This is a genomic window from uncultured Roseobacter sp. (genome assembly GCF_947501835.1).
In the GTDB taxonomy this organism is placed as follows: domain Bacteria; phylum Pseudomonadota; class Alphaproteobacteria; order Rhodobacterales; family Rhodobacteraceae; genus Roseobacter.
The window spans coordinates 57116-111267 of sequence record NZ_CANMXR010000010.1 but is presented as its reverse complement, the minus strand read 5'-3'; the positions used below and the strand labels follow the sequence as shown (position 1 = coordinate 111267).

The following is a 54152-nucleotide window of genomic DNA, read 5'->3' as shown; positions in this document are numbered from 1 at the left end:
GCGCGTTTTCCGTCAGGGTCAGCGTTTCAATATCACCCTCCCAGATCAGATCGCTGAGCTTTTCGCCCAAGGCGTCATCCACCTCGTCAAAAACCGCCCGCGCCGCCGGATAGGCCTCGGCCAGCGCCTTGCCCATGCCGATGGTCTGCGCCCCCTGACCCGGAAAAACAAATGCGATGCTCATGAAATCGCCTCCCCTCTCGTTTGTTCTCCCCGGCTTAGCCTGACCGCGCAGGCGAGGCAACGGCCCAAAATCCAAATCGCGAAAGCGCAAACAAGCAGGCCGGTTTGCGCCTGCGCGCAAAGACTGTGCATCAGCGGTCATTGCCGTAACGTTTGAAGCACCTACTCTTGAACCGACGCATAAATACCGGAAACACCCGATGTCCCTAACCAATACCGCCACGCACTACGGTGCGGTCACCAAGACGTTTCACTGGTTGACTGCGCTTTTGATCCTGACGCTGATCCCGCTGGGCATCTATGCCAACGGCCTGCCCTTCGACACCTCCGAGCAGCTTGCGCAGAAGGCACGGCTTTTCTCCTTACACAAGACACTTGGCGTTACGGTTTTCTTTGTGGCCCTGGCGCGCATCCTCTGGGCGCTCAGCCAGCCAAAACCGGGGCTGTTACATGCGGACCGCAAAATCGAAAGCCTCGCCGCCGAAACCGTGCACTGGCTGCTTTACGGCTCCTTGCTGCTGGTGCCCCTGTCGGGCTGGGTACATCACGCGGCCACGGACGGGTTTGCGCCGATCTGGTGGCCGCTGGGGCAAAACCTACCGTTTGTGCCCAAATCGGAAAGCCTTGCGGCCACGGCTGCCGGGTTGCATATCGTGTTTGAACGGGTGCTGGTGGCCTCCATCTTTCTGCATTTCGCGGGTGCCCTGAAACACCACATCATCGACAAGGACGCGACCCTGCGCAGAATGCTGCCCGGCACGCCTGCGGTTGCGGATACGGGCGGCGGGCACCGCGTGGCGGCCCCTTTGATCTCCGCGCTTGTGATCTGGGCCGGGGCGCTTTTTGTCGGCAGTACGCTGGACATCTATGCCAAACATGACGCCGTGGCCCCCGTCGCAGCACTGGAAGACGTGCAATCGGATTGGACGGTGCAGGACGGGGAGCTTTCCATCACCGTGCAGCAACTTGGCTCAGACGTCCGCGGCAGTTTTGCCGATTGGACCGCCGCCATCAGCTTTGATGAGACTGTCACGACGGGTACGGCGGGCACGGTGGATGTGACCATCTCCATCGGCTCCCTGACCCTCGGCTCCGTCACCAGCCAGGCGCTTGGCGCGGATTTTTTCAACGCGGAAAACTTCCCCACCGCGCAGTTCACCGCCGACATCATCAACACTGAGGCGGGCTATCAGGCGGAAGGCACGCTTACGATCAAGGACAAGAGCATGCCCGTGACCCTGCCTTTCACGCTGGAGGTGGCCGAAGGTGTTGCAACCATGATCGGCAGCACACAATTGGACCGACGCAATTACGCCATTGGTGACAATCAAAAGGACGAAGCGACGCTTGGGTTTACCGTTGCGGTGGACGTGTCACTGACCGCCCAGCAATCGCAGTGACGCCCTGGTTGTAACCACAAGAAAAAAGCCGCGCTGGGATGGCGCGGCTTTTCCATGTCGAAAGAGGGGGGCGTTATTCTGCCTTCATCGCCTCGACAGAGATCACAATCTCAACCTCATCGCTGACGAATGGGGCAAAGGCACCCAGCTCGAAATCTGACCGCAACACGGTTGTTGTTGCGTCAAATCCTGCCCAGGGCTTGCCCGCTTGCGGGTGATCGCCGGTCTGATTCAGCTTGGCATCCAGAACAACGGGTTTGGTGATGTCATTCATGGTCAAGTCACCGGTAATCAGCGCCGTGCCCTCACCCGTGACTTCGATTGCGGTGGAGGAGAAGGTAATCATGTCGCCCTCTTCCGCGCCAAAGAAATCGCCAGACATGAAATGCCCGTCGCGCTTCTCCCACCCGGTGAACATGCTCATCACCGGCATCGATACGCTCACCGATGAGGCCGCAGGATCTGTCTGATCGAACATGATCTCGCCCTCAAAGCCGGAGAACATGCCGTAGGTGGTGGAAAAACCCAGGTGGTTATAGCTGAACAAGACCTGGCTGTGGCTGGCATCCAGCACGTATTTTTCCGCAGCGGCAGACGCCATGCCCGCGGTTGCAGTCAAAGCAGCGGCAAGAAGAAGTGATTTCATTGAGGTGACCTCCAGTTGTAAAACATGCAGGTAATGTGGGGTTGTTCTGCCGCTTAGCAATTCCGCAGGCGCAAACAAGTGATGCGCGCTGATGAACAGCGCGCAATTTCGCCGATGCAAAGTGGTGGATCAGAGTTTACCGGCAACCCGCAGGGCGGTGACGAGGCTGCGGTGGGCGACGCGGTCGCTTGCGGCCACTTCGGCGAGCAGCGCGTCGTTCTTGCCCCAGAGTTTCACATAGGTCCCGCTGTTTTCAACGCGTGTGAGGTTTTTGAAGCTGCAGCGATCCAGAACGAAGCGGTCCTTGCCACGGGTCCGCACCAGACGCACCTCATGGCGGATGGTGTCCACTTCCACCTTCGGGGGCGCGGGCCGCGCAAAGCCCTGCAGCAACGCAATGCCCATCATCCCGCCCACGGCAGAGGCCAGCAGTTTGAAAAGCATTAGCTCATGGTCCCAGCTGGCACCCGGCGCCACCCAAAGGCCAAGGGCCGTCAGGATCAGGGCCACGCCCACCATCCCCTGAACGCCCCGCATGATCATGCGACTGCCATCCAGGGTCCGCACGGGTTGTGGTGCGATCGATTCAAAGCTGACGGGATCAACTGTGCTGGACATGTGCTTTCCTCTCTTGGTTAATGACGAGAGAAACGCCCAATCAAGACGCAAATAAGACGGCTTTCGGGCTCTGTCTGGGCCATTTCGTGGAGGTTACCGGCACAGTTGTCGTTTGCGGGCTGGCCGGCAGCCTTGCGCTGCACGCCAAAGCGTGTATATCGGCGCTTCCTTTTGCAAAACACTTGAACCGCGCAGTCTCTCGTGGCGGGGCCGCAAAAGGAGTAACGGCCTCACCTTTGAAATGCGCCTTGATATAAATGAGGAAGCTACATGCCTAAATATGAGCATGTTATGATCGCGCGTCAGGATCTGTCCAACACGCAAGCCGAAGGGCTGATCGAACATTTCGGCGCCGTCCTGTCTGACAACGGTGGCGCACTCGTGGATCACGAGTACTGGGGCGTCAAGACGATGGCCTATAAGATCAACAAGAACCGCAAGGGCCACTATGCCTTCCTGCGCTCGGATGCTCCGGCACCGGCCGTGCAGGAAATGGAGCGCCTGATGCGCCTGCATGACGACGTGATGCGCGTGCTGACCATCAAGGTCGATGAGCACGCGGAATTGCCTTCCGTGCAGATGCAGAAACGCGACGAACGCGACCGTGGCGAACGCCGCGAACGCCGCTGACCCGCTTTAGGACAAGGACATAAATCATGGCCGCTAAACCATTTTTCCGCCGTCGCAAGGTCTGCCCCTTCTCGGGCGACAACGCGCCGAAGATCGACTACAAAGACACCCGTCTGCTGCAGCGCTACATCTCTGAGCGTGGCAAGATCGTACCGTCCCGTATCACCGCAGTCTCCGCCAAGAAGCAACGCGAACTGGCCCGTGCCATCAAACGCGCCCGCTTCCTCGCCCTGCTGCCCTACGCTGTGAAGTAAGGAGAACACCATGCAAGTTATCCTTCTCGAACGCGTCGCAAAACTGGGTCAGATGGGCGAAGTCGTCGATGTGAAACCCGGCTACGCGCGCAACTTCCTGCTGCCGCAGGGCAAGGCACTCAGTGCTTCGAAGTCCAACATCGAAGCTTTTGAGCAGCAAAAAGCGCAGCTCGAAGCCCGCAACCTGGAAACCAAGAAAGAAGCGGAATCGCTGGCAGAGAAACTCGACGGACAGCAGTTCATCGTGATTCGCTCTGCTTCCGACTCCGGTGCGCTCTACGGCTCCGTGACCACCCGCGACGCGGCAGATGCTGCAACCGAGGCTGGTTTCTCCGTGGACCGCAAGCAGGTGGTTCTGGCGCCGATCAAAGAACTGGGTCTGCATTCCGTGCAAATCGTTTTGCACCCGGAAGTCGACGCCACCATCGAGCTGAACGTGGCCCGCTCGACCGAAGAGGCCGAGCTGCAAGCTGCTGGTAAATCCATTCAGGAACTGGCAGCCGAAGAAGAAGCCGCCGCAGAATTCGAAATCGCGGAACTCTTCGAAGACATCGGTGCTGCAACTTCCGATGATGAAGAGCTGGCCGAAGCCGTGGCCGAGCCCACGGAAGAAGCTTCCGGCGATCAGGAAGATACGGCCGGCAAAGCCTGATCTTTACGATCAAAGAAATGGAAATGGCCGGTTGCATCAGCGCCCGGCCGTTTTTCTTTGCGATAACCCTTGCGCGGTTTGGAACAACGCCGGGGCTCAGGACAGACCCGGTGTCCCGCAATCCGCTGCATCCAGTTCCAGAACAGGATCGTTGGGTCCGCATTCTTCACCGGTGATCGGGTAGGTTTCCGGCTCCGTGCATCCCAGAAGGGCCAGGGATGCAGTCAAAAACGCCATGTGTATCAGTTTCATATTCTTGCCTTTGTACGTGTCGATACCCGCTCCATAGACACTCGCAAATGATCTCGACTTGACGCAGGTCAATTACGGTGCGTACGACGTCGGGTCACCTGTTTTCACCGACCACCACGCCCCCTTTCGCGCAGGGCGCTGGCGCGCAAATCATCCGCAAAAGCCAGCAAACCGGTCGACCTCACGTCAGACCGCAGGCGGCTTGTCGCGCATGTCTCTCTCCTCCCTTGTGGTCCTCCCGCCAGCGGTCAATATCCGCCGAAAAGACAGAAGGTCACCCGCCGTGCAGACACGCCGCCATTTCATTACCACCGCCGCCGCGCTCATGCTCACGGCCTGTGGCGCACGCGAGCCCGCAGAGTTCAATCCCCCGCTTTACCCGAATGAAACGCCGGAACTGCGCCGTCTGATCAATGAATACGCTGACTTTTACGACCTCCCGCGCTCGCTGGTGCACAAGCTGGCGATCCGCGAAAGCACCCACCGCCCCTGGGCGCGCAATGGTCCCTATTACGGGCTGCTGCAAATCCTGCCTGAAACCGCGCGCACCATGGGGTTTCGCGGCAGACCGGACGACCTGCTGGATGCGGAAACCAACCTGAAATACGCGCTGAAATACCTGCGCGGCGCCTGGCTTTTGTCGAATGGCAATCAGGACACCGCCATCATGTGGTACGCCCGTGGGTATTTTTACGAGGCCAAACGGCGCGGCATGCTGGTTGAAACCGGTCTGCGCCCTGCGGGATAACCTCAACCCCGGCGGGAATTTCGACTTGACGGACCGAAGCGTGCGGGATCATCGTGGATGTCATGAAGCTGTGATCCCTGCGCGGCATCGTCCACACCACTGATACCATAAGGATATTCGCCATGACCCTGCGTCTTTCACGTCGTTCATTCATCGCTGGCAGCGCCGGCTTGCTGGCGGTGCACCCCTTCTCCGCCCATGCCAGCGCCGGTCAGGCACACCTGCGGCTGATGGAAACGACGGATCTGCATGTGCATGTGTTTCCCTATGATTATTACGCGGACAAACCGCGCGACACCGTGGGGCTGGCGCGCACCGCTTCGATCATTGGCGACATCCGCGCGGAGGCGACGAACGCGCTGCTGCTCGACAATGGTGATTTCCTGCAGGGCAATCCGATGGGCGACTACATCGCCTATGAGCGGGGCATGAAGGAGGGCGACATGCATCCGGTGATCGCCGCGATGAACGCCGTGGGCTTTGACGCCTCCACGCTGGGCAATCATGAATTCAACTATGGCCTTGATTTCCTGATGAAATCACTGGCCGGTGCAGATTTCCCCGTGGTCTCGGCCAATGTCGTCAAGGAAAGGGGCGGCACGCCGACTGCGGATACAACGCTGATCAAACCCTACACCATCATCGAACGCAGCCTGACGGATGGTGCCGGTGAAACCCACCCGATAAAGATTGGCCTCATCGGCTTTGTGCCACCGCAGATCATGAACTGGGACCGGCGTCATCTGGAAGGTAACGTGCAGACCCGCGACATTCTGGAAGCCGCGCGCGCCTATGTGCCCCAGATGAAGGAAGAAGGGGCGGAGATCATCATCGCCCTGTCCCACTCCGGGATCGGATCGGCGGATGAGAGCGAGATGATGGAAAACGCTTCCGTGCCCTTGGCCGCCGTGCCGGGGATCGACGCGATCCTCACCGGGCACAGCCATCTGGTTTTCCCCTCCGCGACCTATCAGGACTACGCCGCGGTCGATGCCGAGGCCGGAACGATCCACGGCAAACCGGCGACGATGGGCGGGTTCTGGGGCAGCCACCTGGGTCTGGTCGATCTGATGTTGGAGCGCGACGGCGGCAGCTGGCGCATCGCCGGGCATACCTCCGAAGCACGTCCAATCTCCAAACGCAACGAGGACCGCTCGATCACCGCACTGGTGGAGAGTGATCCAACAGTTCTGGACAGCGTGCAGCAGGCCCATGACGAAACCCTCGCTTACGTGCGCCGCGCGGTTGGGAAAACCGATGCCAACCTGCACAGCTATTTTGCTTTGGTAGCAGATGACCCATCGGTGCAAATCGTCTCGAACGCGCAAACCTGGTACATTAAAGAAATGCTGCAAGGCACTGAATACGAAACGCTTCCGGTTCTATCAGCTGCCGCACCCTTCAAGGCAGGTGGCCGAGGTGGCCCGGAATACTACACAGATGTGCCGAAGGGCGATGTGGCGATCAAGAACGTCTCCGACCTCTACCTCTATCCCAATACCGCGCGGGCGGTTCTGGTCACGGGCGCAGAGGTCAAGGACTGGCTGGAGCGTTCCGCAGGCATGTTCAATCAGGTGACCCCCGGCGAGGCGGATCAGCCGTTGATCAACGATGACTTCCCCTCCTACAACTTCGACGTGATGGACGGGGTGACCTATCAGATCGACCTCAGCCAGCCGTCAAAGTTTGACCCCAAGGGGGTGCTGATCAACCCGGATGCCAATCGGATTGTCGATCTGCAATTTGAAGGTCAACCGGTTGATCCCGATCAGAAATTCATCATCGCGACAAACAATTACCGGGCCAGCGGCGGCGGTGATTTCCCCGGCGCCAAGGGTGACAGCATCGTCTTTGAGGGCCCGGACACAAACCGTGACGTGATCGTGCGCTACATCGTGGAGAACGGCACCATCAGCCCCAAGGCCGACGCAAACTGGACCTTCAAACCGCTCGATGGCGCCTCGGTGCTCTTCGACACGGGGCCCAAGGCCGAAGACTATGTCGATGAGGTCAAAGGCGTCACCGTCGCCCCCGCGGGCGAAGGTGACGATGGGTTTGCACGGTTCCGCATCCAGCTCTGATATCCGCCCATTAAAAAAGGGCCGCAGCAGAGATGTACGGCCCGTTTTCTATTCTATAAGAAGGCGCGTTACTCTTCTTCAAGCGCCTCAACGGCTTTTTGCAGATCGTCCTTGGAAACCTCTTTTTCCTTGATGGTCGCCTGTTCAAACACATGATCCACCACTTTGTCTTCGAACAAAGGTGCGCGCATCTGCTGCTGCATCTGCTGATTTTGCTGAACAAATTCAAAGAACTGGCGTTCCTGACCCGGGTACTGACGCGCCTGGTTCATGATCGCCTGGGTCATTTCCGCATCTGTCACTTCAACCTCGGCTTTCTGACCGATCTCGGCCAGCAACAGCCCCAGCCGCACGCGACGCGTCGCCAGCTTGGTGTGCTCCTCGGTGGTCTCGATCTCGGGGTGATCGTGGCCTTCCACATCCGGATTGTCCTCATGCCACAGCTGATGCGCGATCTGCTTGGCTTCCGCCTCCACCAGCGAGGGCGGCAGGTCGAAATCAACAAGGCCATCAAGCGAGTCCAGCAGGCTGCGTTTCATCACCGCGCGGGCTGCCCCGGCGTATTCCGCTTCCAACCGCTCGGAGATTTGCGTCTTCAACCCGGCCAGATCTTCAGCACCGAATTTTGTGGCCAGATCATCGTTGATCTCAGCGGCTACCGGCTCTTTGACTTCCTTGATGGTGCAGTCAAACACAGCTTCCTTGCCCGCCAGGTTTTCGGCCTGATAGTCCTCCGGGAAGGAAACCGTTACGGCCTTTTCCTCACCGGCTTTCACGCCAACAAGCTGCTCCTCGAACCCGGGGATAAAGGAGTTTGAGCCCAACACCAGTGGATAATCCTCTGCGGCACCGCCGTCAAAGGCTTCGCCGCCCACCTTGCCGAGGAAATCCATGACAACCTGATCGCCGTCCTTGGCCTTGGAGCCTTTCTTGCGCGCTTTGAAATCCTGCGCGGTTTCCGCCAGATTGCCCAGGGCTTCTTCGACCGCCGCGTCCTCGGCTTTCACCACCAGCTTTTCCAGCTTGATCTTGCTGTAATCGACCTCGGGAATTTCGGGCAGCGCTTCGTAGGACATCGAAACTTCGACGTCATCGCCCTCTTTCCAATCTTCGTTGGTCATCTTGACTTCTGGCTGCAATGCCGGGCGATCACCAGATTCCTCAAAGTGATTGCTCATCGCGCCATCAATGCTTTCCTGCATCGCCTCGCCCATGACCTTCTGACCAAACTGCTTTTTCAGCAGCGCCATCGGCACCTTGCCCTTGCGGAAGCCCTTCATCTCGACTTCGGGCTGCGCTTCGGCCAGTTTTTCATTAACCTTGGCGTCCAGCTCCGCGGCAGTGACCGTGATGGCATAGCCGCGTTTCAGACCTTCGTTCAGCGTCTCGGTGACCTGCATGTGTGCTCCATGTAAATAAGGCGCGCCGGGCGGGCGCGTGCGTAAATTTCCGCTCTTCTATTTTGCCAGCGACAAAGGTGCAAGAGGCGTTGTCCCGCACGTCAATGCGCCCTGCGCAAACGGCGATTGAAGTGGTGCGGGTGAAGGGACTTGAACCCCCACGCCTTGCGGCGCCAGAACCTAAATCTGGTGCGTCTACCAATTCCGCCACACCCGCACGAGACCGGGGATGACCCGCGGCTCGCGCGGTCCTTAGCAAACCATTGCGCGCAGCGCGAGTGCAAATTTATCGAAGACATTAAGACAACGTTATATTAAATCGTGCAGACCTTGAGGCAGGTTGAATAAGGAAGAACGCCCATGAAGCCGAAAACGGCCGGGCGCACGAGTGGTAACATCCCCCCAACGGGCCGTTCGGCACAACCGAACATGTCCGGTGTGGGACTGGTATCCGGCGCGCGCATCTTAACACTGAGGGGTGAGCAGCCCGTTGAAACCTTGCGGGCGGGCGATCGCGTCATTGCGCGGGGTGGCGGGGCGGTGCCCCTTACCGGCATCGATGTCGTCAGCATGGTGACCCATGTCGTCTACATCATCGCCGGATCAATCGGGCACAGCCGGCCGGACTGCGATACCCTGCTGACCGCGGATCAGACGGTTCTGATCCGGGATTGGCGTGCAATGGCTTTCTATGGTGCCCCGCAAGCCCTTGTTCCGGCTCGCCGGCTGATCGACGGTGAATTTATCCGCAATCTGGGGCAACAGGCTGTCACCCTCTACCGGCTTCACTGTGCGGCCCCTCAGGTGGTCTTTGCCGATGGTCTGGAATTGGGTACGGCCAACAGCTTTGCCCAGGAGATGCGACACCACACGGCCTAAAGCCCCAGGGACCGGAACACTTTTGGCAGCACTTCGGGCAGATCCTCGGCGATCAGCCCCGGCCCGAAGGCGCGCGCGCAGGCGGTGTGCAGTTTTGTCCCGGTTGCGGCGGCCTCCAGTGGCGGCAGCCCTCTGGCCAGCAACCCGCAGATAAACCCGGCCAGAACATCGCCCGACCCCGCCGTGGCCAGCCAGGCGGCCCCCTCCTCCGGCGCATTCACGATGCAGCGGCCCCCGGGGTCCGCCATCACCGTATCCGCCCCCTTGAACAGCACGACACAGCCCGCCCGTTCCGCTGCCGCCCGCGTCGCGTCGATTTTGGAATAGGCCGGTCCGTGGGTGGGAGCGGCTGCCAGCCTCTCGGCAATATCCGGAAAGAGGCGGCTGAATTCCCCCCCATGCGGGGTCAGCACGCAGCCTGGGTGCAGATCGGCAAACATTTCAGGCTCTTCCGCCAGAAGCGTCAGGGCATCAGCGTCCAGAACGGTTGCGCGGCGCAACGCGAGCGTGGTTCTGATCAACTCGGCAGCGACAGCGTCCTTGCCCAGAGCCGGGCCAAGGCAAAACGCATTGGCGCGCGCATCCTCGGCAAACCGGGCGCGCAATGCGCTCGCCCCCTCAATCGGAACCACCATGACGGCGGTCGACTGCGCCGCAACCTCCGAAAGCGCATCAGGTCGCGTGGCCAGGCTCACCAATCCCGCCCCAATGCGCAACGCCCCACGTGCGGCCAAGCGCGCAGCACCCGTGTGCGCCGCCGGGCCGCTGATCACCACCGCGTGGCCATAGTCATATTTGTGCCGCCCGCCGTCCTTTGCCAAGACTGCCGGGTCTGGCAGGGCATTTCGGGAAATGCCCGTGAAATCCCCATGCGCGCTTTGGAACGGCGGCAGGCCAATGTCCTTGACCACCACGTTTTTGGAACAGCTGGTCGCGCCTTCCGCCAGCAGATGGCCTGGTTTCTCGCTGTGAAAGGTCACCGTGAGGTCCGCCCGCACGGAGGCCCCGAGCGGGCGACCGCTGTCCGCGCATAGGCCGGACGGAATATCCACCGCGACGACCCGAGCCCTATCGCGCGGCGCAGGTGCATTGACGTAACGCTCGATCACCGCGGCAAGAGGGGGATCCAACGGGCGGGTCAACCCGGTCCCAAAAAGCGCGTCGATAATGAGATCGGGCGCCACCTTTGGATCGAACTCGACCTGATCCAGCGGTCGCACCGGCTCCAAATCGATCCAGCGGAGAGCGTTGGCCTTTGCATCCGGCGGCAGATTTTCGGGGCTGCCAAGGGCGAAAACCTGCACGTTCCAGCCGCGTTTTTGCAAGAGGCGCGCGACCACATAGCCATCGCCGCCATTGTTGCCCGGCCCGCACAGCACCACCGCACGATGCCCGCCGGATTCCAACTCCGGCCAGCTTCCAAAAACCGCCTCAACCACCCCCTGACCGGCCTTCTCCATCAGTTCCAAACCCGTCACAGCACCCGACTCAATCGCCGCTTTTTCATGGGCGCGCATCTCGGCGCTGGTCAGAACTTCGTTCATTTTTGGCCCTCACGATTCACTTTCGCCTATTTTTTGTGCGACATGCCCTCTAAATAAGCGCGTCCATGCCAAAGCCACATGGGATGTGACCCAGTTTACGCCTATCGATGGACCGCTCCAGCCCGAAATGATCTGAAACCTTCTGAAACACGCCAAGGGAGGCTCCAATGAAAAAGATCGAAGCGGTTATCAAACCGTTCAAACTCGACGAGGTCAAAGAGGCTTTGCAAGAGGTCGGGGTTCAGGGTCTTTCCGTGATCGAAGTGAAGGGGTTTGGCCGCCAGAAAGGTCATACGGAGCTCTACCGGGGCGCTGAATACGTCGTGGATTTCCTGCCCAAGGTAAAGATCGAGATCGTACTGGACGATGACATGGTCGATGCAGCAATTGACGCCATCGTCGGCGCTGCGAAAACCGAGAAAATCGGGGATGGCAAGATTTTCGTCACCCCTGTCGAGCAATCGATCCGCATCCGGACCGGCGAAACCGGATCAGACGCGCTCTGATCCGCGCCCACACACCATTATCATTCCAACAACAAGGGATACACGAGAATGAGCCAAGAATTGCTGAAGATGATCAAGGATGAGGACGTGGAATACGTCGACATCCGCTTCACGGACCCGCGCGGGAAACTGCAGCACGTGACCGTGATGTCTGATCAGGTGGACGAGGATTTCCTCGAAGAAGGGTTCATGTTCGATGGTTCCTCCATTGAGGGTTGGAAATCCATCGAAGCCTCCGACATGAAACTGATGCCCGACACCGATAGCGCCTACGTCGATCCGTTCTACGCAGAGAAAACCGTGTGTCTGCACTGCTCCGTCGTGGAGCCGGACACCGGCGAAGCCTACGAGCGCGACCCGCGTGGCACCGCCCAAAAGGCTGAAGAATACCTGAAGTCCACGGGCATCGGTGATGTGGCCTATATGGGCCCGGAAGCAGAATTCTTCCTGTTTGATAACGTGCGCTATTCCAACACGATCAACAAAGTGTCCTACGAAGTGGACGCGGTTGATGGCTCCTGGAACACCGACACCGATTACGAGATGGGCAACATGGGTCACCGCCCGGGGGTCAAAGGCGGCTATTTCCCAGTGAACCCGATCGACGAATCCCAGGACCTGCGCTCCGAGATGCTCTCGACCATGAAACGTTTGGGCATGAAAGTAGACAAGCACCACCACGAGGTGGCGTCCTGTCAGCACGAGCTGGGTCTGATCTTCTCCTCGCTGACCAAACAGGCGGATGAGCTGCAGAAGTATAAATACGTGATCCACAATGTGGCCCACGCTTATGGCAAATCGGCGACCTTCATGCCGAAGCCCATCGCAGGCGACAACGGCACCGGCATGCACGTGAACATGTCAATCTGGAAAGATGGCAAGCCCGTCTTTGCCGGCGACAAATACGCCGACCTCAGCCAGGAAGCGCTCTACTACATCGGTGGCATTCTCAAGCATGCCAAGACGCTGAACGCCTTCACCAACCCCGGCACCAACAGCTACAAGCGCCTGATCCCGGGCTTTGAAGCGCCGGTGCTGCGCGCCTATTCCGCGCGTAACCGGTCGGGCTGTGTTCGGATCCCATGGACCGAAAGCCCCAAAGCCAAGCGCGTTGAGGCACGTTTTCCGGATCCGTCCGCGAACCCCTATCTCGCATTTGCGGCCCTGTTGATGGCAGGCATCGACGGCATCGAAAACAAGATCGATCCCGGCGAGGCGATGGACAAGAACCTCTATGATCTTCCTGCGGAAGAGCTCGAAGGTATCCCAACCGTCTGTGGTTCGCTGCGCGAGGCGATGGAAGCCCTGACGGCGGACCATGACTTCCTGCTGAAGGGCGACGTCTTCACCAAGGATCAGATCGAAGGCTATATCGACCTGAAAATGGAAGAGATTGAGCAGTACGAACACACGCCGCACCCGGTCGAGTTCGCCATGTACTACAGCTGCTGATCTCTTAAGGCGCTTTTGCGCCTGAGCCGAAATTGACGACACCAAAGGCGCCCTTTGCGGGCGCCTTTTTTTTATTCCGCCTCACGCCGACATCGAACAGTTTGAGATTTCAACTTTTTAGTGCATTATTCGATTTTATTTTATGTATCAATTTTGGAGACGTCCCCATGACGCTGTTTTTCTCGCGCCGCACGTATAATGCTTCCAAGACGAAATTTACCAATAACCCGGCGCAACTCACCCGCTATGTCAGGATCACGGACGGCCCGGACGCCGATGGCACATGGAGCGGTGGCATCATCAGCCAGAAGGATTGGCTCGATCAGGTGCATGCCGAGGCCGAAACAGATGAGGTGACGATCTTTGTCCACGGCTTCAACAACGATCAGTTGGACATGCTGCGCCGTTTCGACAAGATCAAAAACGGACTGCGCGACCAGGGGTATCGTGGTGCGGTTGTCGCCTTTGACTGGCCCAGCGAAGGCAACGTGCTGGCCTATGACAACGACAAGCGGAATGCCAAAGCCACGGCCCAATGCCTGGTCGAAGACGGGATCATTCCGCTTACCACCCGCTCCAACGCGACGAAAATCAATCTGATCGCCCATTCGATGGGGGCCTATCTGACCCTGCGCGCGCTCTCCGATTTCGGCGATGCGGCCAGCCCGGGCTCAGGCGTGTGGAAGCTCAACCAGATCATGTTTGTCTCAGGCGATGCGGATGCCCGGTGGTTTGCGCGCGGGGCCTGGGGGTCTTTGTTGCTCGCGCATCGCAGCAATAGATTTACAAATTATTTCAGCCAGTTGGATCAGGTTCTTAATCTTCCTGCCGTGATCGGAAACGGCCTACAAAAACGCGTTGGCCGCAGCGGGATGCCGCAGGTCATCGACAAGAACCACGTGGATGTCTACAGCCATGAACAATATCTGCAGGATGTCATTCTGCAGGATCGCACGACCGCGTTTTCGCATCAGTGGTGGTTTGACAACGACAAGTTCTACAAGGACGCGGCGTTGACGATCGCCGGGGAGGACGCGCAGCAGATGCCCACACGCCGGCGGATGAACACTTCGGATCTGGCGCTACTCAGCTGAGCGTTTCACCACATAGGTGTGGATGGAAAAGACGACAGCGCCGGTCTGCGGCAACCTGACGAGGCTTTGGCGTTCGGCGCGCTGATACCCAGCCTCCGCCTGCCCCGGCGCAATGCGGCGGGGCTCAGAGGCGGACCGCGGCTGGAACAGTTCCGGATCGTCATACCAGAGCCTGTTGTACCGCCAGAGCGGTCGCCCCACCTGCACCCCGTCAAAGAGCCGCTGCACCCGGCGCGCGATGGCGTCATCATATTCAGCAACCGTGTCATGGATGGCGATCAGCGGCCGCCCGACTTTTTCCCGTAGCCGCCAGCTGGCCGGAAAACACAAGATCGCAGCGGTCAGCACATGGGCATCTCCGCGCTTTTCCATCAGGCAGATGTCCTCCTGCAGGATTTGCCCAAGCGCGACCAGAGGCGCATCGCCCATCAGATCGACCACCGCACCATCAGGGCAACGACACATCTGCCCCGACACCTCGAACCCCAAGGGTGGCAGATGCTTCAGCGCTTCCGACAACACCTCGCGCGCGGCATCGGCGGCGGTTGGGTCTTGCCAATAGACATCGGCGCGCCGGGTTTCGATCAAACGCCGCCGGTGCGCCATTTGTGCGGCATAGGCCTCATCCACCCGCAACCAGGCCGTCGGATCCAAGGGCTGGACGCCCGGCAAGGCGCGCGCCTCCACCATATCGCGTGGCATATGATCCTGCAAAATCTCCGTCATGACGGGCATTTAGCCCTCACCGGGGATGTTGTCTTCAAAAAACGACGCTCTGGTGTGTCGCATTCGAGCAAACCTGACGCGGCGATTCCGCACAAGATTTAGGCAAGACAGCGCAGGGAGGCATCGATGAACCAGCATTACCGCGACACACGCAAGATCGATCCGGCGCGCGGGGCGACCCTGGGCGATGGCAGCCCGAACGACATGGACCGCGTGGAGATTGGCCCGACGCAGCTGGCTTTTGCGGAATGGGCCGCTGCCGGGCTGGAGCTGCCCAACCTTGCCGCCATGCGCGCCTATCGGCACGCCCGCCTGACGCAACACATCGTTGATCGCGGCTATGCCGGTCTGCTGATGACCGACCCGCTGAACATCCGCTACGCCACTGACAGCACCAATATGCAGCTGTGGAACACCCACAATCCGTTTCGCGCGGTGCTGCTCTGCGCCGACGGCTACATGGTGATGTGGGATTACAAGAATTCGCCCTTCCTGAGCGAATTCAATCCGCTGGTGCGCGAACAGCGCTCCGGGGCCGATCTGTTCTATTTCGACCGGGGCGACAAGGTCGATGTGGCGGCCGACATCTTTGCCAATGAGGTACGCGTGTTGCTCGCCGAACATGCGCCAGGCCACCGCCGCCTGGCGGTCGACAAGGTCATGCTGCATGGGCTGCGCAGCCTCGAAGCCCAAGGGTTCGAGGTCATGGACGGCGAGGAAGTCACCGAAAAATCCCGCAGCATCAAGGGCCCGGATGAGATCAAGGCGATGCGGTGTTCCTCCCATGCCTGCGAAACCGCCGTGCGCCTGATGGAAGATTTCGCACGCGCCAATGTCGGCGATGGCAAGACCTGCGAGGATGACATCTGGGCCATCCTGCATGCCGAAAACGTCCGACGCGGCGGCGAGTGGATCGAAACTCGGCTGCTGTCGTCCGGCCCCCGCACCAACCCGTGGTTTCAGGAGTGCGGCCCGCGCATCTGCCAGCCCAACGAGATCATCAGCTTCGACACCGATCTGGTGGGTGCTTACGGCATCTGCACCGATATTTCCCGCAGCTGGTGGATTGGCCCCGACCGCCCCCGCCCTGACATGATCTATGCGATGCAGCACGGGGTTGAGCACATCATGACCAACATGCAGATGCTCAAACCCGGCGTGATGATCCCGGAGCTCTCAGCGGGGACGCATGTGCTGGACGCAAAGTTCCAGAAACTGAAATACGGCTGTCTGATGCATGGTGTGGGTCTGTGCGATGAATGGCCCCTCGTTGCCTATCCCGATCACGCGGTCGCGGGCGCCTATGACTACCCGCTGGAGCCGGGCATGTGTCTTTGCGTCGAGGCCCTGGTGTCTGAAGAGGGCGGCGATTTTTCCATCAAACTCGAAGATCAGGTCCTGATCACCGAAGACGGGTTTGAGAACCTGACAACATACCCGTTCGATCCGCGTCTCATGGGGGAATGACGGATCAGGCGCTTCGCTGATTCGCAAAATCGGGCCTGCGACCCGGTGCAACAAAGTTAATTTCCCGCGCGGCGCGAAGACAATTCACCCGCGACGGGAACACTGTTCACGCAAGAGATGAAAGCGGCAGATTTGCACCCGGATCCTGTAAATTCCCCTTTCCTCTCAGACCCCCATCATTGTATTCAAATTTTAATTTCCGGGTCGCGAAAAGCATCTTTTTCATGTCCGGGTCATGTTCATTCGGACCGGCCTTTCAGATGGTCGCACGGTAACAAGTTGGAGACACGACTTTGAAACTTATCGCGCTTGCGGCTGCGGCTGCGCTTTCCCTCACAACATATGCCACACAGGCTCAGGCGGCGACGCTGTCGGGCATCTTTGAAGTGCAGGTTGTCAACTTCAACGCTGGTGGTTCCGGCAAAGGCGCCCGCGCCAACCGCGAAAACTTTGACGCGCGTTTCGCAGCGGCAAACGACACGCATAAAGACACGTTTGTGTATAACGGCGCGCTCGACTTCTTCGTTGACAACTTCCCACGAGATCTTGATCTGGAGACAATCTCCGACTTTCTCGGCTCGCTGAGCTCCGGCACGGTCAGCGGCCTGGACGCAGGCGTTGCCGGTCTGCGCCTGAGCAACCCAAAGTTCCAGACCACCACGCTGTTTTCCTTCACCGAAGTCTACGCCAACGCCTTTGACACCTCGGTGACCCATGACGACGGCTTCACCATCTATGACGACGGTGAAGAGCTGATTGGCTTTGCGAACCCAACAGGTGTGCGCACAACGCCAAAGACCGGCACCATCAACTTCACCGGTGGCGAGTTCAACCTGATCTACGCTGCGGCAAACGGGAACCCCTCCAAGCTCTTCGTCGAGGGTGACGGGGTGCCAGCGGTGCCACTGCCTGCCTCCGCGCTCCTGCTGATGGGTGCGATGGGTGGCTTCGGTGTCGCCGCACGGCGCAAGGCCCGCAAGGCGGCCTGAACGCGCCTGCCTACTGCATGATTTGAAAAACGCGCTCCTCGTCGGGCGCGTTTTTTGTTGGAGGAGGCAAGTTCTCCGCTCAGGTCGTCACCTCCGCGTGATGTGGCTGTCACAGACCTTGCTACCGGCGGTTCCGCGCCCCACTCTGACAGTCGAAGGAGCGCCGCAATGCCCACAGAACGTATTACATTTTCCGGACATGATGGGTCGCAGCTTGCCGCCCGATTGGATCTGCCGGAGGGCCCACATCTGGCCACGGCGATTTTTGCGCATTGCTTCACCTGCGGCAAAGATATTCCTGCGGCCCGCCGTATTGCAGCGCGCCTGTCGGCCATCGGGATCGCCGTCTTACGGTTTGATTTCACCGGCTTGGGGCATTCGGGGGGCGAGTTTTCAAACACCTCCTTCACCTCCAATGTCGACGATCTGATCGCGGCCAACGCATACCTGGAAAGCCGCGCGATGACGCCCTCGCTGATCATCGGGCATTCACTGGGGGGGGCGGCGGTGCTCAAGGCGGCTGCGGCCTTGGATAACATCAAGGCTGTCGCGACACTTGGCGCGCCCTTCGACCCGGAACATGTGACCCACAACTTCGCCGATGCGCTGCCGGAGATTATTTCCAATGGCGTCGCAGAGGTGTCGCTGGGTGGGCGCCCCTTCCGTATTGGCAAGGGCTTTATCGAAGATGTTGCCAAGGGGCAGCTCACGCCATCAATCGGCTCGCTCAATGCCGCGCTGCTGGTCCTGCATGCGCCCCGCGACGAAATCGTATCCATTGATAACGCGAGCCAGATCTTCCTGGCCGCCAAACACCCCAAGAGCTTTGTCACTCTGGATAGCGCTGACCATCTGATCACCCGCGCCGAGGATGCGGAATATGCCGCCGATGTGATTGCCACCTGGGCGCGACGCTATATCGCCCTGGCCCCACCTGCCCCGCCGCCCGGTGCGCCGGAGGGGGTCCTGCGGGTCTCAGAGGCGGATAAAAACGGCTATCTGACCGATATCACCTCCTCCGACGGGCATCACCTGCTGGCAGATGAACCGCTGGCCTATGGCGGCACCAACAAGGGCCTCAGCCCCTATGGTTTTCTCTCCGCCGGGCTGGGCGCCTGTACCTCGATGACCATCCGCATGTATGCGCGACGCAAGGGCTGGCCACTGGATCATGTCTCGGTCGATGTGAACCACAACAAGGTCCACGCGCAGGATGCGGAAACCGCAGTGGGCGAAAAGATTGACACCTGGCGGCGGCGCATATCGCTCGCCGGCAAGCTCAGTCAGGAACAACGCGCCAGGCTGCTGGAAATTGCCGACAAATGCCCGGTGCACCGTACGCTGGAGCGCAGCTCTACCGTCATCACCGAACTGGCGGAGTAACGGGCTCACGCCGCAACAGACGCATTCAAACAGAATGAGGCGCAGCTTTTGGCTGCGCCTCTCCTTTTACCTGACCTGCGCTCAGATCAGCTGCGGGCGTCACCCACCAGTTTCCAGACCAGCGGCAGCAGTACGGCGGCCAGCGCCAGTTTCAGCGCATCCCCCAGCAGGAAGGGCGTGAGGCCCCAGGCCAGAATAGGTTTGTCCCAGCCATAAAGCTGACCCAGCCACAGCAGACCCGGCACATAAAGCAGCACGTTCCCGATCAGCATTGCCAGCGCCATCCAGACCATGGACCGGTCCCAGCCGCGCTGCGCCAGCGCGCCCAGCACCACCGTCGCGATCACATATCCGACGAGATACCCGCCGGTGCCGCCCATCATGTATTCAATGCCATTCAGATCCGCGGTCGAGCTTTGAAAGATGTCAAATCCCAGCGCCCCGATGATCATATAGCCCAGAATGGTCGCGAGACCGAGCCGCGCGCCATAGGCTGCACCGATCGTCAGCACCGCAAAGGTCCCCATGTTCATCAGAACCGGCGAGCCCGGCACCGGCACTTTGATATTCGCGGCCACGGCCAGCAGGGTGATGCCCAAAACAACCAGAACGGCCTGTTTGATGCGCCGCGCGGTGCCGGTTGTGGGCCCGAAGGTCTCTGCCAGAACGGAATGAGAGGCGGACAGTTGCATGGATTTATGTCTCCTGTTGAGAAATCTTGCCCCCTGAATGCCGCAGCCGCAGCATCAGCGCAAGACCTCTTGCGCTAACGGCGGCTGTATTGGCTGCGCAGGGTGTAGGATTTCTGCGGTCCGGTCACCCGCCACACGGCGGTGAAGGCAGGCCAGTGGGTGAAATCATAGGTCACCTTGTAGGTATCCGGATCACACCAATGCTCCGCCGCACCACCGCGCTCTGGCACCCGGTGGAAAAACCGCCCGTCCTCGAAATAGACATCCAGGTCAGGCCCCCACTGATACCGCCGTTCCGCCTGCATCACGACGCCCTGCGCCATGTGTAGCTTGCCCGTTTCCGTGTAACGCAGGCCCTGACCATCAGGCACCCAGACGGCCTGGCCTTCAAAATGCGCTCGGGTCCCATCCGCATGAGCAATCTGCCGGGTCAGGTCCCAAGTGTCTTCGAAATCCGCCAGGACACGGGCGCGCACCTCAGTCGGCATAGACCGCATCGGTGATGTCATCACCCTGCCCGATGAAACGCAGCCGGTCACCCGACCGCGCCATGCCATAGCAGGCCCAGAGGTCCGAGGGCGGCCATTGGCTGCAATACTGCTCGCCTTCCACCCGCCAATACCCCCAGCTGTCAGCCCCTGCGTTATAGAGTGTCCGGCCTGACGCGCGAAAATCCTGCCAGGCGTTGGCATACTGCAACTTGCGGTCTGTAAGCGCCGCACGGATCTCCTCCCCGCTCATCGGCACCCAATCCTCTGCCGCGGCCCAGACCGGGCAAAACACCAATGCGGTCGCCATCAATACTCTCATTTCACCGGCTCCTGCCTTGTGGCCCCTGCCCCCGCAGTTTAAGAGCGCGGCATGCCCAAGACAAACGCGAAAAAGGTGCGCTGATGATCCCCCGCTACTCCCGTCCCGACATGGTTGCCATCTGGTCCCCCGCCACGAAATTCCGCATCTGGTACGAGATCGAGGCTCATGCTTGTGACGCCATGGCCGATCTGGGGGTGATCCCGCGTGAAAATGCCGAGGCCGTCTGGAAGGCCAAGGATGTGGAATTCGACGTCGCCCGCATTGACGAAATCGAGGCCGTGACCAAACATGACGTCATCGCCTTTCTCACCCATCTGGCGGAACATGTGGGCAGTGACGAGGCGCGCTTTGTGCATCAGGGCATGACTTCCTCGGATGTGCTCGACACCTGTTTCAACGTGCAGCTGGTGCGCGCCTCCGACATCCTGATCGCCGATATGAAAGCCCTCCTGGCCGCCCTGAAACGCCGCGCGCTGGAGCATAAGGACACGGTGCGCATCGGGCGCAGCCACGGCATTCACGCCGAACCCACCACCATGGGCCTGACCTTTGCGCGCTTTTACGCGGAGATGGACCGCAACCTGAACCGTCTGGAAAAAGCGCGTTACGAGATTGCGACGGGGGCCATTTCCGGTGCGGTCGGCACTTTCGCCAACATCGATCCGGCGGTCGAGGAGCACGTCTGCGCCAAGCTGGGACTGGAACCCGAACCGATCAGCACGCAAGTGATCCCGCGTGATCGCCACGCGGCCTTCTTCGCAGCACTCGGCGTGGTTGGCAGTTCCATCGAAAACATCGCCACCGAAATCCGCCACATGCAGCGCACTGAAGTGCTGGAGGCCGAAGAGTTCTTCTCCGCCGGGCAGAAAGGCTCCTCCGCGATGCCGCACAAGCGCAACCCGGTGCTGACCGAAAACCTCACCGGTCTTGCGCGGCTGGTGCGCATGGCCGTCGTCCCCGCCATGGAAAACGTTGCACTTTGGCACGAGCGGGACATCTCGCACAGCTCGGTGGAGCGTAACATCGGCCCGGATACCACGATCACGCTGGATTTCGCGCTGGCACGCCTGACCTCCGTGGTCGACAAGCTGGTGATCTACCCCGACAATATGCTCGCCAATATGAACAAGTTCCGCGGGCTTGTGATGAGCCAGCGGGTGCTTCTGGCGCTGACCCAGGCCGGTGTCAGCCGCGAAGACGCCTATAAGCTGGTGCAACGCAACGCGATGAAGGTCTGGGAGGACGGCAAGGATTTCAAAACCGAACTTCTGGGGGATCAGGATGTGCTGGCCGCCCTCAGCGCCGAGGAGATCGAAGAGAAATTCGACATCGGCTATCATACCAAACATGTCGATACGATCTTCAAACGGGTGTTCAAGGACTAGGCGACACAGGCATCGGACACGGCGCATTATGTCATTTTTGTTGACCGGAGGCTGCGCGCTGCTACCTTGAAGGCATCAACCAAGGAGACCCGCAATGACGATCAAGACTTTGGCCGCCGCGGTGGCCCTCACAATTCTCCCCGCTGTGAGCTTTGCTGCCGGGTGTAGTTATGACAAGCAAGCAACGATGTCCTGTGCGCCGGGCACCGCATATGACGCCCAGACCGGCACTTGTGTCACCAGCGTAAACAGCTGAGCCTGATCGAGTTTTATTCAATCACGCGCCTGTGATTGAATAAAACCGCGGGCTGAACCGTTACCCCCATACAATGTGTATTTGATTGAGGAGTTTCGCAATGATGCGGATTTTACTGGGGGCAGCCCTGCTTTTTCCAACCACAGTGCTGGCCGCAGGCGGCAATGACGCGCCGCCCAGCAAACCTGCCGTGTCCTGCAAAGGGGCGCAGGTCTATGACAAGAAGACCAAGACATGTGTCAATCCGCAGGAAAGCAGCCTGGAACGCGAGCAGCTTTATCAGACCGTGCGCCACATGGCCTATGCCGGGCGCTATCACGATGCGCAGACTGTCTTGGACGCAATGGACAAGAATGATCCGGGCCGCCTGACCTACATGGGGTTCACCCACCGGAAACTGGGCAATATCGAACTTGGCAACATGTTTTACGAACAGGCCATCGCGCAGGACCCCGGGAACATTCTTGCACGCTCCTACATGGGTCAGGGGCTGGTCGAGGCTGGCGATACAGCCGGGGCCTTGGTGCAGTTGCGCGCCATTCAAGAACATGGCGGTGCCGGTTCTTGGTCCGAGGCGTCGCTGCGCAAAGCCATCGAGACGGGCACAACTTACAGCTACTGATTTCAGCCAATGTTTACCTTTATCTGCCAAGGATAGGAGCAACTTCTACCAAGGCGGATAAAGATGACAGATATGGTTCCAATGGCGCCGTTCCCGGCCCTGCCGGGCGCGGGAGGAAGTACCCCTGCAACCCTCACCCGTCGCGCAAAAGCGGCGATTGTTGTGCGGCTTTTGTTGAATGAAGGGGCTGACATTCCTTTGGAAGACCTGCCGGAAGACCTGCAGGCACAGCTGACCAAGCAAATGGGTTCCATGCGTCTGGTGGATCGGAACACGCTTTCCAGCGTCGTTTCCGAATTCGCCGATGAGCTGGACAGCATCGGCCTGTCCTTTCCCGGTGGCATCGCCGGCGCACTTGATTCGCTGGATGGCCGGATCTCCAAACAAACCGCTGCAAGGCTGCGCAAGGAGGCTGGCGTGCGCCAATATGGTGACCCCTGGGCGCGCCTGAAGGACATGGGTGTCGAAAAGCTGCTGCCCATTCTGGAGAATGAAAGCATCGAGGTGGCCGCGGTTCTACTATCGAAAATTGACGTTGCGCGCGCCGCGGAGCTCTTGGGGAAACTGCCAGGCCCACAGGCGCGGCGCATCACCTATGCCGTTTCACAAACCAGCGCGGTCACGCCGGATGCGGTTGATCGCATCGGTCTGTCCCTCGCAGCGCAGCTGGATGCGGAGCCACTGCAGGCTTTCGACGACGGCCCTGTCGAACGTGTCGGCGCTATTCTGAACTCGACAACCTCTATCACCCGCGACGACGTGCTCGAAGGTCTGGATGAAACGGATGCGGGCTTTGCCGATCTTGTGCGCAAGGCGATCTTCACCTTCGCCAATATCCCAAAACGGATCGCGCCCCGCGATATTCCACGTGTCGTGCGCGAACTGGAACAGGAAGTGCTGTTGATTGCATTGGCGGGCGCCGAGGCTGCAGGCGTGAAACCTTCGGCGGATTTCATTCTGGAAAACATGTCAGGCCGTATGGCCGATCAGCTCCGCGAAGAAGTCGAAGAACTGGAGAAAGTGAAACCCGCAGAGGTCGAGGAGGCCATGTCCACGATCATCACCACGATCCGCGAGATGGAAGCCTCAGGCGATCTGCTGTTGGTGGTCGATGACAATGATGACGATTGATCGGGCCGCGTAAGCTCATACCCTTGGCGGACCGCTTGCCCCGCGCGACAATAATAATGCGTGTGCAGGAGACGGATGACCCGACCAGGACCCGAGTGTGACGCCCAAAGGTCGGATCACTTCAGCTGGGCGGCGGCCAGAATAGGGCCCATCTGCTCTGCCTGGATCAGGACAACAATCGGATCCTTCCCGGGCGCCATGGCCGACATCGACAGCGGCGCGCGGCCATCCCATTCCGCCAGCACTTTCCAGTCCTGCGTCACATTGGCGTAGGAAATTGTCCGCCCGGCATTCTCGCCCCGTGTGATCCGCGCTTCACGGTTTGGTTTATACCGCAGCAATTGCACAAGCATTGGTCCCGTCGCGCGCCGCAGCGTTTCCGCCTTGATCTGAACCTCGTCGCCGCTGCGCTCCAAGGAGACTTTCACGGTCGCGGGATATTCCTTGTGCACGGCGATGGCCTTGGAGATTTCCATGGGCTTCGCGCCAACGATATCCGTCAGCCCGTTCACGATCATCTCAGGCGTATAGATCGACCGGCGCCCCGCTTTGGTTGCATAGGCCCGTTGGCGATCCGCATTTCTGGGGTCCGCAAATTCGTCTTTCCAGCCGATGTAATCCCAATAGTCCACATGCAGCGCCAGCGCGATCACATCGTCCCGGTCGGCAAGCGCATGCAGCAACTCATCCGCGGGCGGGCACGAAGAACACCCCTGCGAGGTGAACAATTCCACCACGACGGGCGAGTTTTGCGCAAAAACCGGAGTTGCCATCAACCAGAGCGCGGCAAAGAGATGCGACAGTCGTTTCATGTGATTCCTCATCTGGCCACCTGAGCCGTTCGAGCACATTAGAATCTCCGACCTGTAATGACCAATCAAGGTTTCTTGAGAGATAGAGAGCGCATTTGACGAAAAAACGGTACACAATGGTATACATTTCTGTGAATCAGCGCCGAATTGAGTTGATCTGCCCCGCTCCTTAGGGCATTCAACGGCCAATCCATAAAGATGATCCAGCTCAAGCCAGAGGAACCCTCTTATGCCCATTACCGTTGGTCACGACACCTCCAAGACCCGCAAAACCCTGAGCGTTGGCGCCCAAAGCGTCGATTATTATTCCATCCCCGCAGCGACCGCCGCAGGCCTGGGCGACTTCGCCAAATTGCCTGCTGCGTTGAAAGTGGTTTTGGAAAACATGCTTCGGTTCGAGGACGGCAAGACGGTCACGACCGACGACATCAAGGCCTTTGCGGAATGGGCCAGCAAGGGCGGCAAGAACCCCCGCGAGATTGCCTACCGCCCTGCCCGTGTTCTGCTGCAGGACTTCACCGGCGTCCCGGCGGTCGTTGATCTGGCGGCGATGCGCGATGCGATCATCAGCCTTGGCGGTGACGCGGAAAAGATCAACCCGCTGAACCCGGTGGATCTGGTCATCGACCACTCGGTGATGATCGACGAATTCGGCAACCCGCGCGCGTTTCAGATGAACGTGGACCGCGAATATGAGCGCAACATGGAGCGCTATACCTTCCTCAAATGGGGTCAGAAGGCGTTCAACAATTTCCGCGTTGTTCCCCCTGGCACCGGGATCTGCCACCAGGTGAACCTGGAATACCTCGCGCAGACCGTCTGGACCGACACCGATCAGAACGGCGCCGAGGTTGCCTATCCCGATACGCTTGTCGGTACCGACAGTCACACCACCATGGTCAATGGCGCCGCCGTTCTGGGCTGGGGTGTTGGCGGGATCGAGGCGGAAGCCGCGATGCTCGGACAGCCGATCTCCATGCTGATCCCGGAAGTCATCGGTTTTGAGCTGACCGGCTCGATGATGGAGGGCACCACCGGCACCGACCTGGTGCTGAAAGTGGTCGAGATGCTGCGCGCCAAGGGTGTTGTCGGTAAATTCGTGGAGTTCTACGGCGAAGGGCTCGACCGGCTGCCGCTGGCGGATCGGGCCACCATCGGCAACATGGCCCCGGAATACGGTGCCACATGCGGCTTCTTCCCCATCGACAATGAAACCCTGCGCTACCTGCGCACCACCGGCCGGGATGAGGACCGCATCGCGCTGGTCGAAGCCTACGCCAAGGAGAACGGGTTCTGGCGCGGTGATGATTATGCACCGATCTATACCGACACGCTGCACCTCGACATGGGCACGATTGTCCCGGCGATCTCCGGCCCGAAACGCCCGCAGGACTATGTGGCGCTGGATCAGGGTCAAACCGCCTTCCGTCGCGAGATGGAAGAAACCTTCAAGCGCCCGATGGGCAAAGAGGTTGCCGTCGAGGGTGAAGACTACACGATGGAAAGCGGCAAGGTCGTGATCGCCTCGATCACCTCCTGCACCAATACCTCGAACCCCTACGTGATGATCGGCGCGGGCCTCGTGGCGCGCAAAGCGCGGGCGTTGGGGCTGAACCGCAAGCCCTGGGTCAAGACCTCGCTGGCGCCAGGGTCTCAGGTGGTGTCCGCCTATCTGGAGGCCGCGGGCTTGCAGGAGGACCTCGACAGCATCGGGTTCAACCTCGTGGGCTACGGCTGCACCACCTGCATCGGCAACTCCGGCCCGATCCAGAAAGAGCTGTCGGACGCCATCGCCGAGGGTGATCTGGTGGCCACATCCGTCCTGTCGGGCAACCGGAACTTCGAAGGCCGGATCAGCCCGGACGTGCGTGCCAACTACCTGGCCTCCCCACCGCTGGTGGTCGCCTATGCGCTGGCGGGCACGCTCGACATCAACCTTGCCGAGGATGCCATTGGCACCGACAAGGACGGCAATGACGTGTTCCTGAAAGACATCTGGCCCACCAGCCAGGAAGTGGCCGAACTGGTCGAACAGACCGTCACCCGCGAAGCCTTCCAGACCAAATATGCCGACGTCTTCAAAGGTGACGACAAATGGCAGGGCGTCAGCACCACCGACAGCAAGGTCTATGACTGGCCGGTGTCATCGACCTATGTGCAGAACCCGCCCTATTTCCAGGGCATGGGCAAGGAGCCCGGCACAATCAGCAACATCGAGAACGCCTCGGTGCTTGCGATCCTCGGCGATATGATCACGACCGATCACATCTCCCCCGCCGGCTCCTTCAAGGACACGACCCCTGCTGGCCAGTACCTGATTGAACGTCAGGTGCCTCAGCGCGAGTTCAACTCCTACGGCTCCCGGCGTGGCAACCACGAGGTGATGATGCGCGGCACCTTCGCCAACATCCGCATCAAGAACGAGATGCTGGAAGGCGTTGAGGGTGGCTACACCAAGGGTCCTGATGGCAATCAAACCTCGATCTACGATGCGGCGATGGCCTATCAGGAGGCGGGCAACCCGCTGGTCATCTTTGGTGGTGAACAATACGGTGCCGGATCCTCCCGCGACTGGGCGGCAAAGGGCACGGCGTTGCTGGGCGTCAAGGCCGTAGTTGCAGAGAGCTTTGAGCGCATTCACCGCTCCAACCTCGTAGGCATGGGTGTGATCCCCTTCGAGTTCACCGGCGGCGACACCCGCAAATCGCTGGGTCTGACGGGCGAAGAAACCGTGTCCATCTCCGGTCTCGACACGATCCAACCGTTGCAAGAAGTGCCCTGCACCATCACCATGGGCGACGGCAGCGTGAAAGAAATCACGCTGAAATGCCGGATCGATACCGCGATCGAGATCGAATACATCGAACACGGCGGCGTCCTGCACTACGTGTTGCGCAACCTCGCGCAGGCAGCGTAACACAGATGCGCGTGGCACTGATCACCGGTGCCGCGCGGGGTCTTGGACGCGCGATGGCCCATGATCTGGCGGCGGATCACCACGTCGCGATCACGTATAACACCACCGAACCCGGGCCGCTTCTGATGGAGCGACCCGACATCTTTGCGATCGAGGCGGACCTGTCCGATTCACAGAATGCGAAAGATGTGATTGACCAGACGGTGGCGCAGTTTGGACGGTTGGACGTGCTGGTGAATAATGCCGGAGTGGTTGTGTCTAACGCCTACGATGCCGAAGCATTTGACGATGTAAAACTGATTTTCGACGTGAATGTGGTGGCACCCATGGCCCTGCTGTCAGCAGCCTTGCCGCATTTGCAGCCCGGTGCGTCGGTAATCAATATCTCCTCGACCAACGCGGTTTTGCCCGCCAAAGGCGCCTCCGCCTATTCCGCCAGCAAGGCGGCGCTGAATACCTGGACCCGCGCGATGGCCAAGGAACTGGGTCCGCGGGGCATCCGCGTTAATGCCGTTGCGCCGGGGGCGACCGAGCGCCCGGAAAGCCCACGACCGGACGATCTGATCAAAGTGTTTGTCGACATGACCGCGCTTGGACGGGTGGGCACGCCTGAGGACATCGCCGCCGCCGTTCGGTTTCTGGCCTCAGACGCGGCGGGGTTCATCACGGGTGAGATTCTCAACGTGAACGGCGGCTACAGGCTGTGAGGGTCTGCAGGATTTTATGCCTGCGGCGCGGATATTTTCAGCCAGAAGAAATCAGGACCCTTCACCCATCGCCTTTTCCAGCGCGGGCACGAACCGTTGCTCGTAGTCGCTGCCGATCAGGGGGCCGGCGAAGCGGAAAAGCACCACGCCTTCCGCATCCAGAATGAAGGTTTCCGGCGGGGCGGTTACACCCCAGTCGATGGCCGTACGCCCCTGCGGGTCATAGGCCACGGCGGCAAAGGGGTTGCCGTCGTCATGCAGATATGAGGTCGCGGGGCCTTCGGTGTCCTTGAAATTGACCCCGATGATGGGCATGCCCGCCGCCGCCATTTCCAGCAGGTTGGGGTGCTCCGCGCGACAAGGCGGGCACCAGCTGGCCCAGAAATTCACCAGGGTCACTTCACCTGTCGCCAGGGCTTCGGCAGTGACGGGTGGATAATCGCCGAGGGCCAGCGGGGTGATGGCCGGTGCGCTTTGCCCGATCATGGTGGAAGGCAATCGGCTGGGATCATCGCGGAACATGCCGATGCCCGCGAGTGCCACGAACCCGGCGAAGATCAGCGGCGGTGCGATCATCAGCGGGGAGACTTTAGCCATTTTTCTTGCTCCTTGTCTCAATGGCCTCAAGGGCTGCCCGGGCTGCGCGGCCTCTGCGCAGGGTGATGATCACCAGCAGCATAATCAACAGGATCGATACCCCATAGGCCGACAGGACGGCGTCGGCGTATTTTCCCAGATCAGGCATCATGTGCGGGCCTCCCGCGCTTGCAGCGCACGTGCACGGCGCAGGCGGATTTCAGTGCCCGTACGGTAGAGCACAAGGGCGAGAAAGAGAAAGACGAAGCCCGCGATGCAGACCAGCAACGGGATGTAGAAAACATCTGCGACGTTTTCTTCCTTGTCGAGGCTCAGGGACGCGCCCTGATGCAGCCCCTGGTTCCAGAAGTTCACCGCGTAGCGCGACAGCACCGCGAAGACGGAGCCGACAAGGCAGAGCACAGAGGTAAGATCCGCAGCCGTATCCGGGTCTTCAATGGCCTCCCAAAGCGCGATGTAGCCGAGATAAAAGAGAAACAGGATCAGAAAGGAGGTCAGGCGCGGATCCCAGGCCCACCAGGTACCCCACATCGGTTGCCCCCAGACGGCGCCGGTGAAAAGCGCAATCAGCGTCATCACCACCCCCACGGGGGCGGCGGCCTTGGCCGCAAGGGCGGAGACGTGATGGCGCCGAACGATCCAGATCAGCGAGGCCACCAGCATCATGAACCACGCATTGATCGCCATCAGGGCGGAGGGTACGTGCAGGTAGATGATTTTGACGGTGGAGCCCTGGCGGAAGTCATCCGGCGTGAAGAAGAAGCCCCAGATCAGCCCGACAATGAGCGAGACCGCGGCCAGTCCCCAAAACGCCGGCAGAACGCGCTCGCTGAGCCCGAGAAATTTCACCGGGTTCGCGTAGCTCCAGAACCCGGACGGGCGTTTCGGCGTGGGCGTGTCTTCGGTCAATGACATGGCAATGATCTAAGCCTTCCTGCGCTTTGGCTCAATGGGCAAATGGTCCTCTTCACCGCAAGTTCACCCGCAAGGCCGCGGCAGAGGCAAAGGGCATGATGGCGATGACCCCGGCGGTGATGCCCGCGAGCATCAGGAGCGGGGTTGTGGTGTCCATGCCGGTGGCCCCCCGGCGCGCGGCCTCTGCGCCGAAAATCAACGTTGGCACATAGAGCGGCAGGACCAGCAGCGACATCAGCAGACCCCCGCGTTTGACGCCGACCGTGAGCGCCGCGCCAAAGGTGCCGATGACCGAAAGTGCGGGCGTGCCCAGCAGCAGCGAAAGCACCAGCCATGTGTATCCGGGCGTGGGCAGGTTGAGCAGGATGCCCAGCACCGGAGCGGCCAAAACCAGCGGCAGACCTGTGGTGATCCAATGGGCCAGCGCCTTGATGCTGAGTGCCGCTTCGAGCGGCAACGGCGAGGTGGCGAGCAGATCGAGCGTGCCGTCTTCCCAATCCAGCGCCAGCAGCCTGTCCAGCGACAGCAGGCACGCCAGCAAGGCGCCCAGCCAGAGGATGCCTGGGGCGATGCGCGACAAAAGCTCGGAATTCGGGCCGACGCCGAAAGGTACCAGCACCGTGACGATCAGGAAAAATGCGAGCCCCAGCCCAAAGCCGCCCCCCGCCCGGAAGGCCAGCATCAGATCGCGGGTGAGTAGCGCCCTCACAGGAAAGCCTCGTCGCTGGCCCCTGCCCTGAGATCCAGCGCTGCACGGTGGGGGGTGACGTCCAACACGTCGGCCTCCAGATGCAGGTCGATATGTGTGGCGATCAGGGCCGCGCCGCCCGCGTGAAGATGTCCCTGCACCGCCTTCGCAAACTGCGCGACCGCATCGACATCGAGCGAGACGGTTGGCTCATCCATCACCCAGATCGGCCGCCCCGTCACCAACATCCGCGCCAGTCCCAGGCGGCGTTTTTGCCCAGCCGAAAGCGTTCCGGCGAGGCGATCCTTGAGACCTTCCAGCGAAAAGGCGGCGATTGCCGGGCCGATGTCCCGCTGCCCAAAAACATCCGCCCAGAACGTCAGGTTTTCGGTGACGCTGAGCATGGATTTCAGCCCGTCGGAGTGACCGGAATAGGCGATTTGGTCCTCCGCCCCGTCGATCTGACCTGACAGTGGTGGCTGCAGACCCGCCAAGGTCCGCAACAGGGTTGTCTTGCCTGCCCCATTAGGCCCGCGCAGGATCAGCGCCTGACCGGGCGCGAGGGAAAAGGACAGCCCTTCAAGGACCGGCACACCGCCACGGGCCACGCAAAGATCACGGATCGTCAAAGTCATGGGCCCAGCGTTAACCGATTGAGGCGGCGTGCAAAAGCCCGATCAGACCGGGATCAGCGCCAGAGCAATGCGACGCCCTTCGCTCAGCAACACATTGTAGGTGCGACAGGCGGCGGGCGAAGCCATGACCTCCACCCCCACGCCCGCGTCTTCCAGGGCCTCGCGCAGGTCATCCGGCAGATGCGCGATCTCGGCACCAGTGCCGACAAAGAGTACATCAATCTGGTCTTTCAGAACCAGCAGCGCATCGCGGTCTTCGTAGCCTTTCCAGGCGGTGGTCCCTTGCGGCCCCGCGATGACAGGGCCGTGAAATACCTCGCCGCCAATGCGAAAGAACCCGGTCCCGTAGCCTTCAACAGGTTTGGCATCGGTAAAAGAGATTTCATTCAGGCGCATGGTCCCTCCTAATTCCAGATTGGCAGACCCAGAATAGCCGAAGCCGCGATGACGAGGTAGGCCACGCGGCGAAAAACCACCTCAGCATGCGGATTGAAGAGGCGCGCGCCTACCATATTGGCCAGAACATTGGGGAGCCCGGCCAGCAGGCCCAGCAAGGCGATTTTCCACACGAACAGGTCTAATACGAAGAAAACCGCGATCATCACCGCATCAATGGCGAGCAAATACAGCAGAAAATTGGCGCGGATCACGGCAATGGGCAAACGGCTGGACATGTAGAGCATGATCACCGGCGGCCCGGGCACCCCGGCAAAACCGCCCATGAAACCTCCCAGACCGCCTGTGGCCACCGTCAGTTTCGGCGTCAGCACCCCTTTGTAGCGCCACCCGGTCATCAACAGGATCAGCAGGATTGTGACAGAGATCGAGACCACCCAGCCAAAGAAATCGGTGTCCATGATGGACAGGCAAAGAATGCCGATGGGCACGGTCAGCGTGGCCCCCAGCATCAGGCGCCCGACATCGCGCGGGGCGCCCTCTCGCCAGGCCGCAGGCAGGTTTGGCAAAGGGCCCAGCAGTTCGGCCATCATCATGAAGGTCACCGCCGCCACCGGGGACAACACGGAGGAGGCCACGGGCATGATGATCATGCCACTGCCAAAACCGGCGAAGCCCCGCACCAGCCCGGCGGCCAGCACCCCAATTGTCAGCCAGATCAGACCACTTGTATCGACAACGCCCGTGAGCGCCTCAGGCATCTATGTTGGCGTATTGATTGCCGGAGTTTGCATCCGGTTTTGACCAATCGCGTTTGACCCCGAGATAAAGCAAGGCCGCTGAGGCGACAAAGATCGAACTATAGGTCCCCACAATCACGCCCCAGATCATCGCGAAAACAAACCCGCGGATCACATCGCCCCCGAGCACAAAGAGCGCAATCAGCGCCAGAAGCGTGGTCACGGATGTCATGAAGGTTCGGCTCAGCGTCTCGTTGATCGAGATATTCAGCACCTCGTTCAGCGGGCGTTTCTTGTATTTGCGAAGGTTTTCCCGCACCCGGTCAAACACCACCACGGTGTCGTTGAGCGAGTAGCCCACGATGGTCAGCAAGGCCGCGATGATCGCCAGATCGAAGCGGATCTGCAGTTCCGAAAACACCCCGATGGTCAGGATCACGTCATGCACCAAGGCCAAAACGGCCCCCAGCGCAAACTGCCATTCGAACCGCAGCCAGATGTAGATCAGCACGGCCCCGATGGCGAGGATCACCGCGATGGCCGCGGTCTGGATCAACTCGCCCGATACTTTGGGGCCAACGGATTCGACGGAAACGAACTTGATGTCCGGTCGCACAGTTTTGAGCGCCTGCTCCACCGCCGAGATCACCTCGGTGGTCACCGCCTCCTGCCCGTCCTGTGCCTGAATGCGGATCATAGCGACATTCTGATCCGCCTCGAAGGTCGGATCGAACACCTCGGTGATCGACACATCACCCAGCTCCAGCACCGCGATGGCATCGCGATAAACGCCGATTTCAACCGGCAGCGGGCTTTCGGTGCGGATCGTGGTGCCGCCCCGGAAATCAATGCCAAAATTCAACCCTTGGATCATGAAGGAGGCAAAAGCCACCACCATCATCAGGGCGGAAATGCCCAGCCACATCTTCCAGCGTTTGAAGAAATCGAAGTTCGTGTTCTGTTTGACCAGTCGCAGACGCATGTCAGACCTCGATTGTTTTGGGGCGGCGGCGCTCGAACCACATCACGATGATGAGGCGCGTCACGAAGATTGCGGTGAAGACCGATGTCAGGATGCCCAACCCCAGCGTGATCGCAAAGCCGCGCACCGGGCCGGAGCCCATGGCAAAGAGGATCACGGCGGTGATGAAGGTGGTGATATTGGCGTCCAGAATGGCGCTGAGCGCTTTTTCATAGCCCAATTCGATGGCGCGCGCAGGGCCTTTGGAGGTTTTCAGCTCCTCGCGGATACGCTCGAAGATCAGCACATTGGCGTCCACCGCCATACCCACGGTCAGCACGATCCCGGCAATGCCCGGCAAGGTGAGCGTCGCGCCCACAAGGCTGAGCAGACCGAAGATCAGGCCGATGTTGATGATCAAGGCGATGTTGGCAAAAAGCCCAAAGAGGCCGTAACTCAGCCCCATGAATACCAGCACGGCGACAAAGGCGACGATGGTTGCAACCTTGCCTGCATCGATGCTGTCCTGACCCAATTCCGGGCCGATGGTGCGCTCTTCAAGGAAATCAAGGCCCGCGGGCAACGCCCCTGCCCGCAGCAAAACCGCGAGATTGGTAGATTCCTCTACGGAAAACCGCCCGGTGATGATGCCGGATCCGCCGGGAATATGGCTTTGGATCGTGGGCGCGCTGACCACTTCGTCATCCAAGACGATGGCAAAGGGCGAGCCGATGTTTTCTGCGGTATAGTCGCCAAATTTCCGCGCGCCCGCCGTGTTGAAGCGGAAATTCACCGCGGGGCGACCGTTCTGGTCGAAGGCGGGCTGCGCATCCACCAGTTCCTCGCCGGTGACCACAGGGGCGGCCTCAATGGTGTAAAAGACGCCGGGTTCGTCCAGCGAGGGTACGATCTTGTTGCCGATCCCCGCCGCCGCGCTGGCATCCGTGCCGCGCGTGACAACCGGGTTGAACGTCAACTGCGCCGTCGTGCCGATGATTTCCTTCAACTCGCCCGCCGAGCCGATGCCCGGCACCTGGATCAGGATGCGGTCAGCGCCCTGCCGTTGGATTGTCGGTTCGCGGGTGCCGACCTCGTCAATCCGCCGGCGAATGATCTCCAGGCTTTGCTGCACGGTACGTTCGTCCGTGGCGAGTTTTTCAGCCTCGGACAGCGTGACAATGATCAAATCATCCGCAGCGCGCACTTCGATGTCATTGGCGCCGACCCCGGTGAGGGTCTGCACTGGGCGGGCCAAGCCGCGCACAATTTCAAGCGCACGTGGCATGCCCTCGGGCTGACTGATGCGCACCCGCACCTCATCCTCGGCGGAGGGTTGCAGGCGAATGGTGCCCACGGTCGCGCGCTCCGGGCGCAGCGCATCGCGGATTTCAGGCCATGCTGCCTGCATCCGCGCGGCATAAACGTCCTCGACGCGCACTTCGGCCAGCAGATGCGCACCGCCGCGCAGGTCAAGGCCGAGGTTGACCAGACCCGAAGGCATCCATTCCGGCCAGAGACCAAGATCGGCTTCGACCTCTGCCGTGCCGCCGCTCAACTCAATGGCGGCCAGGGCGTCGTTGTGCTTTTCAACATTGGTGTAAAAGGCGTTCGGAAGGGCCAGCCAGAGGCCAACCGCGCAGGTCAGCCAAATCGCGATCCGTTTCCAAAGATCAATCTGCAGCATAAAAACGCCTTTTCAACGCGTTAAAGGGCGCTTTTATTTCGCCGGTTCGGTCTTGGAAATCACCGTCGCGATGGTGGATTGAATGACGCGGACTTTGACGCCGTCCGCGATTTCCAGCTCCAGCTCACCATCGTCTTTGACCTTCGCCACCTTGCCGACGATACCGCCCTGCGTGACCACCTGATCGCCGCGGCGCAAAGCGGAAACCATCGCCTGGTGCTCTTTCACCTTCTTTTGCTGTGGGCGGATCAGCAAAAAATACATGATCGCAAAGATCAGAATGAGGGGCACAAATTGCGCAAACGCTTCCATGAAATGGTCCTTCCGGGTAGGCCGCGCCGGGTTAGGTTGTTTGGCGCGAATTTTGGCGGAACCTATGGTCTGAGGGGCCGCTTTGCAAGGGACGCCGTGCACGAAATCCATTTGGCCACGCTCGTGCTATGCGGTCCTGCGGGCGGCCTCTTGGCGCGCGTTGCGATTCAGTGCATCCTTACCGGCATCAGCTTGTTTTGGAGGGCGCATGCAGCGACTAGCGGCGATCATTCTGGCGATGCTCTTGGGCATCTCACCAGCCGTTTTCGCCCCAATGCAGGGCCGTGCGGATCCCATGCCCGCCCTCGGCCCCGAAGACCGCAACGCCTGGATGACCGTGGGGTTGGTGAATGCCGCCGGCTATCGTGGCAAGGCCTCCTGCACCGGGACCCTGATCGCGCCCGATCTGGTGCTGACCGCGGCGCATTGCGCCAGCACGATCGCCGGGACCGGAAAAAAACGGCATTTCGTGGCCGGGTGGGACCGTGGCAGCTTCGTTGCGCATCGCCTGTCGTCTGAAATCCATGTGCACCCCGGATATATCAGCACAACGGGCAATGAACGGTTCAAATACGACATTGCGGTCTTGCAGCTGGAAACCCCCATTGATGCAGCCAAGGTGCCCCCCCTGCCGCTCAGCGATGCGGCCCCCTTGCGCCTCGGTGAACTGGCCGTTCTGGGCTATCACCGAAAACGTCCGAATGTGATCAACGGGCGCTTTGACTGCGTGACACAACCGCAGTCCTCCCCCGTCATGGTGCTGCTCGATTGCGAGGTGATCTCGGGCAATTCCGGTGGCCCCGTGCTGGCGCAAACCGGCGATGACTGGACCGTGGTTGCGGTGGTCGCGGGCCGCACCGGTGGGAACACGCCACAAGCATTGGCGGTGCCGGTGGGCGATTGGGTCATGTCCCACTGGCGCGATGCGATGAGCAGGGCCGAGGCGCGACGTTCCGAAGGCTAAACAGCGCCTGCAAATCTCAAGGTTACGTGTCGCGAAAAGATCGGTCATAAGCTTCCCTCAAGACGACTCAGATCCAAGGACAGGTGCCATGCATGATATTCGTGCCATTCGTGAAAACCCGCAGGCTTTTGATGCCGCCGTGGCGCGGCGTGGGGATGCGCCGGTGTCATCAGAGATCCTGGCGCTGGATGAAGCCCGGCGCGCCAAGATCAATGCCGCCGAAACCGCGCAGGCGGAGCAGAACAAGGCATCCAAAGCGGTCGGCGCGGCGAAGGCATCCGGTGATGAGGCCGAGTTTGAGCGGCTGCGCGCGCTTGTGGGCGAAAAGAAGGCCGAAGTTGCCGCGATGCAGGCCGAAGCAAAGGAGCTGGACACGCAACTGACCGACAAGCTGGCTTGGATCGCCAACCTGCCTGCAGATGACGTGCCCGAGGGCGCGGATGAGAACGATAACGTCGAGGTGAACCGCTGGGGGAATGTACCCAACTTCGATTTTACGCCCAAGGAGCACTACGAGATTGGTGGCGTTGCGGCGTCGATGGATTTCGAGACGGCGGCAAAAACATCCGGTGCACGGTTTGTCATGCTTGAAGGGGCGGTCGCGCGCATCCATCGAGCGCTGGCGCAGTTCATGGTCGATACGCATGTGGATGAGAACGGACTGACGGAAGTGAATTGCCCGGTGCTGGTGCGGGATGAAGCGATGTACGGAACCGACAAGCTGCCGAAATTCGCCGAAGACAGCTATAAAACCACCGACGGGGCCTGGCTGATCTCCACTTCTGAAATCACCCTGACCTATTCGGTGGCAGGGGATGTGCTGGAGGCATCGGACCTGCCGCGCCGGATGACGGCCCATACCTTATGTTTCCGCTCTGAGGCCGGCAGCGCGGGCCGCGACACTGCCGGTATGCTGCGACAGCATCAATTTGAGAAGGTGGAGATGGTCTCGGTCACCCTGCCCGATCAGTCGGATGCAGAGCAGAAACGCATGCTGCGTTGCGCCGAGGATATTCTGGAACGGCTGGGCATTCCCTATCGCACGGTCATTCTATGCACCGGTGATATGGGCTTTGGCGCGCGGCGCACCTTTGACATCGAGGCCTGGTTGCCCGGTCAGAATGCCTATCGCGAGATTTCATCGGTCTCAACCACGGGTGATTTTCAGGCCCGCCGGATGAACGCGCGGTTCAAGCCAGAGGGAGGCGGCAAACCGCTGTTTGTGCATACGCTGAACGGCTCCGGCCTCGCCGTTGGGCGCTGCCTGATCGCGGTGCTGGAGAACGGTCAACAGGCGGATGGCGCGGTGAGGCTGCCGGGAGTTCTGGGTCCCTATCTTGGCGGGAAAATCACGCTCACTGCCGATGGCACGCTGGTCTGAGGGATCGCACCGGGGCGCTGCCCCGGACCCCGGGATATTTTTTGCCAGAAGAAGGGCTGATGCCCGTTACCGGTTTGGGGTGACTTCGTATCCGGGCGCTTCGGGTTCGGCATCGATCAATTCCTGCGGAAAGCCGGGGGCGCGGATGCTGAGCCCGGTGGCCTCTTCCAATCGCTCGATCATCCGGTCGGACTGCGCCCGATCGCCGTAGCGGTTTTGCCCGTCCGTCATCATCTCGATCACCAGCGGCGAGATTTCGAGCGGTACCTTGTGTTGATCGGCGATCTTCTGAAAGAGGCCAATGTCTTTTTGCACAAGATCCATCGTGAAGTTCACATCCCGCGATCCCGACAGGATCAGCTGGCTCTCGGTTTCATGCACAAACGACGTGCCCGAGGACATGGCGATGGCCTCATAGGTCATGCCAAGATCCATGCCGGCCGCCTTCATCACGGTGAGCGCCTCGCAGAGCGTCAACAGGTTTGCCGTCGCCAGATAATTCGTCATCACCTTGAGCAGGCTGGCATTTCCAATCTCACCCACATGCAGAATGCGGCGGCCCATTGAGGTCAAGATCGGCAGCACTCGGTCGAAGGTGTCGCGGTCACACCCCGCATAGATCGAAATATTGCCGGTACCGGCCCGGTGACAGCCGCCGGACACCGGGCAATCCACTGCTGCTCCGCCCCTCTCTGCGACCAGGGCGCCAAGGCGCTTGACCTCTGCGGCGTCGGTTGTCGACATCTCCATCCAGACCTTGCCCGGACCGACGTGCGGCAGCATGTCGTCCAGCACCGCAGCCGAGGCCGCCGGGGACGGCAAGCAGGTGATCACCACATCGCAGGCTTGCATCATCTGCGCCGGGCTCTGACCATTCCGTGCACCTTGTGCAACCTTCTCAGCCACAAATTCCGCATTGAGATCATGCACCTCGACGTCAATCTTATTCCGGATCAACGCGCCGGACAGCTTACCGCCGACATTGCCCAAACCGATAAACCCAACCTTCATAGCTGCCTCCGCTTCCCTGTTGTTTTGGTGCAAACTGGCACAGGTGGCGACCGGGTCGCGCCTGTTTGCGACCTTTGCGATTGACCAAATCGCCCGCCTGCGTAGGCTGTGATCCATGCACCACACCGCGCCCCAAAGTGATCCAGACGCCCGCGCCGGGATCGACGTGACCGACGATTTCGAGCGCTTCGCGCAGCGCAACGATATTTTCACGCGGGCGTTCTGGGACCCGACCGTGCGGACCAAGCAGACGGACGCCTTTTTTGCGTCTTACCGGATGGAAGCAGCACCGCGCCGTGGCAATGGGTTTGGACAACGCGATTTTGCCTTGCGCAACGCATCCTGGCTGATTTCCGACGTGATGACCGACCGATTTGCCCAAGATGGTCGCCGCGAAGGGTTTCAGGCTCCGATCAGCGCGGACACACCCGTTGCGCCGATCCGGCTCGATGTGAGTGATCCCATAGAGATGTCCCGTGAAATCAAAAAGGTGTCGCGGTTTTTTAAAGCAGATCTTTGCGGCATCACCAGCGTCGATGCGCGGTGGCATTATACCGCGCGCATCGATGTGCGGGATATGTCGGACGCCCCGAATGATCTGCCTGCGGGCATCACATCGGTCATTGTTCTGGGTCACGAGATGGATGCGGATCTGGTGGACACTTATCCTGCCGCAACGGCGGGGGCAGCCACCGGACGCGCCTATAGCCAGGAAGCCGCGACCGTGATGCAGGTCGCCGCCTACATCCGCAATCTGGGCTATGAGGCTGTGCCGTCGATGAATGACACCGCCCTGGTGATCCCCTATGCGCTCAAGGCGGGACTGGGCGAATACGCGCGCAATCAGATGGTGATCACGCCCGAATTCGGCCCCAGATTGCGATTTTCGAAGATTTTCACCTCACTGCCGCTGGCGCATGACGTGCCGGAACCTTTGGGCGTGAGGGCCTTTTGCGACATTTGCACCAAATGCGCGGAGGCCTGCCCGGTCAAAGCCCTGCCCTTTGGGGCCCCCGAGGTCGGCGGCGCAAATGTCTCCGCGCTGAAGGGCGTGCGGAAATGGACGTCTGATGCAGAGAAGTGTTTCGGGTTCTGGGCAAAGCTGGCGTCCGACTGCGCGATTTGTATGCGGGTCTGCCCGTTCAACCGCGATTTCCGCAAATGGTATCACCGGTTATGGCTGAGACTGGCATTGTCCCCCTTGCGGCGCGCCGCGCTTTGGCTGGATGCAAAACGCGGCGCTCGTATAAAACCCAGCGTGTGGTGGGAAAACGGATGATCATTGCGGCGAATAGGACCGCCGTACATTGCCGTGCCAGTCTTCACCGGGAATTTCTCCTGTGTGCAAAAACGTGCCGGAGACCGGTTCGGATGGCGTTGTTTCTGCAAGCATCAATCCGATGAGCACACCTGCGCCGATCATCAGCAGCGTCTTTGCCGTGCCGCGCAGGCGCGATGGGAGTACATTGCGATCTTGAATAGTAGCTTCAAAAACCATGGGAGGGTCCTTTCAAGTGTTTACCCGAAAGTGGGATACCCATGTATATAGCCGTCTCTAAAATATTCTTAAAACGAATATATTTTATGCATCGCATCACGAATTATGATCTCATCGCAAAGTGACCTGCCGTGCGCCAGTGTTCGTGTAAACACGGGGGCCACTGTGCCAGAGCGTGTCATCCCTCGGCAGAGACCGCCTTGCGCACCATCTGCCAATATTGCGCCTCCACATCCTCCAGCGACAGCCGCCCCCCGGCCCGGAACCAGGTATTGACCCCGGTCAGCATCGCAATCACCGCCAGGGTGGCGATCTTGGTATCCGGTACATCAAATGCGCCGGAGGCCACACCCGCCCGCAGAATATCTTCGAGGCGATCCTCATATTGGCGGCGCAGCGCTTCGATCACGGCGAAATTCTCCGGCGTCAGATTGCGCAATTCCATATAGGCGATGAAAACCGCATCCGGCCGGTCATGGTGAAATCGGATGTGAAACTGTACGAAGTCATGCAGGCGGGCCTCGGCTGTCGTCGCCGAATGATCCGCGTAGGCGGCCAGCAGCCCATCCATGTGGCTTTTCATCAGATCAAACAGCAAGCTCTGCTTGTCCGGCGTGTAGTTGTAGAGCGCGCCAACCTGCACCCCAACCTCGCCCGCGATCTGGCGCATCGACACGGCCGCAAACCCCTGTTGCGCAAAGAGCCTGAGGGCCGCCTCGCGGACCCGCGGGCCGGTAATGTCTGAATGTGATCCTGCTGTGCGCGCCATGGCGCATGATTAACTGAACGCATGTTCAAAACAAACCCTTCTTGCGCCAGAAAGATGCATGGGGCACAACATCACCACCAACCGGAGCCTGCAGTATGCGCGTCCTTGCCCTTCTGATCTTGCCACTCAGCCTTGCGGGCTGCGTCCAGTTTCCTGAAATCGATGACGCCACTGGACAGGTGGCCGAGCAGGCGGACTATCCCGATCTTGTGCCGCTGGAGCCCGTGCTGGGTGCGCTTCCAACCACGACTGGCGGCAGCGACGAGACACAAGCGCAGTTGGAGGCACGCGTAAGCGGTCTGAAGGCCCGCGCAAATGGCCTGCGCGGGCCGGTTCTGAGCGATGGAGATCGCGCCAGACTGGAAGAAGACCTGCAGTAGCGCCAAGCGCGTTGCACGCAGGCGCCGAACCGGCTAAACGGCGCAAAAGAACACTCCTGCCCTTAAATCAAAGGATTTCCCGTTATGTCTGCGCCCCTTCGTCTCGGAATCGCTGGTCTGGGCACAGTCGGCATTGGCGTGCTGCGGATCATTCGCCAACACAGCGAGATGCTGGCGGCACGCACCGGTCGGGAAATCACCCTTTCTGCCGTCTCTGCCCGTGACAAATCCAAAGATCGCGGCGTGCCGCTGGATCGCTACGACTGGGAAGATGACCCCGTCGCGCTGGCCCGGCGTGACGATGTCGACGTCTTTGTCGAACTGATCGGCGGGCACGACGGCCCGGCCAAGGCGGCGGTGGAGGCGGCATTGGCTGCTGGCAAGGATGTGGTCACCGCAAACAAGGCCCTGCTGGCCATTCACGGCCAGTCGCTGGCGGAGGCAGCAGAGAATGCTGGCAGGGCCCTACGCTATGAAGCAGCGGTTGCAGGCGGCATCCCGGTGATCAAATCGCTGATGGAGGGGCTTGCGGGCAACGACGTGACCCGCGTGATGGGGGTGATGAACGGCTCGTGCAACTACATCCTGACCCGTATGGAAACCGCTGGCCTCAGCTACGCCGAGGTCTTTGCCGAAGCGGATGGTTTGGGCTATCTCGAAGCCGACCCGCAGCTGGATGTGGGCGGGATCGACGCAGCCCACAAGCTTGCCATTCTGTCATCACTGGCCTTTGGCACCCGGGTGGATTTCGACGGGATCACGCTGGAAGGCATCGACCGGGTCAGCATCGACGACATCCGCGCCGCCGCGGACATGGGCTACAAGATCAAGCTGCTGGGGGTCGCACAGATGACCGGTCGCGGGCTGGAGCAACGCATGCAGCCCTGCCTCGTGCCCGACACCTCACCGCTAGGACAGCTGGATGGCGGCACCAACATGGTGGTGCTGGAGGGCGACGCGGTGGGTCAGATCGTCCTGCGCGGCCCCGGCGCCGGTGAGGGCCCGACCGCCAGCGCGGTCATGGCGGATGTTTGCGACATCGCAAAAGGCGCGCGCGGCCCGGTCTTTGGTGTCCCGGCAGCGCAACTCAAAACCTCAACACCCGCGCGCGCGCAGATGCCCGCCCCCTATTACCTGCGCATGTCGCTGGAGGACAAACCGGGCGCATTGGCCAAGATTGCATCGGTGCTGGGAGAAGCTGGCGTTTCCATCGATAGGATGCGTCAATACGGCCATGACGACACCAAAGCCCCGGTGCTGATCGTCACGCATAAGACCACGCCCGATGCGCTCAACACCGCATTGGCAGAGATGAGCAGCACCGGCGTTTTGTCAGGCACACCTGTTGCCCTGCGCATCGAGGCGGTTTGACCCTTGGCCCAAGCCAACAGTTGTTAACGCAACGCCACAGCGATACACCTACCCTCATATTTAGTGCCCAAAGAAGGACAGTTTCATGCCAGCCAATGCCGAATTCCAAGATCGTATGCTTTCCCTGGGCCTCGCCCGCGTATCAGAAGCGGCAGCTTTGGCCTCGGCGCGGCTGGTCGGGCACGGCGATGAAAAAGCAGCGGATCAGGCCGCGGTCAACGCCATGCGCGAACAGCTCAACATGCTGGACATCGCGGGCGTTGTGGTCATCGGCGAAGGCGAACGCGACGAGGCCCCCATGCTCTACATCGGCGAGGAAGTGGGCACCGGCAACGGCCCCGGCGTGGACATCGCGCTCGATCCGCTCGAAGGCACCACGCTGACGGCCAAGGACATGCCCAACGCGCTGACCGTGATCGCCATGGGCCCGCGCGGCTCCATGCTGCACGCGCCGGATGTCTATATGGACAAGCTGGCGATCGGACCGGGCTATGCGGCGGATGTGGTGACGCTGGACATGACCCCAGGGGACCGGGTCGCCGCGCTGGCCAAGGCCAAAGGATGCAGCCCCGCAGATATCACCGTGTGCATTCTGGAACGCCCGCGCCACGAAGAGATGATCGCCGAAGTTCGCGCCACGGGGGCCTCCATCCGGCTGATCACCGATGGCGATGTTGCGGGCGTGATGCATTGCGCGGAGCCCAATACCGGCATCGACATGTACATGGGGGCCGGCGGCGCGCCTGAGGGCGTTTTGGCGGCCGCAGCGCTCAAATGCATGGGCGGTCAGATGTATGGTCGTCTGCTTTTCCGCAACGATGACGAGCGGGGACGCGCCAGCAAGGCGGGCATCACCGATTTTGACCGCATCTACGGTCGCGACGAAATGGTCACCGAAGACGTGATTTTTGCCGCAACCGGCGTGACCGATGGCAACATCCTGCCGTCGGTGAAACGTGAACCCGGCTGGATGACAACCGAGACGCTGATCATGCGCTCCAAGACCGGTTCCGTGCGCCGCATCAACTACCGCACGCCGGTGGATCCCAAGTAACGGCGCCTGGCGGGGTTTGGGGTGAGCTTCCTCGGCGTCGAAAGCAGCCTGACCGGGCGGCGCTGGGTTGGTCCGCCCATCGAGGTGGAACGCGCCGCCGAAGCAGTCGCGCAGCATTCCGGCCTGCCAGCAGCGGTGGCGCAAGTTCTTGCCCGTCGTCAGGTGCCCCCCCTCGAAGCTGAGGGGTTTCTATCCCCGTCCTTGCGGGAGCTGCTGCCGGACCCACAGGCATTGAAAGACATGGAAAAGGCAGCCACGCGGCTGCTGAGCGGCCTGAAAAAGCGCGAACGGATCGCCATTTTTGCCGATTATGACGTGGATGGCGGCTCATCGGCCGCCCTTTTGCTGATCTGGCTGCGCCAAATGGGGCATGGGGCCACGCTCTACGTGCCCGACCGGATTGATGAAGGCTATGGCCCCAACGAGGAGGCCATGGCGCAATTGGCCGCCGATCATGATCTGATCATCTGCGTTGATTGCGGAACCCTGTCGCACGGCCCGATTGCGGCGGCAAAAGGCGCGGATGTGCTGGTGCTGGACCACCACCTGGGCGCTGAAACCCTGCCCGACGCGCTGGCGGTCGTGAACCCGAACCGGCAGGATGAAACCGGCGATCTCGCGCATCTTTGCGCGGCGGGCGTGGTGTTTTTGCTACTCGTTGAACTGGGGCGACAGCTGCGCGGCGCCGGGACATCCGGCCCGGATCTGATGGGCCTGCTGGATCTGGTGGCCCTGGCCACCGTTGCCGATGTGGCCCCGCTGATTGGCGTCAACCGCGCTTTCGTGCGCCAGGGCTTGCGGGTGATGGCGCGCCGCGAACGCCCCGGTCTTGCGGCCCTCGCCGATGTGGCGCGGATGGACACCGCACCGACCGCCTATCACCTGGGTTTCCTGCTCGGGCCGCGGGTTAATGCAGGTGGGCGGATCGGGGCCGCCGATCTGGGCGCGCGGCTTCTGGCCACCGAAGACCCGCATGAGGCCGCGGCCCTGGCCGAAAGGCTGGACCTATTGAACACCGAGCGCCGCGAGATTGAAGCCAGCGTGCGCGCAGCGGCCCTTGATCAGGCGGAGACACGCGGGCTGGACAGCGCGCTGGTCTGGGCCGCAGGACCGCGCTGGCATCCGGGCGTGGTGGGAATTGTGGCCTCAAGGCTGAAAGATGCCTCTGGGCGTCCCAGCATCGTGATCGGCCTCGAAGACGGTATTGGCAAAGGATCCGGGCGCTCGATCTCGGGCGTCGATCTCGGCCAGCCCATTCAACGGCTGGCGGCAGAAGGCCTGTTGCTCAAGGGCGGCGGTCATAAGATGGCTGCGGGCCTGACGGTGGCGGAGGACAAGCTGGAGGCCGCGATGGCCCGCCTGACGGAGCTGCTCGAAAAGCAGGGCGCCCATCTGGCAGGCGCCGCAGATCTGAAACTGGACGGGCTGCTGATGCCCGCAGCTGCCACCGTGGAGCTGACGGAGATGGTTGAGCAGGCCGGGCCCTTCGGCGCCAGCGCCCCCGCCCCGCGCTATGTTTTTGCAGATATGGCCATTCGGTTTGCCAAAAGAGTGGGCGAAAGCCATCTCAAGCTTTCTTTTGGTGATGCCGGTGGCGCAACCATGGAGGCGATCTGCTTTGGCGCTTTTGACGGTCCTCTGGGGCCTGCGCTGGAAAACCACGGTGGCAAGCATTTTCACCTGGCGGGACGTTTGGACATCAACAACTGGCGCGGACGCAAAAGCGTGCAATTGCGCCTGGAGGACGCCGCCCCCTCCTGAAAGCGCACTGCGTTAAAGTTTATTGGCTTTGGGCAAAATTTCCGCTTGCGCGCCGCGCGCGGATTGCCTAATCAACCGCTCACAAGCACGTGGCCCGTTCGTCTATCGGTTAGGACGCCAGGTTTTCAACCTGGAAAGAGGGGTTCGATTCCCCTACGGGCTACCACTTTCCCATCTACCTATGTTTCCTGTCGCCAACGAGGATCCGCTAAGAAGGGATTTTCGCGGAAGGCCGATTGTTTTAAGAGAAGACAAAGCAAGATCATTGTCGGGCGAACAATTCTTTGCGGCGCATATGACGCCTACTGTACGCAGCGCCTGCCCTAACCCTGTGCGCGTCAAGATGGAGCCTATGGCTCGGCAGTCATGTCATGAAGATAAGGAAGACGCGCCGCAATCTGACAGTGCTTTACAGACCACGACGCGCCTTCGATTCATACTCGCAAAATTGCTGATATAAATTGGGATGCGAAAACATCCTGAGATTCTCGTTAAATACTGGACCTCAGTCACTCGGTATGAAAAAGCGCCTAAACTGCGCAGAACAGCCAACACCCACACTGTGCCCAGAGTGTGAACTATGGCAAAAAGATGGTAAATTCGTGTGGTTACCTAGGTAAAATTACCTATGCCGAAAATTAGATTAAGATTTTTCAAATAGATGCGTTGTGATCGAAAGATCGACAAGCTCCGCAACGGAATTCACCCGCATCTTTTCCAGGATACGTGCGCGGTGATGATCAACCGTTCTGGGGCTGATATCGAGTTGCCGCGCCACGTCTTTGCTGGAAGAACTGGAGGGGTTTGACACCAGCAATTCGGCAATCTCGCGCTCACGCTCCGTCAGGTTTTCAAAACGCCGCCGCGCATCCCGAGCGCGGTTTCGCCCCTGACGCGCCTGCGCATCAAGTTTCAATGCCGCGTCAATCTGCTTGATCAACACTTCTTGCCGGAAGGGCTTTTCCAGAAAATCGACCGCGCCAAGCTTCATGGCCTGAACCGATTCAGGTACCCCGCCATGCCCGGTGATGAAAATGATCGGCAACGAGGCACCACGGGCGACCAAGGCCCTCTGAAGGTCCAGGCCGGACATTTCCGGCATTCCATAGTCAAGGATCAGGCACCCCGATAACTCCGGATCATAGGCATCCAGAAATTCATGTGCCGAGCCAAAGGTACGCGTGACATAGCCGCGTGTCTTCAGGGCGCGAGACAAGGAGGTGCGGATGTCCTCATCATCATCGACAACAAAAACTGTTTGCTCAGACTCTGACTGCATCTTGTCTTTCGTTCAGCGATTTTGGCGTCAGAGCCGGAAGAGAGAAAATGAAGCGCGCGCGCCCCTGCGCATCGGGCTGATACCACAGCTTGCCACCATGCGAGTCAACGATGGTGCGGCAGATCGATAGGCCCAACCCCATCCCGTCTTCCTTGGTTGTTTCAAACTGTTCAAACAAATTCGCACCTTCATCGAAACCCGGACCGGAATCCGTAATTGAAATCAAAACACCGAAGTCCGTCGTTTCAGCCTTCAATTCGACCGTTCGGACAGTATCGTCGCTCTCTGCGATGGCCTCTATCGCATTTCGCAAAAGGTTGACCAGCACTTGCGCAATCTGAACACGTGACCCGTAAACGGGCTCCAACTGCCGCGCCGAGATGTCGATCTTGATCCCGTTATCCTTGGCCTCAGAACGCACCAGATGCAGGGTTTGTTCCAAAAGCTCTTCAAAATCGAATTCCGCCTTTTCGATCCCGTCTTTTTTGACAAAGCCGCGCAAGGCCTTGATGATATCGCCCGCGCGATGTGCCTGACGGTCGGTCTCCTGCAGGATGGTTTTCAATTCATCGGTTTTGCCGGCATTTTCCTCAAGCGCGAACAGAGCGGTATCCATGTTTTGCGTGATGGCCAGAAGCGGCTGGTTCAGCTCATGTGCCAGACTGGTGGCCATCTGTCCCATGACATTGACGCGCGAGGAATGTGACAAATCCCAGCTCAATTGCTGAATTTTCAGATCCGCAGCCTTACGCGCCGTGATATCATCCACGGTGACGACAGCGTGCAAGGGCGTACCGCTATCGTCACGAATGACAATGACATTCTCGCTGACCCAGATGATGCCGCCATCTTTGCGCAGCAGCCGCTTTTCATGCAGATAGCCGGACCGCTCGTGCCCACCGTCTTCAAAGAAAAACGCAGACACGGGATCGTCGGGGTGCGAAATATCATGCGCTGTGAGGTCCAGAATTTCGGTCTCGCTATATCCGAGCATGCTGGCAAACTTCGAATTCACCCGGATGAATTTGCCTGTCCCCGCTTGAATTTGCGCCATGCCACGGGAGGCGAGATCAAAAGTCCGACCGAATTCCGCCTCTGACATCTTCCGCTCGGCAATGGCGCGCACAAGGGTTTCGTTTGCGCGCTCCAACTCCCGGTAGGTTTTGGGCAGCGGTTCGGTTGAGGAGACTTCACCCTGCGAAACAAGCGAGGCGCGGACAGCGAAGGCCCGAACAGGCTTGTGAATGTAGTTGGCGAGCACCAGGCCAAAAACACCGGTCATCAAAGCGATAAAGGCCGCGATCCAGACATTTTGGGTTCTGTTGGCCTTGATTTCGCCCGTAAAATCGCTTTCTGGCGCATAAACAGCGATTGTCCAGGGCAGCGCCTCACTGATCGCCGGCATGACGGTCGACACAAATGTTGAACCGTTATAATCGAAACGCGACGAGATTTCAGCGTCTACCGAGATCACCTCGTTTGCCGCCAGACCACCGAAGGCCGCACGCGCGACCGGGTCACCGATTTCTCCGATATTCACAAAGCTAAAGGTGTTATCCGCATTCCTTTTTCGGATCAGGTCTTGATCAGGGTGCGCGATAACATCCCCATTCTCGTTTAGAATCAGGGCTTTGCCGCTTTCACCGATGTTCAGTCGAGACAAAAACTCTGAGATCGCGTGAATACCGATATCGACGCCGACAACGCCTTTGATCTCCCCCAGTTCGTCGAAAACCGGAGATGCTGCGGTGATGCCCGGCTGCTGCGAGGTGAAAAATATGTAAGGGTCGGTCCAGATGCTTTGTTTCTTCACGCGCGCGTCGATGTACCAAAGGCGGGTCCGCGGGTCATAGGTGTCCGTCGGGTCATCCCGTTCTTCGACAACCGCATAGCTGTTTTCGCGCCAGATTAGATTTGTGCTGCGGGTCCCACCGTCATAGGAGATGAATTTCGAACGAAACGGCCCCGGCCCACCGCTGCGCATGACGTAGACGAAATTTCCCTGTTCATCGCCGTAGAACACGCCGGAAAACTGCGGGGAAATCTGCAGTTGTTGGAACAGCAGCTTTTCAAGTTGCGCGCGGTCATCGCTGGAAATGACCTGGTTTTCGGCCAAACGCGTCGCCAGTTCGGCAGCCCCTTTTGCGGGGGTCAAGAAACCCTTGGAATGCTCGATCGTATTGGTGCCGACGTCGCTCAAAAGATCCCGCGCGTGATCGAGCAAGACGCGTTCCGATGTCAGAAACGACGAGAAAACCACCACGGTAACGGCCAAGAATTGCAGGCCGGCCAGGCACAAGGCCAAGATCATTCCGAGTGAAAGTTTCATGGTCGGAATGCTCTTGCTGGAATGACAGACGTGGCGGGGTTGCTAACGGTCAATCGCTGCGCCTCACAACGTTGCCGCTGGGGCGCATTGCGACAGTGCATGCGCATCATGGTGCACACCGTTTCAAATCGAGCTTTCACTGTGCCTCATCAATTTCGCTCAAGCTCTTTCGATGGTTCCCGCGGCGTCGTGACACGACGAAGCATCTGTCGGGCGGTGTTTCGCAGTTGCTCAATGTCATCATCTTCCCAACGACGCCTCTTTGTATCGACGGTGCAGAGAACCCCCTGAAAGCCGCCTTGCTCACAATAAATTGGTGTGCCTGCAAAGGCACGAATGCGATGGCCAGACAAAATGTCCTGTCGGCGGATCAAAGGATGGGCGTAGATGTCGTCAATGAAAAGCACTTTTTGCAAAACAGCAACGTGATCGGCCAAGTGCCGCGCTTGAAGCACCTCCGCCTGATCATGGTCGCGGTACTCTCGAAGGTCCGCGGTCGACATATCACCCGTCTCGCGGTGTTGCCAGAAAACGTAGGTTGCCAACGTCTTCATGGCGGCAGTGATACGGAGCGCATCTTGCCGATTCAGGGAGGAAAATTCTGTCATTCACCAGCGCCCACTGAGAAAAGGTTCTTTGCGAGCACCTTGTTCAAACATTCCAGAAACCTGGAAAACCAAAATAACTGACCACATACAGTTCTCGTTACAAGCCTACTTACTGGCCCGCCACCGACCGTGATTGTGCGATACTTTGTGAAAGGGTGAAATAAGCACAATTACCTAGGTAAAATTACTTAATTTCCTTTGGGCAAGCATAAGCTGAAGATATGCCAATTTGGTTGGGCGAGTTTATTTGTGCCCGGAACGGAGCGTGAGTGTCATCGTGATCAGGCCTATGCCCGCCGGGCAATTTCCTGAGTGCTCTCTGACACCTCAGAACCGGCATCGACGGACCGAAGACTGCCAACATAGAACGTGTGACGGCTGCGCCCTCTGTTCTTCGATTCGTACAGGGCAATATCCGCGTCCGCCAACAATTGGTCGGCGTCCGGCACCTCGTATTGGCACGAGAGCGCCGTCCCGGCACTCGCGGAAATCTCGCACAATTCCCCAGCATAGAGAATGGGTTCGCGCAGCTTCGAGATGATCCGCATCGCGATTTTGTCGATTTTGCTGGTGTCCTCAAAGTCGCGCAGCAAGATCACGAATTCATCGCCGCCAACCCGCGCGACGGTATCGCTGCGCCGTGCCTCTTTGAGCATAATCGATGAGACTTCCTGAAGAACATGGTCCCCCGCAGCATGGCCCATGGTGTCATTGACCGCCTTGAAGAAGTCCAGATCGATGTGCATCAGCGCAAAGTGCTCACCGCTTTCGATCAGTTCTGTCAGAACCTGATCCATCCCGCGGCGGTTCTTCAACCCGGTGAGCGTATCGGTGAGTGCCTGTTCCTCGGCAGCAATGCGCGCGCCTTGCAAGCGTTGATTGAGCTGGCGCGATGCCTCCATCGCGGCGGATTTCGCCTCAACCAGATATAGCATTTCTATGGTCAGATCGGTTGGTGCAAAATCAGCGGCGGTCAGCTTGTAGTCCTGCACGGCCTCCACAACCGAAATGCCAAAAGACAGGTTGATCACCATCTGGCCAACCTCCGGTCCTTCCATCAAAACACCTTTCAACTCCCGGTGCGGAGGATCACGAAACTGCAAGTGCAGCTTCGTCCCGGCCTTTTCGAGGAGTGCATCAATGGATTTAATTTCTTGCGGTCTCTTGATCTCAAAAATATCGAGAAAGGACTTCCCCACAAGGGATTGATCTGGAAACAGTTTCTGCGTCGTTGGCCCTGCAGAGCTGATGTCCCCATGACGGTTCAGAATGACGTGCATTGGGCACATGACATTCAGCATCTTGTAATACTTGGTTCCACCGCTCATTGGACACCCGCCCCCAAATCAAACCCGCGGCCTTCGGCAAAATCTGCTTCCAGCAGTGCAATCGCGACGGTCTCCGTCCCATCCTCGACCCCCTGATGTTCCAGGAACACCAGCGCGCCGTAATCATCCGCCATTGCGCGCAAAACACCTGTAAACAGATGCCCGCATCCCGGCACCTTTCCCTCACAGGCCAGACTATATTGCTGCGCGTTATGTTCTCGAAGTTCGATCCGGGGCAATTCCAGATCTGCAACCGCCAGCCGTGCGCGATCCGGCAGATCATCCAGTGAATGCAGAAAATCGACAAAATCCACACCGCCAAAACGTAACAATCGCCGCAAAGATTCCAGATTGGGGTGCGACACCAGATAGGTGCCAATGTCTTCCATCAACTCATCATATGGCCGGTCGAGCACATCGCTTACCGCCGCGAGCACGCGCGGCGTCAAGACGTCGTCATAGATCCACATGGCTTCGAATTCGGTGAACCCGAGGTTCGCCCGTTTCGCAGACGCATTCCAAGCTGCCGCACCGTATCTATCGACGACAAAGCTCTGAATTGCTCGATTGATCAAACCATGCATGATTACCTACTCCAACACGAGAAGGACCATGCGACAGACCTGTTAAGAAAGGCCCAATACATTCAATTGTAACGATTAAATTTGGTCGAATCTGCGGTCAGAAATCCGTCGGCGCACCGCCTTCGGACTTCCTGCGTGCCACGAAATCCGCCAGTTCTTCGCGGATGGCTTCGTCCATCTTCGGCGCTTCGAAACTGCCGATGATTTCCTTATACATCAAATGCGCGCGCTCCGGTGTCCAGACGGCGCCCGCAACCTCCCAGCCTTCATAATTTTTCCAATCGCTCAAAAACGGCTGGTAAAAGGCCGTAGTATACCGGTCCTGGGTGTGTTGAATGCCAAAGAAATGCCCGGCATTGCCAACGGATTTAATCGCATCCAGCGCAATTTCATCAGGGCCTGTCGCAATCACGCTTGGGTCCATATATCTTTGAATTTGCTGTAGTATTTCACAATCCATGATGAATTTTTCGGGGCTTGCAATCAACCCGCCCTCAAGCCAGCCCGCCGCGTGATAGACCATGTTGGTGCCCGACTGCACGGCCGCCCAAAGGCTGTTGGAGGTCTCCCACATCGCCTGCCCGTCGGGCACGTTGGCAGCGCAGACGCCGCTGGACCGCATCGGCAGCCCATAGAACCGACATAGTTGGCCCGTCATCTGCGTCGCGCGCATGTATTCAGGGGTCCCGAAAGCGGGTGCGCCGGACTTCATGTCAACATTCGAGGTAAAGGTGCCGATCGCCACCGGACAACCCGGGTTGATGATCTGCGCCAATACCACGGCGCAAAGCGCCTCGGCCAGCGATTGCGCCACCGCGCCCGCCATGGTGACCGGCGCCATGGCACCCGCAAGCGTAAAGGGTGTCACAACCAACCCCTGCCCACGCCGCGCCATCCGCATCCAACCGTCGAGCATGGGAATGTCGTGTTTGAGCGGTGAGGTGGAGTTAATATTCGTGTACATTCTGGGGCTTGCGTCGAATTCCTCATGTGAAAGCCCCTGCGAAATACGCACCATTTCCATCACGTCTTCGACGCGCTCCTTGCCGAGCGAATAGGCGTGCATGACCTTATCCGTTAGCGTCAGCTTGTCGTAGAGCACATCAAGGTGCCGGACCGACGCGTGCAGGTCCACAGGCTCCACCGGGTACCCGCCCGCAAAGTGGATGCAGTTGAAGTACTGCGTCAACTTGAGCAGGTTCCGACACATCTCCCGCGTGCCCGGCACCTTGGTGCCGCGCTCCATATCCCAATAATTGGGGGGCGATGACACATTCCCGAACAAGAGATTCTTGCCACCAACCGTCAGCTTTCGATCCGGGTTGCGCGGGGTCAACGTAAACTCAGACGGCGCATGACCGATCCATTCCATCACGAATTCCCTGCCCATCCGCACGTTTTCGCCAGACACGGTGCACCCGGCCTTGCGCAGGATCTCCAGCGCCTCATGGTTCAGAAATTCGACACCGATTTCTTCCAGAATGCGCATCGCCCCGTCATGGATCGCCGCGACCCCTTCAGGCGACAGTGGCTCGGTCGGTCGGTCGATGTTGACAGGCGGATTCCATGGCATCTGCTCGATGACTGCCGTGCCACGCCGCGTGGCAGCGCCTGCGCGTCCGCCCCCCCGTGTCCTGCGCTTGCTCTTCACATCGGCCATCGATCTGCCCTTTCTGCACATCCCATCGTCTATAAAGGGCAGAGCAAAAGGGGGGTGGCCGTCTCATTCGCGACGCAATCAGTCGTTTTTACACGTCCGCCCCGCGGGAACATAAGTGCGCGTTTCAGGTGTCTTGTGCCGCAATCCAGCCCGGCAAGTGACCAATGTTTTCAAAGACCGCGTCCGCAAGTGGTTCCAGAACATCCCGCTCCGCGAGACCGGTCAGCACGCCGACGCAGCGCATACCGGCCGCGCGCCCGGCAATCAGGTCATGGCTGCTGTCGCCCACCATCACAATCGCCTCAGGGGCTGTGCCAATGACGCGGGCGAAGGCCAGCAGTTGACCGGTGTCCGGCTTGGCCCCGTGCCCACTGTCAAAACCGGCAATAAAGTCAAATTTATCAATAACCTGCGCTGAGGAGAGATGCGCGCGTGCCGGGGCCTCGGCATCGTTGGTGGCCACGCCCAGACGTAACCCTCGGTGTTGCAAATCTGAAAGGAATGGGATCAACGGCACCGCTTCGGCCTGGGGTGCATTCGCGGCTTCGGAGTTCAACAGATCGATGGTTGCTTCAAAGGTATATCCCGGAAGATGGGGCATCAGGGCGCTGGCCACATCCCCAGGCGTTCCCGCGATGGCCACGCTGTCCTTGGCAAACCGGCGCGCATGATAATCGAAACCGATTTGCGCCCCGAGATGAGCAGCCCCAGCGCGATCTTTGGCAAGGCGCTCCAGGAAACTCGCGGCCCAGGCTTCCCAGGTCGTGGCAAAGTCGAAAAGCGTGCCGTCCTTGTCGAAAAGAACCCCTTTGATCATGCTCATGTCCAATTCACCTGCTCGCCGCCGGGCAGTGCCTGTCGCGCCTGAAAAACCGTGTCATACCCCGCACCAATCGTATCGCAGGCCTGCACAACCCAGGCGTCATCCATGAGGATAAAGTCGAGCACGGACCCCAGAAAGACCGGGTCCGACGCCCCTGCCCGCAGATCCGTCTCCGATGCGCCCGT

General features: G+C 59.8%; 58 protein-coding genes and 2 tRNA genes (2 of these 60 running past the window's edge). 27 read left to right on the top strand and 33 right to left on the bottom strand.

The features are described 5' to 3' along the window. Positions 1-184, bottom strand: the 5' portion of a protein-coding gene (fabD, locus tag Q1A20_RS19665; RefSeq protein WP_299918273.1) for an ACP S-malonyltransferase. 749 nt of this gene lie to the left of the window's left edge; 184 of the gene's 933 nt are visible here — the first part of the coding sequence; it begins with the start codon at positions 182-184; the stop codon falls past the left edge of the window. 199 nt (positions 185-383) lie between these two features. Between fabD and Q1A20_RS19660 the strand changes: the two genes are divergently transcribed. After that, complete coding sequence (locus Q1A20_RS19660; RefSeq protein WP_299918271.1) at positions 384-1583, top strand: cytochrome b/b6 domain-containing protein; 1200 nt, start codon at positions 384-386, stop codon at positions 1581-1583. Between the two features lie 73 nt (positions 1584-1656). On the opposite strand, the gene Q1A20_RS19655 is transcribed toward Q1A20_RS19660, so the two are convergent. Next, the gene (locus tag Q1A20_RS19655) at positions 1657-2229 is read right to left on the bottom strand and encodes a YceI family protein (protein WP_298971415.1); all 573 of its coding nucleotides are present in this window, start codon (positions 2227-2229) and stop codon (positions 1657-1659) included. A 129-nt stretch (positions 2230-2358) separates the two neighbouring features. Next, complete coding sequence (locus tag Q1A20_RS19650; RefSeq protein WP_298971412.1) at positions 2359-2847, bottom strand: hypothetical protein; 489 nt, start codon at positions 2845-2847, stop codon at positions 2359-2361. Positions 2848-3117: 270 nt separating this feature from the next. Here Q1A20_RS19650 and rpsF point away from each other — a divergent pair, with 270 nt between their 5' ends. The 3 genes from rpsF to rplI are packed head-to-tail and all read left to right on the top strand — an operon-like array spanning position 3118 to position 4383. Then, positions 3118-3477, top strand: coding sequence for a 30S ribosomal protein S6 (rpsF, locus tag Q1A20_RS19645; protein WP_298971409.1), 360 nt, complete (start codon positions 3118-3120; stop codon positions 3475-3477). A 26-nt stretch (positions 3478-3503) separates the two neighbouring features. Then, positions 3504-3731, top strand: a complete 228-nt coding sequence (gene rpsR / locus Q1A20_RS19640; protein WP_005982441.1) for a 30S ribosomal protein S18 — start codon at positions 3504-3506, stop codon at positions 3729-3731. Positions 3732-3741: 10 nt separating this feature from the next. Then, positions 3742-4383 carry a 50S ribosomal protein L9 gene (rplI, locus tag Q1A20_RS19635; protein WP_299408921.1) on the top strand — a complete coding sequence of 214 codons (642 nt, stop codon included), beginning with the start codon at positions 3742-3744 and terminating at the stop codon, positions 4381-4383. Positions 4384-4479: 96 nt separating this feature from the next. Here rplI and Q1A20_RS19630 read toward each other — a convergent pair whose 3' ends face one another. Further along, positions 4480-4635 (bottom strand): hypothetical protein, encoded by a 156-nt coding sequence (locus Q1A20_RS19630; RefSeq protein ID WP_299408918.1) that lies wholly within the window; start codon positions 4633-4635, stop codon positions 4480-4482. 325 nt (positions 4636-4960) lie between these two features. Here Q1A20_RS19630 and Q1A20_RS19625 point away from each other — a divergent pair, with 325 nt between their 5' ends. After that, on the top strand, positions 4961-5383 hold the full coding sequence (locus tag Q1A20_RS19625) for a lytic transglycosylase domain-containing protein (RefSeq protein WP_299918316.1): 423 nt from the start codon (positions 4961-4963) through the stop codon (positions 5381-5383). Positions 5384-5505: 122 nt separating this feature from the next. Continuing rightward, on the top strand, positions 5506-7464 hold the full coding sequence (locus tag Q1A20_RS19620; RefSeq protein ID WP_299918269.1) for a bifunctional 2',3'-cyclic-nucleotide 2'-phosphodiesterase/3'-nucleotidase: 1959 nt from the start codon (positions 5506-5508) through the stop codon (positions 7462-7464). A 68-nt stretch (positions 7465-7532) separates the two neighbouring features. Here Q1A20_RS19620 and tig read toward each other — a convergent pair whose 3' ends face one another. Next, on the bottom strand, positions 7533-8864 hold the full coding sequence (tig, locus tag Q1A20_RS19615; RefSeq protein ID WP_299918266.1) for a trigger factor: 1332 nt from the start codon (positions 8862-8864) through the stop codon (positions 7533-7535). 132 nt (positions 8865-8996) lie between these two features. Further along, positions 8997-9081: transfer RNA gene (locus tag Q1A20_RS19610), tRNA-Leu, on the bottom strand. Positions 9082-9224: 143 nt separating this feature from the next. Here Q1A20_RS19610 and Q1A20_RS19605 point away from each other — a divergent pair. Further along, the gene (locus Q1A20_RS19605) at positions 9225-9743 is read left to right on the top strand and encodes a Hint domain-containing protein (protein WP_299918264.1); all 519 of its coding nucleotides are present in this window, start codon (positions 9225-9227) and stop codon (positions 9741-9743) included. Here the strand turns inward: Q1A20_RS19605 and Q1A20_RS19600 are convergent. After that, complete coding sequence (locus Q1A20_RS19600) at positions 9740-11287, bottom strand: NAD(P)H-hydrate dehydratase (RefSeq protein WP_299918262.1); 1548 nt, start codon at positions 11285-11287, stop codon at positions 9740-9742. The two genes, Q1A20_RS19605 and Q1A20_RS19600, sit on opposite strands and share 4 nt — an antisense overlap. Positions 11288-11454: 167 nt before the next feature. On the opposite strand from Q1A20_RS19600, the gene Q1A20_RS19595 reads away from it, so the two are divergent. The 3 genes from Q1A20_RS19595 to Q1A20_RS19585 all read left to right on the top strand — a co-directional run bounded on the left by Q1A20_RS19595 (position 11455) and on the right by Q1A20_RS19585 (position 14339). Next, positions 11455-11793, top strand: coding sequence for a P-II family nitrogen regulator (locus Q1A20_RS19595; RefSeq protein ID WP_263843478.1), 339 nt, complete (start codon positions 11455-11457; stop codon positions 11791-11793). A 48-nt stretch (positions 11794-11841) separates the two neighbouring features. Further along, positions 11842-13245, top strand: coding sequence for a type I glutamate--ammonia ligase (gene glnA / locus Q1A20_RS19590; protein ID WP_298971390.1), 1404 nt, complete (start codon positions 11842-11844; stop codon positions 13243-13245). 167 nt (positions 13246-13412) lie between these two features. Continuing rightward, complete coding sequence (locus Q1A20_RS19585) at positions 13413-14339, top strand: alpha/beta fold hydrolase (protein ID WP_299408903.1); 927 nt, start codon at positions 13413-13415, stop codon at positions 14337-14339. Here the strand turns inward: Q1A20_RS19585 and Q1A20_RS19580 are convergent. Beyond that, entirely contained in the window at positions 14328-15074 is a 747-nt protein-coding gene (locus Q1A20_RS19580; RefSeq protein ID WP_367180941.1) for a DUF3445 domain-containing protein, read from the bottom strand. The genes Q1A20_RS19585 and Q1A20_RS19580 overlap by 12 nt on opposite strands. A gap of 117 nt (positions 15075-15191) precedes the next feature. On the opposite strand from Q1A20_RS19580, the gene dddP reads away from it, so the two are divergent. From dddP to Q1A20_RS19565, 3 genes are all read left to right on the top strand, one after another. Continuing rightward, positions 15192-16532 carry a dimethylsulfonioproprionate lyase DddP gene (gene dddP, locus Q1A20_RS19575; protein WP_299918260.1) on the top strand — a complete coding sequence of 447 codons (1341 nt, stop codon included), beginning with the start codon at positions 15192-15194 and terminating at the stop codon, positions 16530-16532. 293 nt (positions 16533-16825) lie between these two features. Continuing rightward, positions 16826-17521, top strand: coding sequence for a VPLPA-CTERM sorting domain-containing protein (locus Q1A20_RS19570; protein WP_299408898.1), 696 nt, complete (start codon positions 16826-16828; stop codon positions 17519-17521). 168 nt (positions 17522-17689) lie between these two features. Next, positions 17690-18904: a bifunctional alpha/beta hydrolase/OsmC family protein gene (locus tag Q1A20_RS19565; protein ID WP_299408895.1), complete on the top strand. Its 1215-nt coding sequence runs from the start codon at positions 17690-17692 to the stop codon at positions 18902-18904. Between the two features lie 86 nt (positions 18905-18990). Here Q1A20_RS19565 and Q1A20_RS19560 read toward each other — a convergent pair whose 3' ends face one another. From Q1A20_RS19560 to Q1A20_RS19550, 3 genes are all read right to left on the bottom strand, one after another. Next, entirely contained in the window at positions 18991-19596 is a 606-nt protein-coding gene (locus Q1A20_RS19560; RefSeq protein WP_298971381.1) for a biotin transporter BioY, read from the bottom strand. Between the two features lie 74 nt (positions 19597-19670). After that, on the bottom strand, positions 19671-20093 hold the full coding sequence (locus tag Q1A20_RS19555; protein WP_299408893.1) for a DUF6314 family protein: 423 nt from the start codon (positions 20091-20093) through the stop codon (positions 19671-19673). After that, a complete protein-coding gene (locus Q1A20_RS19550) occupies positions 20074-20406 on the bottom strand; it encodes a hypothetical protein (RefSeq protein WP_299408891.1) in 333 nt (110 codons plus the stop codon). Before Q1A20_RS19550 ends, Q1A20_RS19555 begins: the two co-directional genes overlap by 20 nt. A gap of 83 nt (positions 20407-20489) precedes the next feature. Here Q1A20_RS19550 and purB point away from each other — a divergent pair, with 83 nt between their 5' ends. From purB to Q1A20_RS19530, 4 genes are all read left to right on the top strand, one after another. Then, the gene (gene purB, locus Q1A20_RS19545; protein ID WP_299408888.1) at positions 20490-21794 is read left to right on the top strand and encodes an adenylosuccinate lyase; all 1305 of its coding nucleotides are present in this window, start codon (positions 20490-20492) and stop codon (positions 21792-21794) included. A gap of 94 nt (positions 21795-21888) precedes the next feature. Beyond that, positions 21889-22050, top strand: a complete 162-nt coding sequence (locus Q1A20_RS19540; RefSeq protein ID WP_299408885.1) for a carbohydrate-binding module family 14 protein — start codon at positions 21889-21891, stop codon at positions 22048-22050. Between the two features lie 100 nt (positions 22051-22150). Next, entirely contained in the window at positions 22151-22672 is a 522-nt protein-coding gene (locus Q1A20_RS19535) for a tetratricopeptide repeat protein (protein WP_367180940.1), read from the top strand. Positions 22673-22744: 72 nt separating this feature from the next. After that, complete coding sequence (locus tag Q1A20_RS19530) at positions 22745-23803, top strand: FliG C-terminal domain-containing protein (protein WP_298971620.1); 1059 nt, start codon at positions 22745-22747, stop codon at positions 23801-23803. 116 nt (positions 23804-23919) lie between these two features. Here the strand turns inward: Q1A20_RS19530 and Q1A20_RS19525 are convergent, their stop codons facing one another. Continuing rightward, positions 23920-24615: a thioredoxin family protein gene (locus Q1A20_RS19525; protein WP_299918255.1), complete on the bottom strand. Its 696-nt coding sequence runs from the start codon at positions 24613-24615 to the stop codon at positions 23920-23922. Between the two features lie 229 nt (positions 24616-24844). Between Q1A20_RS19525 and acnA the strand changes: the two genes are divergently transcribed. After that, positions 24845-27532 carry an aconitate hydratase AcnA gene (acnA, locus tag Q1A20_RS19520; RefSeq protein ID WP_299918252.1) on the top strand — a complete coding sequence of 896 codons (2688 nt, stop codon included), beginning with the start codon at positions 24845-24847 and terminating at the stop codon, positions 27530-27532. Positions 27533-27537: 5 nt separating this feature from the next. After that, positions 27538-28239 (top strand): SDR family NAD(P)-dependent oxidoreductase, encoded by a 702-nt coding sequence (locus Q1A20_RS19515; RefSeq protein WP_299918250.1) that lies wholly within the window; start codon positions 27538-27540, stop codon positions 28237-28239. Positions 28240-28290: 51 nt separating this feature from the next. Here Q1A20_RS19515 and Q1A20_RS19510 read toward each other — a convergent pair whose 3' ends face one another. From Q1A20_RS19510 to yajC, 10 genes are read right to left on the bottom strand one after another with little or no spacing between them, the layout of a single operon-like run. After that, the gene (locus Q1A20_RS19510) at positions 28291-28836 is read right to left on the bottom strand and encodes a DsbE family thiol:disulfide interchange protein (RefSeq protein ID WP_299918248.1); all 546 of its coding nucleotides are present in this window, start codon (positions 28834-28836) and stop codon (positions 28291-28293) included. Beyond that, the gene (gene ccmD, locus Q1A20_RS19505; RefSeq protein WP_299408872.1) at positions 28829-28987 is read right to left on the bottom strand and encodes a heme exporter protein CcmD; all 159 of its coding nucleotides are present in this window, start codon (positions 28985-28987) and stop codon (positions 28829-28831) included. The genes Q1A20_RS19510 and ccmD overlap by 8 nt, the downstream gene beginning before the upstream one ends. Continuing rightward, positions 28984-29751, bottom strand: coding sequence for a heme ABC transporter permease (locus tag Q1A20_RS19500; RefSeq protein WP_299408871.1), 768 nt, complete (start codon positions 29749-29751; stop codon positions 28984-28986). The genes ccmD and Q1A20_RS19500 overlap by 4 nt, the downstream gene beginning before the upstream one ends. Before the next feature lie 52 nt (positions 29752-29803). Further along, positions 29804-30460, bottom strand: coding sequence for a heme exporter protein CcmB (gene ccmB / locus Q1A20_RS19495; protein ID WP_299408868.1), 657 nt, complete (start codon positions 30458-30460; stop codon positions 29804-29806). Then, positions 30457-31074 carry a heme ABC exporter ATP-binding protein CcmA gene (gene ccmA / locus Q1A20_RS19490; RefSeq protein WP_299408866.1) on the bottom strand — a complete coding sequence of 206 codons (618 nt, stop codon included), beginning with the start codon at positions 31072-31074 and terminating at the stop codon, positions 30457-30459. Before ccmA ends, ccmB begins: the two co-directional genes overlap by 4 nt. A gap of 42 nt (positions 31075-31116) precedes the next feature. Beyond that, the gene (locus tag Q1A20_RS19485) at positions 31117-31470 is read right to left on the bottom strand and encodes an Mth938-like domain-containing protein (protein WP_298971340.1); all 354 of its coding nucleotides are present in this window, start codon (positions 31468-31470) and stop codon (positions 31117-31119) included. An 8-nt stretch (positions 31471-31478) separates the two neighbouring features. Further along, on the bottom strand, positions 31479-32231 hold the full coding sequence (locus Q1A20_RS19480) for a sulfite exporter TauE/SafE family protein (RefSeq protein ID WP_299408863.1): 753 nt from the start codon (positions 32229-32231) through the stop codon (positions 31479-31481). Then, entirely contained in the window at positions 32224-33192 is a 969-nt protein-coding gene (gene secF, locus Q1A20_RS19475; protein ID WP_299408861.1) for a protein translocase subunit SecF, read from the bottom strand. Before secF ends, Q1A20_RS19480 begins: the two co-directional genes overlap by 8 nt. A 1-nt stretch (position 33193) precedes the next feature. Next, entirely contained in the window at positions 33194-34855 is a 1662-nt protein-coding gene (gene secD, locus Q1A20_RS19470; RefSeq protein ID WP_299408858.1) for a protein translocase subunit SecD, read from the bottom strand. A gap of 33 nt (positions 34856-34888) precedes the next feature. Beyond that, positions 34889-35167 carry a preprotein translocase subunit YajC gene (gene yajC, locus Q1A20_RS19465; RefSeq protein WP_298971333.1) on the bottom strand — a complete coding sequence of 93 codons (279 nt, stop codon included), beginning with the start codon at positions 35165-35167 and terminating at the stop codon, positions 34889-34891. Positions 35168-35375: 208 nt separating this feature from the next. On the opposite strand from yajC, the gene Q1A20_RS19460 reads away from it, so the two are divergent. Beyond that, on the top strand, positions 35376-36131 hold the full coding sequence (locus tag Q1A20_RS19460; protein ID WP_299408855.1) for a trypsin-like peptidase domain-containing protein: 756 nt from the start codon (positions 35376-35378) through the stop codon (positions 36129-36131). Positions 36132-36219: 88 nt separating this feature from the next. Further along, positions 36220-37512: a serine--tRNA ligase gene (gene serS / locus Q1A20_RS19455; RefSeq protein WP_299408851.1), complete on the top strand. Its 1293-nt coding sequence runs from the start codon at positions 36220-36222 to the stop codon at positions 37510-37512. Positions 37513-37578: 66 nt separating this feature from the next. Here serS and Q1A20_RS19450 read toward each other — a convergent pair whose 3' ends face one another. Continuing rightward, positions 37579-38523, bottom strand: coding sequence for an NAD(P)-dependent oxidoreductase (locus Q1A20_RS19450; RefSeq protein WP_299408849.1), 945 nt, complete (start codon positions 38521-38523; stop codon positions 37579-37581). 115 nt (positions 38524-38638) lie between these two features. Between Q1A20_RS19450 and Q1A20_RS19445 the strand changes: the two genes are divergently transcribed. Beyond that, a complete protein-coding gene (locus tag Q1A20_RS19445; RefSeq protein WP_299408847.1) occupies positions 38639-39802 on the top strand; it encodes a reductive dehalogenase domain-containing protein in 1164 nt (387 codons plus the stop codon). Here Q1A20_RS19445 and Q1A20_RS19440 read toward each other — a convergent pair whose 3' ends face one another. Then, positions 39803-40021, bottom strand: a complete 219-nt coding sequence (locus tag Q1A20_RS19440; protein ID WP_299408844.1) for a hypothetical protein — start codon at positions 40019-40021, stop codon at positions 39803-39805. Between the two features lie 178 nt (positions 40022-40199). Continuing rightward, positions 40200-40790, bottom strand: a complete 591-nt coding sequence (locus tag Q1A20_RS19435) for a TetR/AcrR family transcriptional regulator (RefSeq protein ID WP_299408841.1) — start codon at positions 40788-40790, stop codon at positions 40200-40202. 95 nt (positions 40791-40885) lie between these two features. On the opposite strand from Q1A20_RS19435, the gene Q1A20_RS19430 reads away from it, so the two are divergent. The 5 genes from Q1A20_RS19430 to Q1A20_RS19410 all read left to right on the top strand — a co-directional run bounded on the left by Q1A20_RS19430 (position 40886) and on the right by Q1A20_RS19410 (position 45522). Continuing rightward, positions 40886-41170: a hypothetical protein gene (locus Q1A20_RS19430; protein WP_299408839.1), complete on the top strand. Its 285-nt coding sequence runs from the start codon at positions 40886-40888 to the stop codon at positions 41168-41170. An 84-nt stretch (positions 41171-41254) separates the two neighbouring features. Further along, on the top strand, positions 41255-42541 hold the full coding sequence (locus Q1A20_RS19425) for a homoserine dehydrogenase (RefSeq protein WP_299408836.1): 1287 nt from the start codon (positions 41255-41257) through the stop codon (positions 42539-42541). 85 nt (positions 42542-42626) lie between these two features. Next, the gene (glpX, locus tag Q1A20_RS19420; protein WP_299408833.1) at positions 42627-43595 is read left to right on the top strand and encodes a class II fructose-bisphosphatase; all 969 of its coding nucleotides are present in this window, start codon (positions 42627-42629) and stop codon (positions 43593-43595) included. Between the two features lie 21 nt (positions 43596-43616). Then, the gene (gene recJ / locus Q1A20_RS19415) at positions 43617-45356 is read left to right on the top strand and encodes a single-stranded-DNA-specific exonuclease RecJ (RefSeq protein ID WP_299918240.1); all 1740 of its coding nucleotides are present in this window, start codon (positions 43617-43619) and stop codon (positions 45354-45356) included. 91 nt (positions 45357-45447) lie between these two features. Beyond that, positions 45448-45522 (top strand) — tRNA-Glu (locus tag Q1A20_RS19410). A 477-nt stretch (positions 45523-45999) separates the two neighbouring features. Here Q1A20_RS19410 and Q1A20_RS19405 read toward each other — a convergent pair. From Q1A20_RS19405 to Q1A20_RS19370, 8 genes are all read right to left on the bottom strand, one after another. Next, on the bottom strand, positions 46000-46635 hold the full coding sequence (locus Q1A20_RS19405; RefSeq protein WP_298971315.1) for a response regulator: 636 nt from the start codon (positions 46633-46635) through the stop codon (positions 46000-46002). Next, positions 46619-48964, bottom strand: coding sequence for a cache domain-containing protein (locus Q1A20_RS19400; protein ID WP_299918238.1), 2346 nt, complete (start codon positions 48962-48964; stop codon positions 46619-46621). Before Q1A20_RS19400 ends, Q1A20_RS19405 begins: the two co-directional genes overlap by 17 nt. 149 nt (positions 48965-49113) lie before the next feature. Then, positions 49114-49467, bottom strand: coding sequence for a GAF domain-containing protein (locus tag Q1A20_RS26140; RefSeq protein ID WP_367180943.1), 354 nt, complete (start codon positions 49465-49467; stop codon positions 49114-49116). Between the two features lie 392 nt (positions 49468-49859). Beyond that, a complete protein-coding gene (locus tag Q1A20_RS19390; protein WP_299408819.1) occupies positions 49860-50900 on the bottom strand; it encodes a diguanylate cyclase in 1041 nt (346 codons plus the stop codon). Beyond that, on the bottom strand, positions 50897-51484 hold the full coding sequence (locus tag Q1A20_RS19385; protein WP_299408816.1) for a heme NO-binding domain-containing protein: 588 nt from the start codon (positions 51482-51484) through the stop codon (positions 50897-50899). Before Q1A20_RS19385 ends, Q1A20_RS19390 begins: the two co-directional genes overlap by 4 nt. Positions 51485-51581: 97 nt before the next feature. Beyond that, a complete protein-coding gene (locus Q1A20_RS19380) occupies positions 51582-53144 on the bottom strand; it encodes a trimethylamine methyltransferase family protein (RefSeq protein ID WP_299408814.1) in 1563 nt (520 codons plus the stop codon). A 124-nt stretch (positions 53145-53268) separates the two neighbouring features. Then, complete coding sequence (locus Q1A20_RS19375; RefSeq protein WP_299408811.1) at positions 53269-53967, bottom strand: HAD family hydrolase; 699 nt, start codon at positions 53965-53967, stop codon at positions 53269-53271. Then, positions 53964-54152: the 3' portion of a DUF3572 domain-containing protein gene (locus Q1A20_RS19370; protein WP_299409065.1), read on the bottom strand. Its footprint extends 96 nt past the window's final position; only the last 189 of its 285 coding nucleotides appear in the window; its start codon lies beyond the right edge, outside the window; its stop codon occupies positions 53964-53966. The genes Q1A20_RS19375 and Q1A20_RS19370 overlap by 4 nt, the downstream gene beginning before the upstream one ends.

What these genes read in the sequence shown, in the direction of transcription:
- Q1A20_RS19660 (WP_299918271.1), top strand. Translation starts at nt 384, where the DNA reads ATGTCCCTAACCAATACCGCCACGCACTACGGTGCGGTCACCAAGACG.
- Q1A20_RS19655 (WP_298971415.1), bottom strand. Translation starts at nt 2,229, where the DNA reads ATGAAATCACTTCTTCTTGCCGCTGCTTTGACTGCAACCGCGGGCATG.
- Q1A20_RS19650 (WP_298971412.1), bottom strand. Translation starts at nt 2,847, where the DNA reads ATGTCCAGCACAGTTGATCCCGTCAGCTTTGAATCGATCGCACCACAA.
- rpsF (WP_298971409.1), top strand. Translation starts at nt 3,118, where the DNA reads ATGCCTAAATATGAGCATGTTATGATCGCGCGTCAGGATCTGTCCAAC.
- rpsR (WP_005982441.1), top strand. Translation starts at nt 3,504, where the DNA reads ATGGCCGCTAAACCATTTTTCCGCCGTCGCAAGGTCTGCCCCTTCTCG.
- rplI (WP_299408921.1), top strand. Translation starts at nt 3,742, where the DNA reads ATGCAAGTTATCCTTCTCGAACGCGTCGCAAAACTGGGTCAGATGGGC.
- Q1A20_RS19630 (WP_299408918.1), bottom strand. Translation starts at nt 4,635, where the DNA reads ATGAAACTGATACACATGGCGTTTTTGACTGCATCCCTGGCCCTTCTG.
- Q1A20_RS19625 (WP_299918316.1), top strand. Translation starts at nt 4,961, where the DNA reads ATGCTCACGGCCTGTGGCGCACGCGAGCCCGCAGAGTTCAATCCCCCG.
- Q1A20_RS19620 (WP_299918269.1), top strand. Translation starts at nt 5,506, where the DNA reads ATGACCCTGCGTCTTTCACGTCGTTCATTCATCGCTGGCAGCGCCGGC.
- tig (WP_299918266.1), bottom strand. Translation starts at nt 8,864, where the DNA reads ATGCAGGTCACCGAGACGCTGAACGAAGGTCTGAAACGCGGCTATGCC.
- Q1A20_RS19605 (WP_299918264.1), top strand. Translation starts at nt 9,225, where the DNA reads ATGAAGCCGAAAACGGCCGGGCGCACGAGTGGTAACATCCCCCCAACG.
- Q1A20_RS19600 (WP_299918262.1), bottom strand. Translation starts at nt 11,287, where the DNA reads ATGAACGAAGTTCTGACCAGCGCCGAGATGCGCGCCCATGAAAAAGCG.
- Q1A20_RS19595 (WP_263843478.1), top strand. Translation starts at nt 11,455, where the DNA reads ATGAAAAAGATCGAAGCGGTTATCAAACCGTTCAAACTCGACGAGGTC.
- glnA (WP_298971390.1), top strand. Translation starts at nt 11,842, where the DNA reads ATGAGCCAAGAATTGCTGAAGATGATCAAGGATGAGGACGTGGAATAC.
- Q1A20_RS19585 (WP_299408903.1), top strand. Translation starts at nt 13,413, where the DNA reads ATGACGCTGTTTTTCTCGCGCCGCACGTATAATGCTTCCAAGACGAAA.
- Q1A20_RS19580 (WP_367180941.1), bottom strand. Translation starts at nt 15,074, where the DNA reads ATGCCCGTCATGACGGAGATTTTGCAGGATCATATGCCACGCGATATG.
- dddP (WP_299918260.1), top strand. Translation starts at nt 15,192, where the DNA reads ATGAACCAGCATTACCGCGACACACGCAAGATCGATCCGGCGCGCGGG.
- Q1A20_RS19565 (WP_299408895.1), top strand. Translation starts at nt 17,690, where the DNA reads ATGCCCACAGAACGTATTACATTTTCCGGACATGATGGGTCGCAGCTT.
- Q1A20_RS19560 (WP_298971381.1), bottom strand. Translation starts at nt 19,596, where the DNA reads ATGCAACTGTCCGCCTCTCATTCCGTTCTGGCAGAGACCTTCGGGCCC.
- Q1A20_RS19555 (WP_299408893.1), bottom strand. Translation starts at nt 20,093, where the DNA reads ATGCGGTCTATGCCGACTGAGGTGCGCGCCCGTGTCCTGGCGGATTTC.
- Q1A20_RS19550 (WP_299408891.1), bottom strand. Translation starts at nt 20,406, where the DNA reads ATGAGAGTATTGATGGCGACCGCATTGGTGTTTTGCCCGGTCTGGGCC.
- purB (WP_299408888.1), top strand. Translation starts at nt 20,490, where the DNA reads ATGATCCCCCGCTACTCCCGTCCCGACATGGTTGCCATCTGGTCCCCC.
- Q1A20_RS19540 (WP_299408885.1), top strand. Translation starts at nt 21,889, where the DNA reads ATGACGATCAAGACTTTGGCCGCCGCGGTGGCCCTCACAATTCTCCCC.
- Q1A20_RS19535 (WP_367180940.1), top strand. Translation starts at nt 22,151, where the DNA reads ATGATGCGGATTTTACTGGGGGCAGCCCTGCTTTTTCCAACCACAGTG.
- Q1A20_RS19530 (WP_298971620.1), top strand. Translation starts at nt 22,745, where the DNA reads ATGGTTCCAATGGCGCCGTTCCCGGCCCTGCCGGGCGCGGGAGGAAGT.
- Q1A20_RS19525 (WP_299918255.1), bottom strand. Translation starts at nt 24,615, where the DNA reads ATGAAACGACTGTCGCATCTCTTTGCCGCGCTCTGGTTGATGGCAACT.
- acnA (WP_299918252.1), top strand. Translation starts at nt 24,845, where the DNA reads ATGCCCATTACCGTTGGTCACGACACCTCCAAGACCCGCAAAACCCTG.
- Q1A20_RS19515 (WP_299918250.1), top strand. Translation starts at nt 27,538, where the DNA reads ATGCGCGTGGCACTGATCACCGGTGCCGCGCGGGGTCTTGGACGCGCG.
- Q1A20_RS19510 (WP_299918248.1), bottom strand. Translation starts at nt 28,836, where the DNA reads ATGGCTAAAGTCTCCCCGCTGATGATCGCACCGCCGCTGATCTTCGCC.
- ccmD (WP_299408872.1), bottom strand. Translation starts at nt 28,987, where the DNA reads ATGATGCCTGATCTGGGAAAATACGCCGACGCCGTCCTGTCGGCCTAT.
- Q1A20_RS19500 (WP_299408871.1), bottom strand. Translation starts at nt 29,751, where the DNA reads ATGTCATTGACCGAAGACACGCCCACGCCGAAACGCCCGTCCGGGTTC.
- ccmA (WP_299408866.1), bottom strand. Translation starts at nt 31,074, where the DNA reads ATGACTTTGACGATCCGTGATCTTTGCGTGGCCCGTGGCGGTGTGCCG.
- Q1A20_RS19485 (WP_298971340.1), bottom strand. Translation starts at nt 31,470, where the DNA reads ATGCGCCTGAATGAAATCTCTTTTACCGATGCCAAACCTGTTGAAGGC.
- Q1A20_RS19480 (WP_299408863.1), bottom strand. Translation starts at nt 32,231, where the DNA reads ATGCCTGAGGCGCTCACGGGCGTTGTCGATACAAGTGGTCTGATCTGG.
- secF (WP_299408861.1), bottom strand. Translation starts at nt 33,192, where the DNA reads ATGCGTCTGCGACTGGTCAAACAGAACACGAACTTCGATTTCTTCAAA.
- secD (WP_299408858.1), bottom strand. Translation starts at nt 34,855, where the DNA reads ATGCTGCAGATTGATCTTTGGAAACGGATCGCGATTTGGCTGACCTGC.
- yajC (WP_298971333.1), bottom strand. Translation starts at nt 35,167, where the DNA reads ATGGAAGCGTTTGCGCAATTTGTGCCCCTCATTCTGATCTTTGCGATC.
- Q1A20_RS19460 (WP_299408855.1), top strand. Translation starts at nt 35,376, where the DNA reads ATGCAGCGACTAGCGGCGATCATTCTGGCGATGCTCTTGGGCATCTCA.
- serS (WP_299408851.1), top strand. Translation starts at nt 36,220, where the DNA reads ATGCATGATATTCGTGCCATTCGTGAAAACCCGCAGGCTTTTGATGCC.
- Q1A20_RS19450 (WP_299408849.1), bottom strand. Translation starts at nt 38,523, where the DNA reads ATGAAGGTTGGGTTTATCGGTTTGGGCAATGTCGGCGGTAAGCTGTCC.
- Q1A20_RS19445 (WP_299408847.1), top strand. Translation starts at nt 38,639, where the DNA reads ATGCACCACACCGCGCCCCAAAGTGATCCAGACGCCCGCGCCGGGATC.
- Q1A20_RS19440 (WP_299408844.1), bottom strand. Translation starts at nt 40,021, where the DNA reads ATGGTTTTTGAAGCTACTATTCAAGATCGCAATGTACTCCCATCGCGC.
- Q1A20_RS19435 (WP_299408841.1), bottom strand. Translation starts at nt 40,790, where the DNA reads ATGGCGCGCACAGCAGGATCACATTCAGACATTACCGGCCCGCGGGTC.
- Q1A20_RS19430 (WP_299408839.1), top strand. Translation starts at nt 40,886, where the DNA reads ATGCGCGTCCTTGCCCTTCTGATCTTGCCACTCAGCCTTGCGGGCTGC.
- Q1A20_RS19425 (WP_299408836.1), top strand. Translation starts at nt 41,255, where the DNA reads ATGTCTGCGCCCCTTCGTCTCGGAATCGCTGGTCTGGGCACAGTCGGC.
- glpX (WP_299408833.1), top strand. Translation starts at nt 42,627, where the DNA reads ATGCCAGCCAATGCCGAATTCCAAGATCGTATGCTTTCCCTGGGCCTC.
- Q1A20_RS19405 (WP_298971315.1), bottom strand. Translation starts at nt 46,635, where the DNA reads ATGCAGTCAGAGTCTGAGCAAACAGTTTTTGTTGTCGATGATGATGAG.
- Q1A20_RS19400 (WP_299918238.1), bottom strand. Translation starts at nt 48,964, where the DNA reads ATGAAACTTTCACTCGGAATGATCTTGGCCTTGTGCCTGGCCGGCCTG.
- Q1A20_RS26140 (WP_367180943.1), bottom strand. Translation starts at nt 49,467, where the DNA reads ATGTCGACCGCGGACCTTCGAGAGTACCGCGACCATGATCAGGCGGAG.
- Q1A20_RS19390 (WP_299408819.1), bottom strand. Translation starts at nt 50,900, where the DNA reads ATGAGCGGTGGAACCAAGTATTACAAGATGCTGAATGTCATGTGCCCA.
- Q1A20_RS19385 (WP_299408816.1), bottom strand. Translation starts at nt 51,484, where the DNA reads ATGCATGGTTTGATCAATCGAGCAATTCAGAGCTTTGTCGTCGATAGA.
- Q1A20_RS19380 (WP_299408814.1), bottom strand. Translation starts at nt 53,144, where the DNA reads ATGGCCGATGTGAAGAGCAAGCGCAGGACACGGGGGGGCGGACGCGCA.
- Q1A20_RS19375 (WP_299408811.1), bottom strand. Translation starts at nt 53,967, where the DNA reads ATGAGCATGATCAAAGGGGTTCTTTTCGACAAGGACGGCACGCTTTTC.